51 protein-coding genes (2 of these 51 running past the window's edge) are annotated in these 57,031 nt (G+C 59.7%); 29 read left to right on the plus strand and 22 right to left on the minus strand.

The features are described from left to right. The 3 genes from L8I05_RS01300 to L8I05_RS01310 all read left to right on the plus strand — a co-directional run. On the plus strand, positions 1–497 hold the 3' end of the coding sequence (locus L8I05_RS01300; RefSeq protein WP_159958784.1) for a beta-ketoacyl-ACP synthase III. 625 nt of this gene lie to the left of the window's left edge; only the last 497 of its 1,122 coding nucleotides appear in the window; its start codon lies beyond the left edge, outside the window; the stop codon is at positions 495–497. A 119-nt stretch (positions 498–616) separates the two neighbouring features. Further along, positions 617–1,231, plus strand: coding sequence for a sigma-70 family RNA polymerase sigma factor (locus tag L8I05_RS01305; RefSeq protein WP_242166950.1), 615 nt, complete (start codon positions 617–619; stop codon positions 1,229–1,231). Continuing rightward, positions 1,225–1,458 (plus strand): zf-HC2 domain-containing protein, encoded by a 234-nt coding sequence (locus L8I05_RS01310; protein ID WP_242166951.1) that lies wholly within the window; start codon positions 1,225–1,227, stop codon positions 1,456–1,458. Before L8I05_RS01305 ends, L8I05_RS01310 begins: the two co-directional genes overlap by 7 nt. Before the next feature lie 119 nt (positions 1,459–1,577). Here L8I05_RS01310 and L8I05_RS01315 read toward each other — a convergent pair whose 3' ends face one another. Continuing rightward, positions 1,578–2,900 (minus strand): putative porin, encoded by a 1,323-nt coding sequence (locus L8I05_RS01315; protein ID WP_242166952.1) that lies wholly within the window; start codon positions 2,898–2,900, stop codon positions 1,578–1,580. Positions 2,901–3,182: 282 nt separating this feature from the next. Here L8I05_RS01315 and L8I05_RS01320 point away from each other — a divergent pair, with 282 nt between their 5' ends. From L8I05_RS01320 to L8I05_RS01330, 3 genes are all read left to right on the plus strand, one after another. Beyond that, complete coding sequence (locus L8I05_RS01320; RefSeq protein WP_242166953.1) at positions 3,183–4,307, plus strand: GNAT family N-acetyltransferase; 1,125 nt, start codon at positions 3,183–3,185, stop codon at positions 4,305–4,307. Positions 4,308–4,384: 77 nt separating this feature from the next. Next, a complete protein-coding gene (locus tag L8I05_RS01325; RefSeq protein WP_242166954.1) occupies positions 4,385–4,663 on the plus strand; it encodes a BrnT family toxin in 279 nt (92 codons plus the stop codon). Then, the gene (locus tag L8I05_RS01330; RefSeq protein ID WP_242166955.1) at positions 4,641–4,889 is read left to right on the plus strand and encodes a BrnA antitoxin family protein; all 249 of its coding nucleotides are present in this window, start codon (positions 4,641–4,643) and stop codon (positions 4,887–4,889) included. Before L8I05_RS01325 ends, L8I05_RS01330 begins: the two co-directional genes overlap by 23 nt. A 230-nt stretch (positions 4,890–5,119) precedes the next feature. On the opposite strand, the gene L8I05_RS01335 is transcribed toward L8I05_RS01330, so the two are convergent. The 4 genes from L8I05_RS01335 to L8I05_RS01350 form a co-directional block, all read right to left on the minus strand. Further along, positions 5,120–6,952, minus strand: a complete 1,833-nt coding sequence (locus tag L8I05_RS01335) for an ABC transporter ATP-binding protein (protein WP_242166956.1) — start codon at positions 6,950–6,952, stop codon at positions 5,120–5,122. An 82-nt stretch (positions 6,953–7,034) separates the two neighbouring features. Then, positions 7,035–7,598 carry a peptidylprolyl isomerase gene (locus L8I05_RS01340; protein WP_242166957.1) on the minus strand — a complete coding sequence of 188 codons (564 nt, stop codon included), beginning with the start codon at positions 7,596–7,598 and terminating at the stop codon, positions 7,035–7,037. Positions 7,599–7,601: 3 nt separating this feature from the next. Continuing rightward, on the minus strand, positions 7,602–8,405 hold the full coding sequence (locus L8I05_RS01345; protein ID WP_242166958.1) for an alpha/beta hydrolase: 804 nt from the start codon (positions 8,403–8,405) through the stop codon (positions 7,602–7,604). 14 nt (positions 8,406–8,419) lie between these two features. Further along, the gene (locus L8I05_RS01350) at positions 8,420–9,343 is read right to left on the minus strand and encodes a LysR family transcriptional regulator (RefSeq protein WP_242166959.1); all 924 of its coding nucleotides are present in this window, start codon (positions 9,341–9,343) and stop codon (positions 8,420–8,422) included. Between the two features lie 49 nt (positions 9,344–9,392). Here L8I05_RS01350 and L8I05_RS01355 point away from each other — a divergent pair, with 49 nt between their 5' ends. From L8I05_RS01355 to L8I05_RS01365, 3 genes are all read left to right on the plus strand, one after another. Beyond that, on the plus strand, positions 9,393–9,707 hold the full coding sequence (locus tag L8I05_RS01355; protein ID WP_159958770.1) for a 3-phosphoglycerate kinase: 315 nt from the start codon (positions 9,393–9,395) through the stop codon (positions 9,705–9,707). A 151-nt stretch (positions 9,708–9,858) separates the two neighbouring features. After that, entirely contained in the window at positions 9,859–10,458 is a 600-nt protein-coding gene (locus L8I05_RS01360) for an FMN-dependent NADH-azoreductase (protein ID WP_242166960.1), read from the plus strand. 203 nt (positions 10,459–10,661) lie between these two features. Beyond that, positions 10,662–11,528 (plus strand): carboxylate/amino acid/amine transporter, encoded by an 867-nt coding sequence (locus L8I05_RS01365; protein WP_242166961.1) that lies wholly within the window; start codon positions 10,662–10,664, stop codon positions 11,526–11,528. 110 nt (positions 11,529–11,638) lie between these two features. On the opposite strand, the gene L8I05_RS01370 is transcribed toward L8I05_RS01365, so the two are convergent. Further along, positions 11,639–12,937 (minus strand): mechanosensitive ion channel family protein, encoded by a 1,299-nt coding sequence (locus tag L8I05_RS01370; RefSeq protein WP_242166962.1) that lies wholly within the window; start codon positions 12,935–12,937, stop codon positions 11,639–11,641. Between the two features lie 193 nt (positions 12,938–13,130). Between L8I05_RS01370 and L8I05_RS01375 the strand changes: the two genes are divergently transcribed. Continuing rightward, a complete protein-coding gene (locus L8I05_RS01375) occupies positions 13,131–14,477 on the plus strand; it encodes a DEAD/DEAH box helicase (protein WP_053257387.1) in 1,347 nt (448 codons plus the stop codon). A gap of 48 nt (positions 14,478–14,525) precedes the next feature. Here the strand turns inward: L8I05_RS01375 and L8I05_RS01380 are convergent, their stop codons facing one another. Continuing rightward, the gene (locus L8I05_RS01380) at positions 14,526–14,801 is read right to left on the minus strand and encodes a hypothetical protein (RefSeq protein WP_242166963.1); all 276 of its coding nucleotides are present in this window, start codon (positions 14,799–14,801) and stop codon (positions 14,526–14,528) included. 154 nt (positions 14,802–14,955) lie between these two features. Between L8I05_RS01380 and L8I05_RS01385 the strand changes: the two genes are divergently transcribed. After that, on the plus strand, positions 14,956–15,345 hold the full coding sequence (locus L8I05_RS01385) for a transcriptional regulator (protein ID WP_069551088.1): 390 nt from the start codon (positions 14,956–14,958) through the stop codon (positions 15,343–15,345). Between the two features lie 112 nt (positions 15,346–15,457). On the opposite strand, the gene L8I05_RS01390 is transcribed toward L8I05_RS01385, so the two are convergent. The 3 genes from L8I05_RS01390 to L8I05_RS01400 form a co-directional block, all read right to left on the minus strand. Then, positions 15,458–16,324, minus strand: a complete 867-nt coding sequence (locus L8I05_RS01390) for a DUF6279 family lipoprotein (protein WP_242166964.1) — start codon at positions 16,322–16,324, stop codon at positions 15,458–15,460. 66 nt (positions 16,325–16,390) lie between these two features. Further along, positions 16,391–17,113, minus strand: coding sequence for a TorF family putative porin (locus tag L8I05_RS01395; protein ID WP_242166965.1), 723 nt, complete (start codon positions 17,111–17,113; stop codon positions 16,391–16,393). A 207-nt stretch (positions 17,114–17,320) separates the two neighbouring features. Continuing rightward, the gene (locus L8I05_RS01400) at positions 17,321–17,500 is read right to left on the minus strand and encodes a hypothetical protein (RefSeq protein WP_003193095.1); all 180 of its coding nucleotides are present in this window, start codon (positions 17,498–17,500) and stop codon (positions 17,321–17,323) included. Between the two features lie 323 nt (positions 17,501–17,823). Between L8I05_RS01400 and L8I05_RS01405 the strand changes: the two genes are divergently transcribed. The 3 genes from L8I05_RS01405 to L8I05_RS01415 all read left to right on the plus strand — a co-directional run bounded on the left by L8I05_RS01405 (position 17,824) and on the right by L8I05_RS01415 (position 20,752). Next, positions 17,824–18,660, plus strand: coding sequence for a S1-like domain-containing RNA-binding protein (locus L8I05_RS01405; RefSeq protein ID WP_028617391.1), 837 nt, complete (start codon positions 17,824–17,826; stop codon positions 18,658–18,660). A gap of 52 nt (positions 18,661–18,712) precedes the next feature. Beyond that, on the plus strand, positions 18,713–19,111 hold the full coding sequence (locus tag L8I05_RS01410; RefSeq protein ID WP_242166966.1) for a DUF2177 family protein: 399 nt from the start codon (positions 18,713–18,715) through the stop codon (positions 19,109–19,111). A gap of 198 nt (positions 19,112–19,309) precedes the next feature. After that, positions 19,310–20,752: an NCS1 family nucleobase:cation symporter-1 gene (locus L8I05_RS01415; protein ID WP_159958752.1), complete on the plus strand. Its 1,443-nt coding sequence runs from the start codon at positions 19,310–19,312 to the stop codon at positions 20,750–20,752. On the opposite strand, the gene L8I05_RS01420 is transcribed toward L8I05_RS01415, so the two are convergent. Further along, on the minus strand, positions 20,664–21,863 hold the full coding sequence (locus L8I05_RS01420; protein WP_242166967.1) for an MFS transporter: 1,200 nt from the start codon (positions 21,861–21,863) through the stop codon (positions 20,664–20,666). The genes L8I05_RS01415 and L8I05_RS01420 overlap by 89 nt on opposite strands. A gap of 103 nt (positions 21,864–21,966) precedes the next feature. Here L8I05_RS01420 and L8I05_RS01425 point away from each other — a divergent pair, with 103 nt between their 5' ends. The 3 genes from L8I05_RS01425 to L8I05_RS01430 all read left to right on the plus strand — a co-directional run bounded on the left by L8I05_RS01425 (position 21,967) and on the right by L8I05_RS01430 (position 25,614). Then, positions 21,967–22,860 carry a LysR family transcriptional regulator gene (locus tag L8I05_RS01425; protein WP_242166968.1) on the plus strand — a complete coding sequence of 298 codons (894 nt, stop codon included), beginning with the start codon at positions 21,967–21,969 and terminating at the stop codon, positions 22,858–22,860. Positions 22,861–23,001: 141 nt separating this feature from the next. Next, positions 23,002–23,124, plus strand: coding sequence for a PA1414 family protein (locus L8I05_RS29495; RefSeq protein WP_256347311.1), 123 nt, complete (start codon positions 23,002–23,004; stop codon positions 23,122–23,124). A gap of 387 nt (positions 23,125–23,511) precedes the next feature. Continuing rightward, entirely contained in the window at positions 23,512–25,614 is a 2,103-nt protein-coding gene (locus L8I05_RS01430) for an FAD-dependent oxidoreductase (RefSeq protein WP_242166969.1), read from the plus strand. 75 nt (positions 25,615–25,689) lie between these two features. Here the strand turns inward: L8I05_RS01430 and L8I05_RS01435 are convergent, their stop codons facing one another. Genes L8I05_RS01435 through speB form a run of 4 tightly spaced genes read right to left on the minus strand, consistent with a single transcriptional unit; the run spans position 25,690 to position 30,005 of the window. Continuing rightward, positions 25,690–27,072, minus strand: a complete 1,383-nt coding sequence (locus L8I05_RS01435) for a sodium:solute symporter (RefSeq protein WP_242166970.1) — start codon at positions 27,070–27,072, stop codon at positions 25,690–25,692. A gap of 24 nt (positions 27,073–27,096) precedes the next feature. Beyond that, positions 27,097–28,611 carry a cytosine permease gene (locus L8I05_RS01440; RefSeq protein ID WP_242166971.1) on the minus strand — a complete coding sequence of 505 codons (1,515 nt, stop codon included), beginning with the start codon at positions 28,609–28,611 and terminating at the stop codon, positions 27,097–27,099. Positions 28,612–28,632: 21 nt separating this feature from the next. Continuing rightward, complete coding sequence (locus L8I05_RS01445) at positions 28,633–29,055, minus strand: nuclear transport factor 2 family protein (RefSeq protein WP_242166972.1); 423 nt, start codon at positions 29,053–29,055, stop codon at positions 28,633–28,635. Beyond that, positions 29,055–30,005 (minus strand): agmatinase, encoded by a 951-nt coding sequence (gene speB, locus L8I05_RS01450; protein ID WP_003210733.1) that lies wholly within the window; start codon positions 30,003–30,005, stop codon positions 29,055–29,057. The genes L8I05_RS01445 and speB overlap by 1 nt, the downstream gene beginning before the upstream one ends. 297 nt (positions 30,006–30,302) lie before the next feature. Between speB and L8I05_RS01455 the strand changes: the two genes are divergently transcribed. The 8 genes from L8I05_RS01455 (at position 30,303) to L8I05_RS01490 (ending at position 44,086) form a co-directional block, all read left to right on the plus strand. Further along, on the plus strand, positions 30,303–31,196 hold the full coding sequence (locus tag L8I05_RS01455; protein ID WP_027603788.1) for a LysR family transcriptional regulator: 894 nt from the start codon (positions 30,303–30,305) through the stop codon (positions 31,194–31,196). Between the two features lie 5 nt (positions 31,197–31,201). After that, positions 31,202–31,792 carry a DTW domain-containing protein gene (locus L8I05_RS01460; RefSeq protein WP_242166973.1) on the plus strand — a complete coding sequence of 197 codons (591 nt, stop codon included), beginning with the start codon at positions 31,202–31,204 and terminating at the stop codon, positions 31,790–31,792. A 71-nt stretch (positions 31,793–31,863) separates the two neighbouring features. Beyond that, complete coding sequence (locus L8I05_RS01465) at positions 31,864–37,782, plus strand: NEL-type E3 ubiquitin ligase domain-containing protein (RefSeq protein WP_242166974.1); 5,919 nt, start codon at positions 31,864–31,866, stop codon at positions 37,780–37,782. 107 nt (positions 37,783–37,889) lie between these two features. Then, the gene (gene cysM / locus L8I05_RS01470; protein ID WP_242166975.1) at positions 37,890–38,792 is read left to right on the plus strand and encodes a cysteine synthase CysM; all 903 of its coding nucleotides are present in this window, start codon (positions 37,890–37,892) and stop codon (positions 38,790–38,792) included. Then, the gene (gene rlmD / locus L8I05_RS01475) at positions 38,792–40,144 is read left to right on the plus strand and encodes a 23S rRNA (uracil(1939)-C(5))-methyltransferase RlmD (protein WP_242166976.1); all 1,353 of its coding nucleotides are present in this window, start codon (positions 38,792–38,794) and stop codon (positions 40,142–40,144) included. The genes cysM and rlmD overlap by 1 nt, the downstream gene beginning before the upstream one ends. Positions 40,145–40,281: 137 nt before the next feature. Further along, positions 40,282–42,525 carry a GTP diphosphokinase gene (relA, locus tag L8I05_RS01480; RefSeq protein WP_242166977.1) on the plus strand — a complete coding sequence of 748 codons (2,244 nt, stop codon included), beginning with the start codon at positions 40,282–40,284 and terminating at the stop codon, positions 42,523–42,525. Between the two features lie 156 nt (positions 42,526–42,681). Then, a complete protein-coding gene (gene mazG, locus L8I05_RS01485) occupies positions 42,682–43,515 on the plus strand; it encodes a nucleoside triphosphate pyrophosphohydrolase (protein WP_197627218.1) in 834 nt (277 codons plus the stop codon). Positions 43,516–43,540: 25 nt separating this feature from the next. Next, the gene (locus L8I05_RS01490) at positions 43,541–44,086 is read left to right on the plus strand and encodes a DUF2058 domain-containing protein (protein WP_003230516.1); all 546 of its coding nucleotides are present in this window, start codon (positions 43,541–43,543) and stop codon (positions 44,084–44,086) included. 101 nt (positions 44,087–44,187) lie between these two features. Here L8I05_RS01490 and L8I05_RS01495 read toward each other — a convergent pair whose 3' ends face one another. The 7 genes from L8I05_RS01495 to purM all read right to left on the minus strand — a co-directional run bounded on the left by L8I05_RS01495 (position 44,188) and on the right by purM (position 52,897). After that, a complete protein-coding gene (locus tag L8I05_RS01495) occupies positions 44,188–46,308 on the minus strand; it encodes a TonB-dependent receptor (RefSeq protein WP_242166978.1) in 2,121 nt (706 codons plus the stop codon). A gap of 11 nt (positions 46,309–46,319) precedes the next feature. Further along, positions 46,320–47,531, minus strand: a complete 1,212-nt coding sequence (locus L8I05_RS01500) for an MFS transporter (protein ID WP_242166979.1) — start codon at positions 47,529–47,531, stop codon at positions 46,320–46,322. Further along, entirely contained in the window at positions 47,521–49,446 is a 1,926-nt protein-coding gene (locus L8I05_RS01505; protein ID WP_242166980.1) for an IucA/IucC family protein, read from the minus strand. The genes L8I05_RS01500 and L8I05_RS01505 overlap by 11 nt, the downstream gene beginning before the upstream one ends. Before the next feature lie 382 nt (positions 49,447–49,828). Beyond that, on the minus strand, positions 49,829–50,017 hold the full coding sequence (locus L8I05_RS01510) for a hypothetical protein (protein ID WP_159958720.1): 189 nt from the start codon (positions 50,015–50,017) through the stop codon (positions 49,829–49,831). A 449-nt stretch (positions 50,018–50,466) separates the two neighbouring features. Continuing rightward, positions 50,467–51,180 carry a DUF3108 domain-containing protein gene (locus tag L8I05_RS01515; RefSeq protein ID WP_159958718.1) on the minus strand — a complete coding sequence of 238 codons (714 nt, stop codon included), beginning with the start codon at positions 51,178–51,180 and terminating at the stop codon, positions 50,467–50,469. Positions 51,181–51,188: 8 nt separating this feature from the next. After that, the gene (gene purN / locus L8I05_RS01520; protein WP_197627223.1) at positions 51,189–51,839 is read right to left on the minus strand and encodes a phosphoribosylglycinamide formyltransferase; all 651 of its coding nucleotides are present in this window, start codon (positions 51,837–51,839) and stop codon (positions 51,189–51,191) included. Further along, complete coding sequence (gene purM, locus L8I05_RS01525; RefSeq protein ID WP_159958714.1) at positions 51,839–52,897, minus strand: phosphoribosylformylglycinamidine cyclo-ligase; 1,059 nt, start codon at positions 52,895–52,897, stop codon at positions 51,839–51,841. Before purM ends, purN begins: the two co-directional genes overlap by 1 nt. A 354-nt stretch (positions 52,898–53,251) precedes the next feature. Here purM and L8I05_RS01530 point away from each other — a divergent pair, with 354 nt between their 5' ends. The 4 genes from L8I05_RS01530 to L8I05_RS01545 all read left to right on the plus strand — a co-directional run. After that, positions 53,252–54,292 carry a DUF2066 domain-containing protein gene (locus L8I05_RS01530; RefSeq protein ID WP_242166981.1) on the plus strand — a complete coding sequence of 347 codons (1,041 nt, stop codon included), beginning with the start codon at positions 53,252–53,254 and terminating at the stop codon, positions 54,290–54,292. Positions 54,293–54,334: 42 nt separating this feature from the next. Further along, positions 54,335–55,408, plus strand: a complete 1,074-nt coding sequence (locus L8I05_RS01535; protein WP_159958710.1) for an AI-2E family transporter — start codon at positions 54,335–54,337, stop codon at positions 55,406–55,408. 204 nt (positions 55,409–55,612) lie between these two features. Further along, positions 55,613–56,317 carry a DnaA regulatory inactivator Hda gene (gene hda, locus L8I05_RS01540; protein ID WP_017134884.1) on the plus strand — a complete coding sequence of 235 codons (705 nt, stop codon included), beginning with the start codon at positions 55,613–55,615 and terminating at the stop codon, positions 56,315–56,317. Positions 56,318–56,530: 213 nt separating this feature from the next. Then, positions 56,531–57,031: the 5' portion of an NlpC/P60 family protein gene (locus L8I05_RS01545; RefSeq protein ID WP_242166982.1), read on the plus strand. It continues 129 nt past the right edge of the window; 501 of the gene's 630 nt are visible here — the first part of the coding sequence; it begins with the start codon at positions 56,531–56,533; its stop codon lies off the right edge, out of view.

Raw genomic sequence — 57,031 nt, forward strand, 5'->3', positions numbered from 1 at the left:
TTCTGGAACGCGCCGACCTGGCGACCTCCGAGCACCAGTTCGACGTGGTGAGCACCAAACTGCTGACCAAGTTCTCCAACAACATCCGCAACAACTTCGGCTTCCTCAACCGCACCGCGGAAGAGGGCATCGGCGCGCCCGACAAGCTGTTCGTGCAGGAAGGCCGCAAGGTATTCCGGGACGTCTGCCCGATGGTTGCCGAACTGATCGGCGTGCACCTGGAAGAAAACCAGCTGAACGTCGCTGACGTGAAGCGCTTCTGGCTGCACCAGGCCAACCTGAGCATGAACCACCTGATCGTGAAAAAGCTGCTGGGCCGCGAAGCCTCGGTGGAAGAAGCACCGGTGATTCTCGACACCTACGCCAACACCAGCTCGGCGGGCTCGGTGATTGCATTCCACACCTATCAGGATGATTTGCCAAAAGGTTCTGTGGCAGTGCTCAGCTCGTTCGGCGCGGGTTATTCGATCGGCAGCGTGATCCTGCGCAAACGCTAATATTGCGGTCAATGTGGGAGCTGGCTTGCCTGCGATGACGATAGTGCAGCCACCGCCGCTATCGCCGGCAAGCCAGCTCCCACAGGTAGCGGATTTCCACAGCAGGATTGAGGTAAACGATGGCAGCAGCGGACGACACGCACCTGCTTGAACGGTTGCTCAAGGGCGAGCAGCGGGCCTACAAGGAATTGGTCACCACCTACCAGAGCGCCATGCGCGCAGTGGCTTATGCCATCGTCGGCCAGCGTCACGCCGATGAAGTGGTGCAGGACGCCTGGCTGTCGGTGGTGCGCAACCTCGCCAAGTTCGAAGGGCGCTCCAGCCTAAAAACCTGGCTGCTGACCATCACTGCCAACTCCGCCAAAGGCCGCTACAAACAGAATCGCCGGGAAGTGTTGCTCGACGATTTGCCTTCGCCCCACGGCACCATTGGTGATGACCGCTTCGTCCCCGACGATGGCCACTGGGCCGTTGCACCTTACGCCTGGCACCAGGACACCCCGGAAGCGCTGCTGACCGAGGATGAATTGCGCCAATGCCTGGAACATACGTTGCTGAGTTTGTCAGAGCTGCAAAGCAGCGTGCTGGTGCTGCGCGAACGCCAGGGATTGGAGTTGGAAGAAATCTGTAATCTTCTGACGTTGTCGCTCTCCAATGTCCGTGTGCTGTTGCATCGAGCACGGCTTAAAGTCTTCGCCACGGTGGAGCATTTTGAGGAAACGGGCGAATGTTGACCTGTAAAGAACAAGTGGCACGTTCCAGTGACTATCTCGATGGGCAATTGACCTTTCGCGAGCGTCTGCTGGTGCGTCATCACTTGATGTTTTGCCCTAACTGCCGGCGATTTATCCGGCAGATGCGCCTGATGCAGGCGACGTTGAAGATCATGCCGGAAGAACCGGTAAAGGATGCTGAGGCGTTGGCTGATCGGCTGGTGGCCGAGCGGCTCAAAGATCAGTAAAAGCGGGAATATTGCAGGCTCGTGTGGGTGAGTCGAACGGATGATGGGGGGCGACCCACCCACGCAAGGCTGTTGAAACCACCTCGGGCCGTCCTGGCCCAAGGTTTATTGCACACACATTAGAACTTGGCTTCAGCATCCAATTGCAGGGTGTTGGTGTTGGCGTCACGCTGCGTGCGGCTGGCGTAGTCTGCCTTGGTCAGGAAGTACGTGGCACCGAGGGCGAAGTTCTTGTCGATGTCGTAGCTGACCTTCATCTTGTGACCGCGCGAACCGGTGGTGCCGTTGGCGAAGTCCGAATCGGTGAAAGCGCCGACCACGGCGTTACGCTGGATGTCGCGGTAGTTGTAGTCCAGGTTGAAGCCGAACACTTTGGACTTGGCGCCGATCAGCCAGGCGGTGTCCTGGTCGGTCACGGCATCGTTGTTTTTCACGTATTGGCCGTAGAACGCCAGCGGCACTGCCAAGCCACCGATGTCAGCCTGGGCGAACCCTTCATACAGGCGGAATTGGTTGTCGGCCGAGTTGCCATTGACCGCCAGTGCGCAAGGCGTGGTGGTCGTTGTGCAACGGCTGTCCTTGTCGTTCTGGTAGGCGTAGACGCTGCCGCCCAAGGTCATTTTCAGGTTGTCGGTGACCGAGAAACGCGTGCCCAGCTGGCCGGACGTCAGGCGCAGGTCGTGGCGAAATTGCACGCCGTCGCCGTCGACGTTGTCCTTGAGGTTGTAGTTACCCAGGCTGCCGAACAGCTCGGCGCTGCTGCCCAATGGGTATTTGTAGGTCAGGGCCAGGCCTTCCGGGTTGATGTCGCTATCCCAGATCACGTCGCCCATGTTCACCCACGGCTGCAGCATCTTGCCGCCGATCACGTGCAGGTTCTTGATCTGGTCCGGGTGGTAGTCGATGTAGCCGAGGTCCAGCCAGATCGACTTCTTGTCGAAATAGTTGTCCTGGTCCTGATTGGTGGAGCGCGCGTCGTCGCTGCTGCCGGTGGCGATACGAATGCCGGTGTCGACCTGCGAGTTGATCTCGGTGTAGGCGCCCAGGCGGGCACGGATGCGCTGACGGTCCTTGTCGCGGCCACCGTTGTTGGATTCGCCCTGGATCTTCACGGTTTCCTGACGGAAGCGCACGTCACCCTTGAACTGGGTCTTGGCGGCCCAGGCCAGCTTCTGGTCGAAGCTGCTCAACTCGTTGGTTTTTTTCGCGGTGGCCGCGATCTGCTCGTTGGTCTCTTGTTGAGCTTGCTGTGCGATCTGCTTTTCTTTCTGGTCCTTGGCCAATTCCGCTTGCAGTTCGGTGTACTGCGCAGCGGTGATTTGGCCGTTGGCCTTGAGCATGTCGAGCAATTTAGCGTCGACTGCAGCGCTGGCCGGACCGCTCAGGGCCAGTAACAGGCCGCCGCACAGGACCGCCGCAGTTTTAGTGGAAGCAAGACGCATATCAATCTCCGAAAGTGAGGAGGGATGGCAAACCATCCAGGACACAACCGACCGATGACGGACGGAAAATAGCCGCCTGCTAGAACCAGGCGCTCTAAAAACAGGCGTCAGTATCACGATCACTTATGACGGTGAAGTGGCTAAGTGATGTCATGTAGATGACAAAATATTTAGAAATGGAACTATTGGTTTTGGGGCTTGTCCCGCGATTTGAAGATGTGCATTGCCTGCCGATAAGCGATACTCGCGAGGCTTTCACGCCCCGATGTAGTGAGGATGCCGATGCCGTTGCAACGCCTGGACAGCCTGTCCGAAATCGCCCCAGAGGCTTGGGATGCCCTTGTGCCGCAGGCCCAGCCGTTTGTGCGGCATGCGTTCCTGAGTGCGCTGGAAGACAGCGCCAGCCTGGGCCCGCATTCGGGCTGGCAGCCTGAACATTTGCTGCATTGGGAGGGCGATCGCCTGGTGGCGGCATTGCCCGGTTATCGCAAATGGCATTCATACGGCGAGTACGTGTTTGATCACGGGTGGGCGGACGCCTGCGAGCGCGCCGGTATCGACTACTACCCCAAGTTGCTCACGGCGGTGCCGTTCAGCCCGGTCAGTGGGCCGCGCTTATTGGCGAGGAACGCCGAGGACGGTTTTGAGCTGCTGAACAGCCTGCCCGGCTACCTGGAAATCGAAGGGCTTTCCAGTGCCCATATCAACTTCACCGACCCGTTGGCCGACACAGCACTGGCGGCGCAGCCGGGCTGGCTGCAGCGGTTGGGCTGCCAGTTCCATTGGCAGAATCGTGGCTATCGCGATTTCCAGGACTTCCTCGACGCCTTGAGTTCGCGCAAGCGCAAACAGATGCGCAAAGAGCGCGAACAAGTCGCCGGGCAGGGCATCGAATTCGAATGGCTGCAAGGCCATGAGCTGAGTGAAGCGCAGTGGGATTTCGTCTACGCCTGCTACGCCAACACCTACGCCGTGCGCCGCCAGTCGCCGTACCTGACCCGCGCGTTTTTCAGCGTGCTGGCCGAGCGCATGCCCGAGGCGATTCGAGTGGTCCTGGCCAAACAAGGCACACGCCCGGTAGCCATGGCCTTCAGCCTGATCGGTGGCGACAGCTTCTATGGGCGCTATTGGGGTTGCCTGGCGGAATTCGACCGCCTGCATTTCGAAACCTGCTTCTACCAGGGCATGGACTACGCCATCGCCCACGGCCTGCAACGCTTCGACGCCGGCGCCCAAGGCGAGCACAAGTTGATTCGCGGGTTTGAGCCGGTGATCACGCGTTCATGGCACTACCTGCGCCATCCGGGCTTGAAACATGCCGTCGAGGATTTCCTCGAGCGCGAGCGCGTGGGGATTCTGGCGTATGCCGAAGAGGCGAGGGCAGCCCTGCCTTATCGACAGGGCTGAACCATCGGTCCGGTGAGCACGCCGAGAAGTGATTAAATCTCTATTCTGTATGTACAAAAGTACATACAGGATGTGCCATGCTTTTTGAGTGGGATGAGTCCAAAAATAGAGCCAATATTGCCAAGCACGGCATCGATTTCAATGACGTTCCAGATATCTTTCGGCATCCAATGCTGGCCTTACGCGATGATCGGGCAGATTATGACGAAGAGCGTTGGATCAGTATTGGCTGGATAAAATTGTTAATGGGTGTGGTCGTATACACCGAACGGTGTGGTGATGTGATCCGTATCATCTCCGCCCGCAAAGCTACCAAGAAGGAGGCCAAATACTATGACGCAAACATCGAAAACTGATTGGGAGCGCCTGGCCAAGATGAGTGATGAAAAAATCGATACCAGTGATATTCCTGAGCTGGACGCCGACTTTTTTCGGCGTGCCGAGTTGCGTGTGCCGGTGAAGCAGGCGGTAACTATCAGGCTGGATGCAGATGTTCTGGAGTGGTTCAAAGGCCAGGGGACTGGCTACCAGACGCGCATTAATCAGCTGTTGCGCCAGTACATGCAGGCCCATCAAGGCTGATTAACCGCAGATTTACTTCAGCGCCCGTCTGGGCACTGCTTTTATTGAAGCAGGTTTGTGGGCAAGTCCAGGCCATAAAAAAGCGCCAGGGCCTAATGAATAAGCTGCCTGACGCTGTTAAGTGTGGGAGCTGGCTTGCCTGCGATTGCAGTGTGCCAGGCAGCCAATTGGGTACTGACACTGCGCTATCGCAGGCAAGCCAGCTCCCACAGGGTCCAGCGGTTTCAGCCTCAGTCGATGCCGACAAACCCGCCGGTCTGGTGCTGCCACAACCGCGCATACAACCCGCCATGGGCGAGCAGCTCGGCATGGCTGCCGGTCTCGGCAATCTGGCCTTTTTCCAGCACCACCAGCCTGTCCATCCGCGCGATGGTCGACAATCGGTGCGCAATCGCAATCACGGTCTTGCCTTGCATCAGGGTTTCCAGGCTTTCCTGGATCGCCGCTTCGACTTCCGAGTCCAGCGCCGAGGTGGCCTCGTCCATGATCAGGATCGGCGCGTCCTTGAGCAGTACCCGAGCGATGGCGATGCGCTGGCGTTGCCCGCCGGAGAGTTTCACCCCGCGCTCACCCACATGGGCATCCAGCCCGGTGCGGCCTTCGGCGTCCGACAGCAGCGGGATGAACTCGTCGGCGCGGGCCTTGTGGATGGCGGCGTTGAGTTCCTCATCGGTGGCGTCCGGCTTGCCGTACAGCAGGTTGTCGCGGATCGAACGGTGCAGCAGCGAAGTGTCCTGGGTGATCATGCCGATCTGTGCGCGCAGGCTTTCCTGGGCGACCTCGGCGATGTTCTGGCCGTCGATCAGGATGCGTCCGCCTTGCAGGTCGTACAGGCGCAGCAGCAGGTTGACCAGAGTCGACTTGCCTGCGCCGGACGGGCCGATCAGGCCGATCTTTTCCCCGGCTTTGATGTTCAGGTTCAAGCCACCAATGATTCCGCTTTTCTTGCCATAGTGAAAATCCACCTGCTCGAAACGCACGTCGCCATGGGGCACGTTCAGGCGCGGCGCGTTCTCACGGTCGGTCACCGCCAGCGGCGCAGCGATGGTTTTCAGGCCGTCCTGCACCATGCCGATATTTTCGAAGATGCCGTTGACCACCCACATGATCCAGCCGGACATGTTGACGATACGGATTACGAGGCCGGTGGCCAGGGCAATCGCACCGACCGAGATCAACGATTGCGTCCATAGCCACAACGCCAGGCCGGTGGTGGTAACGATCAGCAGGCCGTTGAGGATGGCAATGGTCACGTCCATGCTGGTCAGCACGCGGGCGGCCAACTGGGTTTTTTCGGTCTGCTCGATGATCGCTTCCTTGGCGTATTCCTGCTCATTCTGCGTATGAGCAAACAGCTTCAAGGTGGTGATGTTGGTGTAGCCGTCAACGATACGCCCCATCAACTTGGAGCGCGCCTCGGAGGAAATCACCGAGCGCTCTTTCACGCGCGGCACAAAGTAACGCAAGGCCAGGCTGTAGCAGATGATCCAGGTGATCAGCGGAATCATCAGCCGCCAGTCGGCCTCGGCAAACAGCACCAGGGCACTGATCGCGTAGATCGACACATGCCAGATGGCTTCCGCCGTCGCCACCGCCGAGTCACGCAGTGAGTTGCCGGTTTGCATGATGCGCTGGGCGATGCGCCCGGCGAAATCGTTCTGGAAGAAATTCAGGCTCTGCTTGAGCACGTAGCTGTGGTTCTGCCAGCGGATCAGGCTGGTCATGCCGGGGTTGATGGTCTGGTGCACCAGCAAGTCATGCAGGCCGTTGAAGATCGGGCGCAGCAGCAGGGCGACCACGGCCATCCAGATCAGCTCGGCGCTGTGAATCTGGAAGAAGTCGGCGGGCGGCGTGCCTTGGGCCAGGTCGATGATGCGGCTCAGGTAGCTGAACAACGCCACTTCGATCAGCGCGCCGATCAGGCCGACCACCAGCAAGGCGGCAAAGCTCGGCCACACTTGGCGCAGGTAGTAGAGGTAGAAGGGCAGGACTTTGTCGGGCGGGGCGTCGCTGGGCGCGGCGCGGAAGATGTCGATCAGTTGTTCAAAACGACGATAGAGCATTAGGTTGACGCCCGCCTGGCGGGCTCTCCTGTTCAAATGCGCGCGTGGCCTTGTGGGCCACGCGCGGAGCTACCTGCAGACCTCAGTCGATGCGCTTGGCCGACTTGATCACAACAGGATCGATAGGCACGTTCTGCATGCCCTGCTTGGTGGTGGTTTGCGAGTTGACGATCACGTCGACCACATCCATGCCTTTGACCACTTTGGCGAACACGGCATAACCGGCGTCGCGGCCTGGGTCGAGGAACGCATTGTCGGCCACGTTGATGAAGAATTGGCTGGTGGCCGAGTTCGGGTCATTGGTGCGCGCCATCGACAGGGTGCCGCGCACGTTATGCAGGCCGTTGCTGGCTTCGTTCTTGATCGGCGCTTCGGTTGGCTTTTGCGACATTTGCGCGGTGAACCCGCCGCCCTGGACCATGAAGCCCGGGATCACACGGTGGAAAATGGTGTTGGTGTAGAAGCCCTTGTCGACGTAGGCGAGGAAGTTTTTGGTGCTGATCGGCGCCTTGATCGGGTCCAGTTCGATTTCGATGTCGCCGTTGGTGGTGGTGATCAGAACGTGGGGTGCCTTGGCGGGCTCGGCAGCCATCAGGTTGGCAGCGAACAGTACGGAACCGGCAAAGAAGGCGATTTTTTTCAGCATGGGTCAGTGATCCTGGGTAGTGGTTTCGACTGTCTTTAGAAAATCGAGCAAGGTAGCGTTAAAGACTTCGGGTTGGTCCAAGGGCGTGGCGTGGCGGGAATCTTCGATCACCACCAGCCGCGCATCGGGCAGCAGTTTTACATAGATTTCTTTCTGCGCCACGGGCGTGTAGTCATGGTCGGCGCTAATGACCAGGGTTGGACAGGAAATCTTCGAAAGTTGTTCCTGTACGCCCCAGCCCACAATCGCGTCGAAGCTGGCGAGATAAGCACGTTTGTCGTTTTTTGCCCAGCGTTCGGCCATTTTGCGGCGCAGGTCGCCCTGGTGCGGTTTGGGGAACAGTCGGTCGCCGAGCGCCTTGCCGATGGTGGCCAGGCTGAGTACGCGCGCCAGGCTCCAGCGCTTGGCCCACTGCCAATAGTCATCGGCGCTGCGCACCTTGACCTCGGGCGCGCTGTTGACGATGCACAGGCTCTTGAGCAGCTGAGGTTCGTCCACCGCCAATTGGAAGGCGATCATGCCGCCCATGGACAAGCCCACCACATGGGCGGGCGGCAGGTTCAGGTGTTCGATCAAAGCCAGCAGGTCAAAGGTGAAACCCTTGATGCTGTAGCGTTCTCGCGGTTTGTCGGAGCGACCATGACCGCGCACATCCACCACAATCAGGCGGTAGTGGCGGGCCAGCACGGGAATCTGCAACTCCCAATCCTGGCAGCTGGAGCCCAGGCCGTGGATCAGGATCAGCGGGCTGCCGTGGCCGTATTCCTCGTAATGCAGATTGCAGCCTTCATGGTCGAACCAGGCCATGGGTGAACTCCGTTTCAGGCTTGCTCAGGCGCGGCGAAAGGCGCGTCCAGGGGAGCGGTGTCGAAGGTGCGCAGCAATTCCACGAGAATCTGCGTGGCTGGGCCCAGGGGTTTGTCCTTGTTCGCGTACAGGTAAAACGTCGGGTTGCGGCTGCCGCCCTTTTCCAAGGGTAGCTGCTTGAGCAGGCCTTCGTTGAGCTCACGCTCGATCATGTGCCGAGGCAACCAGGCAAAGCCCAGGCCGCTGCTGACAAAGGCGGCGGCGGTGGCCAGGCTGCCGACGGTCCAGCGCTGTTCGGCACCGAGCCAGCCCACGTCCCGTGGCTGCTGGCGGCCGGAGTCGCGAATCACCACCTGCATCTGGCTCTCCAGGTCCTGGAAACTCAACTCGCGGCTCAGGCGATGCAACGAGTGATCGGGGTGGGCCACGGCGATAAATTCCACATCGCTCAATTCCGTCCCCAGGTAGCCAGGGATGATGAACCCGCTGATCGCGAGGTCAGCCATGCCGTCCATCAACAACTCTTCCACGCCCGACAATACTTCTTCGCGCAGGCGCACGCGGCAGCCTCGGCTTTGCGGCATAAAGGCGGTGAGGGCACGCACCAGGCGTGCATTCGGATACGCGGCATCCACCACCAGGCGTACTTCGGCCTCCCAGCCCTGTTCCATGTGGTGGGCAAGGTCTTCCAGTTGGCTGGCGTTTTTCACCAGTTGGCGCGAGCGGCGCAGCAGCACTTCACCGGCTTCGGTGAGTACCGCTTTGCGCCCGTCGATGCGCAGCAGCGGCACGCCCAACTGGTCTTGCATGCGCGCCACGGTGTAACTCACTGAGGATTGCGAGCGGTGCAGCGCTTCAGCCGCCTGGGCGAAGCCGCCATGGTCGACCACGGCTTGCAACGTGCGCCATTGATCGAGGGTAACGCGGGGCGCTTTCAAGATGAGCTCCTCTTGTCCTAAGCTGGCGGTCCTTATTGGAGACTGCCGAATGAGAAAATTCTGTTGTGTATTGCTGGCGCTGCTGCCGATGAGCGCGTTTGCATTCAGCACCGATGTGACGAAAGACATTCAGGGCGTGAAGATCGATTACAGTGCGTCGGACGTCGACAGCAATATCAGTTCGATCCAACTGACCAACTACGGCTCCAATGATGCGGAGTGCAAGGTGCGCTTTACCAACGGCCCGGAAGCGCCGCGCACTCGCAAAGTCACGGTTGCGGCGGGGAAAACCACCAACACCACGGTCAATTTCAGCCGCGCCATTATCAAAATGCGTATCGCACTGACCTGCACCCCTAAATAAACCGGCAGCGGAGCATGCCCACAGCAATACTCCGCTTATAAACAAATTTCTAGATGGGTTGTAGCAGTTTTTTGCGCTTTTTTATCGAATTGGCTCTGTTTAATCTTCACTCCATCGCCTTACAGCATTTACAGATGGAGCCTACCTAGCCATGTCCAATGTTCTGATCATCGAAAGCAGCGCCCGCCAGCAGGATTCAATTTCCCGCCAGCTTACCCAACAGTTCATCGGCCAATGGCAGGTCGCTCATCCGGCGGATCAGATCACCGTGCGCGACGTGGCCCTTGACCCGGTCCCGCACTTGGACGCCAACCTGCTCGGCGGCTGGATGAAGCCCGCCGACCAGCGCAGCGACATCGAACAGGCGTCCCTGGACCGCTCCAACGAATTGACTGACGAATTACTCGCTGCCGACGTGCTGGTGATGGCCGCACCGATGTACAACTTCGCCATCCCCAGCACCCTCAAAGCCTGGCTGGATCACGTGTTGCGTGCTGGTGTGACCTTCAAGTACACCGCCACCGGCCCTCAGGGTTTGTTGACCGGCAAGCGCGCCATTGTGTTGACCGCTCGCGGCGGTATTCACACCGGCGCCAGCTCCGATCACCAGGAACCGTACCTGCGTCAGGTCATGGCGTTTATCGGCATTCACGACGTCACCTTCATTCACGCCGAAGGCGTGAACCTGAGCGGCGACTTCCAGGAGAAGGGCATCAACCACGCCAAAGCACTGCTGGCACAGGTCGCGTGATCGTTTAATCGTCACATAATCGCGTGGTGTTTATATCGCCCCACGCAAACCCTTCAAGTACGCGTATCGAACCTCCCTTTGCACTTGTTGCTCCTGAGTGCTCCTACCCGACTGCCGCTATAGCGAGGTCGGGTTTTTTTTGCCCCGAGTTTCAGTAAACGCCGAAAACCCTTAAAGTCGCGCCCATTCGAAACGAGGCGCGCATGGGCTATTTACTGGTTGTCACCCTGATTCAGGCATTTTCCTTCAGCTTGATCGGCGAATACCTCGCCGGCCACGTCGACAGCTACTTCGCCGTACTGGTGCGCGTGGTGTTGGCTGGCCTGGTATTTATCCCGCTGACCCGCTGGCGTTCGGTAGAACCAAGGTTTATGCGCGGCATGCTGGCGATCGGCGCGCTGCAGTTTGGTGTGACCTACGTGTGCCTGTACTTGAGCTTTCGTGTGCTCACCGTGCCGGAAGTGCTGCTGTTCACCATCCTTACACCGCTACATGTGACCCTGATCGAAGACGCCCTCAACCGGCGCTTCAACCCTTGGGCGCTGATTGCTGCGCTGGTGGCGGTGTCCGGCGCGGCAGTGATCCGCTTCGACCAGATCACCCCGCACTTCCTCGGCGGCTTTTTGCTGCTGCAACTGGCCAACTTCACCTACGCCGCCGGGCAGGTGATGTACAAGCATCTGGTGGCGCGCTATCCGAGTGATTTGCCGCACTACCGGCGCTTCGGCTACTTCTACGTGGGCGCCTTGATCGTGGTGTTGCCGGCATTCCTGCTGTTCGGCAAGGCCAATTACCTGCCCGACGCACCGTTGCAATGGGGCGTGCTGGTGTTCCTCGGGTTGGTCAGCACCGCGCTCGGCATGTATTGGTGGAACAAGGGCGCGTGCCTGGTCAATGGCGGCACCCTTGCGGTGATGAACAACCTGCATGTGCCGGTGGGGCTGTTGCTGAACTTGCTGATCTGGAATCAGCATGAGCCGCTGGGGAGGCTGGCGTTGGGTGGGTTGGTGATTCTGGGGGCGGTGTGGATCAGCCGGTTGGGTGTGCGCAAGGAGGCGATCCACCGCTGAACCTATGTGGGAGCGGGCTTGCCCGCGATGGCGTAGTGTCAGTTTGCACATTTATGGACTGATACACCGCTATCGCGGGCAAGCCCGCTTCCACAAGGGGAATGGCGGTATTATGCAGAGGTGTGTTCCAACGTCGGCAGGTGACTGGCACCCAACACCGCCGGCACCATCCCCGCGCGCAAGTCATTGCCACTCGGCTGCTGATACAGGCTCAAGCCGAACTCCGGCAACACCGCCAGCAAATAATCAAAGATATCGCCCTGAATGCGCTCGTAATCCGCCCACGCTGTGGTGCGGGTGAAGCAGTAGATTTCCAGCGGCACGCCTTGGGCGGTGGTTTGCATCTGGCGCACCATGCAGGTCATGTTCGGCTGGATGTCCGGGTGGCTTTTCAGGTAGGCCAGGGCGTAGGCGCGGAAGGTGCCGAGGTTGGTCATGCGGCGGCGGTTGGCGGACAGCTGCGCGCTGTGGCCCTGGGCTTCGTTCCAGGCTTTGAGTTCGGCCTGCTTGCGGCTGATGTAATCGGTGAGCAGGTGCACCTGGGTCATGCGCACTTCTTCGTCGTCGCGCAGGAAGCGCACGCCGCTGGCGTCGATATACAGGCTGCGCTTGATGCGACGCCCTCCGGAGGCTTGCATGCCGCGCCAGTTCTTGAACGACTCGGACATCAGGCGCCAGGTCGGAATGGAGACGATGGTCTTGTCGAAGTTCTGCACCTTGACCGTGTGCAAGGTGATGTCGACCACATCGCCGTCGGCGCCGACTTGAGGCATTTCGATCCAGTCACCGACCCGCAGCATGTCGTTGCTGGTCAGCTGTACGCTGGCGACGAACGACAGCAGCGTGTCCTTGTAGACCAACAGGATCACGGCCGACATTGCACCCAAACCGGAGAGCAGCAATAGCGGCGAACGGTCGATCAGGGTGGCGACGATAATGATCGCGGCAAACACGAACAGCACCATCTTGGCCAGTTGCACGTAGCCCTTGATCGAGCGGGTGCGCGCATGTTCAGTGCGCGCGTAGATATCCAGCAGGGCGTTGAGCAGGGCGCTCACAGCCAGCGTCATGAACAGGATGGTGAACGCCAGGGCCACATTGCCGATAAACAAGGTGGCGGTCTTGCTCAGGTCCGGCACCAGGTACAGGCCGAACTGGATCACCAATGACGGCGTCATCTGCGCCAGGCGGTGGAAGACTTTGTTGTGCCGCAGGTCATTGAGCCAGTGCAGCGCCGGTTGCCGGCCGAGCAATTTGACGGCGTGAAGGATGAGGTAGCGCGCGACCCGCCCAACGAGCAGGGCCACCACCAGCAACACCAGCAAACCCAAGCTCGCATGCAGCATCGGGTGTTGATCGAGGGCGCCCCAAAGGTCTTGGACGTTGAGCCAGAACTGTTTGATATCCATGGGTGAAACCGATTCTTCTGTAAGACAACACGGGGCGATTAGAGCATTTAAGTGCTTCAAAGTTGACGTTGTAGACAAATATCCTGACAAAAAAGCAGCTGATTCGCCCTGTTCGCGTAAAGAAACTCGGTTTGGACGCCCGAAACCGTTACCCTATGCAGCTGATATTTTGTATTTCTTCGAGGTAGCACCCGTGTTTTCCCAATTCGCCCTGCACGAACGCCTGCTCAAAGCCGTGGCCGAGCTAAAATTTGTCGAGCCTACGCCTGTGCAAGCAGCGGCCATCCCGCTCGCGCTCGAAGGGCGTGACCTGCGGGTGACGGCTCAAACCGGGAGTGGCAAGACCGCCGCTTTCGTCCTGCCGATTTTGCACCGCCTGATCGGCCCGGCCAAAGTCCGCGTCAGCATCAAAACCCTGATCCTGCTGCCGACCCGCGAGCTGGCCCAGCAGACGTTGAAGGAAGTCGAGCGCTTCTCGCAGTTCACCTTCATCAAGTCCGGCCTGATCACCGGCGGTGAAGACTTCAAAGTCCAGGCCGCCATGCTGCGCAAGGTGCCGGATATTCTGATCGGCACGCCAGGGCGCATGATTGAACAACTCAACGCCGGCAACCTCGACCTCAAGGAAGTCGAAGTGCTGGTGCTCGACGAAGCCGACCGCATGCTCGACATGGGCTTTGCCGATGACGTGCAGCGCCTGGTGGCTGAATGCGTGAATCGCCAGCAAACCATGCTGTTCTCCGCCACCACCGGTGGGTCGACGTTGCGCGACATGGTTGCCAAGGTCCTGAACAACCCTGAGCACTTGCAGGTCAACAACGTCAGCGACCTGAACGCGACCACGCGTCAGCAGATCGTCACCGCCGACCACAACGTGCACAAAGAGCAGATCCTCAACTGGCTGTTGGCCAACGAGACCTATCAGAAGGCCATCGTGTTCACCAACACCCGCGCGGCGGCTGACCGTATTTACGGCCGCCTGGTGGCGCAGGACTACAAAGCGTTCGTCCTGCACGGTGAGAAAGACCAGAAGGACCGCAAACTGGCCATCGACCGCCTCAAGGCTGGCGGCGTGAAAATCCTGGTGGCCACCGACGTCGCCGCGCGCGGCCTGGACGTGGATGGCCTGGACATGGTCATCAACTTCGACATGCCACGCAGCGGCGACGAATACGTGCACCGTATCGGCCGTACCGGGCGTGCCGGCAACGATGGCCTGGCGATCTCGCTGATCTGCCACGGCGACTGGAACCTGATGTCGAGCATCGAGCGCTACCTCAAGCAGTCGTTCGAGCGCCGCACCATCAAGGAAGTCAAAGGCACCTACACCGGGCCGAAGAAGGTCAAGGCGTCGGGCAAGGCAGTTGGCGTGAAGAAGAAAAAGGTCGACGCCAAGGGCGACAAGAAAAAGGCCGGTGCCAAGTCGCCGACCAAGCGCAAGATTGCCAACCGGCCGAAGACTGACAACCTGTCGCTCGTCAGCAAGGATGGCATGGCGCCGCTCAAGCGCCGCAAGCCAGAAGCACCGGCTGCCGAGTAAGGCAGGGTGATGTGAAAAAACCGGACAATGTCCGGTTTTTTTATGCCTTCAGTTTTTGCTTTCAGCGGCGGCTTTTTCGAGGTCTTTGAGGCGCTGATCGATCAATTGGCATTTGTCAGGCAAGTCCGCAGCCGTCGTGTCCATGTCCATTTTCTGCAGTTCTGCATTCATTTCTTTGGCCTTGGTCGGGTTCTGCTTAGTAAGCTTGGTCACTTCCTGAGCCAGTTGTTCGCGTTTCGCCGTGGCTTCTTCAGGCGTACACGCCCAGGCTGGCAGGGCAGTCAGCAGCGTGGCGGCGATGGCCAGGTTTATCAGGGTTTTCATGGTCGGACCTCCTTGGCAGTGGTGTTCAGTTGAGGTGGCGAACGTCTGGAAAGTTCAGAGAAATGACGGCTGTCTATTCAGCTGAACGGCCAGTGACGAGACATGTCACACCTTTAGACGGGCTACTTTCCACCGGCCTGCAGGAGGAATCAGGATGACGACTTACAACTGGGATTTGATCGAACGTCTGCTGCATGAAGTGCAGAACGGCGAAGGCAGCTTTGCCCCACGTAAATACGCTGAGCAGGAGGCGGCTGAGAAGGCCACGGCGGGTGAATCCACCGGTAATCTGGATACGCTGAAAAAGACCGCTGCGGATTATGAAGCGCTGCTGTTCAAGCGTGGGTTTATTGAATCGCGCCCGGAAGAAGAGGGCGGTAATGGTGAGAATTTCATCCTGACCGCTCGCGGCGCACAGCTCCTGGCGCTGATTGATAGCTCCATTCCGGGCAATGATCACCCGCGCCAGGTGCTGGATGACCAGGCGGACGCGCTGGAGCCGGCGACGTTTGATGAAGTGGCTTCGAAGGCGCAGATTGCCTGAAAGATAGACCACAGACCTCATGTGGGAGCGGGCTTGCTCGCGAATGCGGAGTTTCAGTCGATACGTCTTGTGACTGATTCACTGCATTCGCGAGCAAGCCCGCTCCCACATTTTAAATGGCGGCGCCTTTAAGGCATTTGAGCGCCTTGAAATCGCTGCGCACGCTGTCGATTTTCTGAGTCAGCTTCAACCGTTGCTGCACGGTACTTTCCGCCATCAAGTCGACAATCAGGCTGCGTGCCGCCGCTTCCGTCTGGGCATAGGCAACCTTGTAATCCGGCGTCCACAGGCTTTCACGGTCCACCAGCAATTGTTGGATTTTCTGCGGGAAGTCGGCGTTTTTGCGCTGCTGCACGGCGGCGATGAACTGCGTCTGCCAGCGGGCGCGGTTGCCGATCCACTGCTCGTTTTGTTCACCCAGGGCAATAGACCAGGCGGTGACGCGGTTTTGCTGGCTGGCACTGAGCGGGCCAATCCAGGCGTCCAGGCGTTTGCTCATGCGCTGGGCACGTTCCTTGATCTGCTGCTCCAGAGGCGGCTTGAGGTATTCGTCCTGACGCTTGCGTAAGTCCTTGGCCAGAGCGTCGCTCATCTCCTTGACCTGCTGATCATCCAAACCTTGCAGCAGTTGAATGGCCGACGGTGTGATCTCGCGGGCCACCTCGGCAATCGCCTGCTTGGCTTCGACGGTACGGGCCTGCAACGCGGCGTCGGTGACCTGATTGTTGTCGACCATCTGTTGCAGGCGATCGAGCCAATCGAGATAGCCTGGCAATTGCGTGGTGCAGTGCCAGGCCAGGTGCTCCTTGAGTTTGTCGTTGAACCAGCTCTTCTGCCCGGCGTTCATGTCCAGGTAGTCGTTGAGTGTCCAGGGGATAATGACATCCAGATTGCGGTAGGCCAGGCCCACGCGATTGCAGCCGGCGAGCACCAGGCTCAGGGTCAGCAATACCACCATTAGTTTGAGCCGACGCAGCATGGGCGATTCCTTGCGCAGAGGGGGTTAATGCATGTGAGCCTGCGCGGGGTGCGACAGTTCAGCCCGTCAATAAAACGACCGAGCGGCCTTCAACGTCAACAGGCCATCGCATTGCGAGTTGTGTCCAGAGTAGGCCGAGCAGTCGCCGCCGCTGAGGCTGGAGTCGCTGTAGATCAGGTCCAGGTCGATGCCCTTCCATGCGCGGGAGAACTGTACCGACCAGTCACTGAACGAACTGATGGCGCCGCCCTCTACGGAGGCCGGGGTGCCCAGTTGGTGGGTGGTGTACTTCATGCTGACGCCGATGCCGAAGGGCTGCGTACCCCCCAGGTCGGCGAACAGGGTGCTGTCGTGGCGGTCGGGGTCGTTGCTGAAAGAGACGCCGAAGCGATTGCCCAGCAGATTCAGACCGCCGTAGAACTCCTGGCTGTCCAGCGGGCTGAGCTTGGGATAGCTGTAGTGGATCAATCCGACTTCATAGCCCAAGGTCTGGTCGAAAGGGCGCTTGAAGCCCATATAGGAGTCGACTTCGAGGTTATTGGCAGAGGATAGCCCTATGTTCGGTGAGAACTGGCCAAAATACAGGCCGCTGTCATGGCTCAGGTCCAGGCCACCGTGGAACGAGTCGCTGCCGGGGGACGTGGGCTTTACCAGGCCCTGGGCCATGCTGCGGCTTGGCGTAGTGCCCAACTTCAGGTCGAAATCGCCCAGCTCACGCTGAAAAATCTGCGCTTCGGCAACGGGGCTTGCCGCAAGGGCAGCTATGAGAAAAAAGCAGGGCTTGAGCATGCTTCACTCCATGAAAAGCGAGGAGCAGTAACAGGAAGAATCGGGCAGATGCCCGTGCTAGACGTGTGCAAGCATACCGGCGTAAGCCTGGAGGTGAGGCCCGTTCGTCGATTAGCACACTACTGGATGATGCAGAGAGGGGTTTTGGTCTCTAGTCCTAGCGCCTTGAGGACAAGACGCTTAGGGACCAGAAGTACTGCGCGAGTTTTACTTTTTGCCCAGGCTGATCTGCTTGGACGGGCCGAAAGTCTGGCCGCTCACGCCCTTGGCAATTTGCTGGATTTCGCCGCCGGACTTGAGGAAAGCAGCAATCTGGCTGTTGATCGATTCGCTGGTTTCAACGGCTGGAGCTGGCTTTGCTTTGCTGTTGGATGCTTTTACGCGCATGGCGGCCACTAACCTGTAGAAAATTAACTTGGCCAGGCATCGTACAGGAAATACTTGACAATTGCTTGGCAAATATCCCTCAGGAATAATTGAGCGCGCTCAAATCAGCCAAAGTTTGTCAGTGAAATAACGCCCTAACTTACTGTTTTAACTCGAAAGCGTTTGAGTAAACGGCCAGCCTCCTCAGGAAAAATTCAGTGCTCTGATCAGACGAGCGGGGCGGTGCCATTGGATCGCCACGCCACGCCACGATTTTTCAGGCGCGCGCGCGTGCGCGGCGCAACTCGGGTAGAATGCGCCCCACGTAACGAGGGTATTTGGAAATGGCTTTAGTCGGGCGCTACAACAGCTTGCAAGTGGTTAAACACACTAACTTTGGTTTGTACCTGGACGGTGCGCAAGATGGCGAAATCCTCTTGCCGAATCGGTATATCCCCAAAGATATTCCCAGTGAAGATGAAGACTGGCTGAACGTGTTCATTTACTTGGACAGCGATGACAAACTTATCGCAACGACTGAAAAGCCGAAAGTTCAAGTCGGCGAATTCGCCAGTTTGAAAGTCGTCGAGGTTAACAGCATTGGCGTATTCCTCGACTGGGGTTTGCCAAAGGATTTATTGCTGCCGTATTCGGAAGAAAAACGTCAGCTGACCGCCGGTGAGTACTGCGTGGTGCACGTCTATCTCGACAAGCACACCAAGCGCATCACCGCCACCGCGCGGCTGGACCGCTACCTGGACAAGACGCCTGCCAACTACCAGGTGGGCCAGGAAGTTGACCTGCTGGTGGCCGAAGCTACGGACATGGGCTTCAAGGCGATCATCAACAACAAGCATTGGGGCCTGATCCACAAGAACGAAGTGTTCAAGTTCCTGCGCCCGGGCAAGGAAGAGAAAGGCTTCATCAAAGAGATCCGCGCCGATGGCAACATCAGCCTGAGCCTGCAGCCGGTCGGCCAGGAAGCGGCCTCCAGCCTGAACTCGAAGATCCTCGCCAAGTTGCGCGAAAACAACGGCAGCCTGCCCGTCAGCGATAAGAGCGACCCGGCGGTGATCAGCAACTTGTTCGGCGTCAGCAAAGGCAACTTCAAAAAGGCCATTGGTGCGCTCTACAAGCAAGGTCAGATTGTGATTCACGCGGATCGCATTGAACTAAGCTGAGTGCGATTTGCTCTTCTGTAGGAGCAATTGGGCTCCTGCAGAGGCTGCGTGAATGACCAAAAAAACACTGTTCGCTTACCTCGGCACCTTGCTCGCCTTTTTGGTGCTCGACGGCCTCTGGCTCGGCGTCCTCATGGGGCCGACCTACAAATCCCTGCTCGGCTCGCTGATGCTTGATCAGACTCGGCTGCTGCCTGCCGTACTGTTCTACCTCCTGTATGTCATCGGTTGTGTGGTGTTCGTGGTCCTGCCAAGCGGCAGTTGGCAACGGGCCGCGCGCCTGGGTGCGCTGCTTGGCTTGGTGGCCTATGGCACCTATGACTTGAGCAACTGGGCCACGCTGCAAGGCTGGTCTGCTGGCTTGGCGGTCATGGACATGGCCTGGGGCACGTTCCTGACGGCCGCGTGTTGTACCGTCGGTTATCTGTGTGCACATCGGGTGCAACGCTGATTGTGTACAGGATTAATGTGCACCGTTGCTGAGCGTAGCGCCCGGCTATAAGCCCTTATCAATCCCTTTGGAGCGCCGTTCCAGAGGGATTGTGTGCCATTGGCACGTATTCTGCTGAACGCCTCGTATACAAACCATGCCGCCTCCCGTATGCATTCTGTTACGGCAGCGCAGGCCGGTATTTCGAGGAGCCAAGCGATGACCGAACAATTGCCCAAAGGCTACAGCCCGCGCCTGTACAACCAGGACCTGGGCCCACTGCCGCAAAAGTGGACCTGGTACAACATCTTCGCCTTCTGGATGAGCGACGTGCACAGCGTCGGCGGTTACGTCTTCGCCGCCAGCCTGTTTGCGCTCGGGCTGGCCAGCTGGCAGGTGCTGATTGCGTTGCTCGCGGGCATTTGCATCGTGCAATTGATCGCCAATCTGGTGGCCAAACCGAGTCAGCAAGCGGCGGTGCCATATCCGGTTATCTGCCGGCTGGCCTTTGGCGTATTCGGGGCGAATATTCCGGCAGTGATACGCGGCTTGATCGCGGTGGCCTGGTATGGGATTCAGACGTACCTGGCCTCGAGTGCCTTGATCATCGTGGTGCTGCGCTTTTTCCCACAAATGGCGGTATATGCAGAACCGCATTTTGCCGGTCTGTCTTACTTGGGCTGGTTTGGTTTCCTTAGCTTGTGGGTGTTGCAGGCTGCGGTGTTCTGGGCGGGTATGGAATCCATCCGACGCTTTATCGACTGGGCGGGTCCGGTGGTCTACGCGGTGATGTTCGCCCTGGCAGGCTGGATTGTGTGGAAGGCCGGCTGGGCCAATATCAGCTTTACCCTGGCGGAAAAATCCCTGTCGGGCTGGCAGGCTGTTGGTCAGGTGATTGTGGCAACGGCGCTGGTGGTCTCGTATTTCTCCGGGCCGACGCTGAATTTCGGCGATTTCAGCCGCTACTGCCGCAGCATGCGCGACGTGCGTCGCGGCAATTTCTGGGGCCTTCCGGTAAATTTCCTGGCGTTCTCGCTGGTGACCGTCGTCATCGTGTCGGGCACCTTGCCGGTGTTTGGCGAAATGCTGCACGACCCGATTGCCACCGTTTCGCGTATCGACAACAGCATGGCCGTATTGCTTGGCGCCTTTGCCTTCGTGACGGCTACCATCGGCATCAACATTGTCGCCAACTTCGTGTCCCCTGCGTTTGACTTCGCCAACGTCGCGCCGAGCAAAATCAGTTGGCGTGCCGGTGGGATGATCGCGGCAGTCGCGTCGATCTTTATTACCCCATGGAACCTGTTCAACAATCCGCTGATGATTCACTACACCCTGGATATTCTCGCCGCCTTTATCGGGCCGCTGTTCGGGATCCTGTTGGTGGACTTCTACCTGATCAAAAAACAGAAAATCGACGTGGATGCCCTGTTCGATGACAGCCCGAGCGGGCGCTATTACTTCGACGGCGGCGTGAACTGGACGGCCGTCAAAGCCTTGGTGCCGGCAACGCTGGTGGGCGTTGCGATCACCTTCACGCCGGCATTGCAGGGCATGGCCAACTTTGCCTGGTTTACCGGCTGCTTCCTGGGTGGGCTGTTTTTCCTGGTCCTGGCGCGGCGAGAGCAGGTTCGCATCCCAACGCCGATGGTTGCCGGTTGAACAACACTGCACTTGCGAGTAACAAGCCGGCACCTGCGATGATCAGTGCCGGTTGCAGGCCATCGCTGAGATGGCTGCTCACCGACGCCAGCAGCGGGCCGCTCAATTGGCCGATGGCAAAGCTGGCGGTCAGCAAGCCGGTACTGCGCTGGTAGCCGTGGGGCGCCACCTCACGCAAGCGCGCCATCACCAGTTGCATGCAGGCCAGGAATGGCGCGCCGCACAGCAACACGCCCAGCGCCAGGCCCCAGCCATTGCCCAGCAAGCAGGCAAATACTCCGCCCGCTTGCAGCCACAAGGTTGTCATCAGCCAGCGGCGGGTGGTGTTCGGGTCTTTGCGGCGCAGGCTCGCCACCACCACACCCAGTGCTGCGGCGAGCCCGAAGCAGGGCCAGAACAGGTCGGCCTGCCAGGCACCCTTGAATTGCGCACTGGCCATCTGCGACAAAAAGGTCGCCGGGATGATGTAGCCCAGGCCATACAGGAAGTAAATCCAGCACAGGTGCGCAATGCTGCCGTTGCTGCCCGCACTGGTGGTGTGGGTGACGGTGGAGGTCGGTTTCGGTAAAAACGGCAGGATCGCCAGCAGCATCACCAGCGCCACCACGCCATACACCAGCCACAAGGTGGCAGAGTCCTGGCCCAGCAAGTTGGAGCCCAGCGCCAGCAAGCCAGTCAACAGAATCCCCAGCCCCGGGCCGGCAAACACCAACGCGCCCAAGCGTGGGCGCCCGGCAGCGATTGCCAGCGGCTGGCTCAAGCTGGTGATCATCACCAGTGCCCAGGCACTCGCGACGCCGGTTCCAAAGCGCAACAGCAAATGCGCCCAGAACCCATGCGCCCAATACGACGCCAGAGTCAGCAGTACGCACAGCCATAGCCCGCCATACAGGCGCCCCCGCACGTGATGGTGGCTGCGCGCAAAAATCGAATCCACTGCACCGACGAAGTAACCGAGGTAGTTGGCGGCGGCGATGATCCCGGCACCGGTCAGGTCGATCTGCCCCTCGCTGAGCAAATGCGGCATTTGCGGGGTGAGGGCGAAGCGGCCTATGCCCATGGCCATCATTAGCGCGATAAAGCTAGCGAGTAAGCGAATCAGCGGTGACATGTTCAGGTTTCCTGCAAGCAAGCGAAGACCTTCAGGCTAAAGTGAATTGACTTTCTGTAAAAATGAATAATAGTGAGTAACTTGTTCAGTTTTGGAGAAAGGTATGGAGTTCAGTCAATTGCGGATCTTCCAGGCTGTGGCGGAAGAGGGCTCCATCACCCGTGCTGCCGAGCGCCTGCACCGCGTGCCGTCCAACCTGTCGACCCGGCTCAAGCAAATGGAAGAGCAGCTCGGGGTCGAGCTGTTCGTTCGCGAGCGCCAGCGTTTGCAGCTTTCTCCTGCGGGCAAAGTGTTGCTGGACTACAGCACGCGTCTGATCGCACTGCACGACGAAGCCCACGGCGCCGTGCAGGGTGGGCAGCCAGCCGGTGACTTCGTGCTTGGCAGCATGTACAGCACCGCCGCGATTCATTTGCCCCAACTTCTGGCGCGTTATCACAAGGCCTATCCGATGGTGAACCTGCAAGTGCAGTCGGCGCCCAGCGGTGAACTGCTGGAAGGGTTGATCACCGGCCGTTTGGACGCGGCGCTGGTGGACGGCCCGCTGACCATCGCCACGTTGGACGGCGTGCCGCTGTGCGAAGAACGCCTGGTGCTGATTTGCGAGGCTGATCACCCGCCTGTGCGTGGGCCGCAGGATGTTGCCGGTCGCGCGGTCTTCACTTTTCGCCGCAGTTGCGCCTACCGCACACGGTTGGAGACCTGGTTTTCTCACGAGCGGGTGGCGATGGGCCGAGCGATTGAGATTGAGTCCTATCAGGGCATGCTTGCCTGCGTCATTGCCGGATCCGGCGTGGCATTGATGTCCGAATCGATGCTCGACAGCTTGCCAGGCAAGGGCAGTGTGTCCGTTCATCCGCTGACAGGGCCTTTTGCTACTGCAACGACCTGGCTGATGTGGCGAAAGGGTATGCTCGGCGCTAACCTCAACGCATGGATCGACCTGCAGCAGGAAGGTAAAGCCAAGTTCTTGCAGGACGCCCGCGCGATTGCTTGAACGATCTGTCTGGATTTGGATCAATTCAGTAATAGTTCGTTGTGTTTTCGTTCAAGCATTACGTAGGGCTTAGGGCTACTATCACTGTAGGAAAAGGCGAAAAACTCTCGCCGACTCGCATTACCCGCAAAGGGGACAACCATGAAAGAGAAAATTCAAAACTGGCTCCACGACGTTGGCGTCGCGCTCGGTTTGATCGAGCCACCGCTGCAACCTGTGCCGATTCGCACAGATGATGAGCAGCGTCGTCCACGTCGGCGCTAATCGTTCGGCCGACCACAGTTTAAATGTGGGAGCGGGCTTGCTCGCGAAGGCGATGTATCAGTCAATAAAAAGTTGACTGGCACATCGCCTTCGCGAGCAAGCCCGCTCCCACTTTTTTTGCGCAAGGTGAAAAAGCGCCCACGACATTTAGCGCTGCATCTGCCGAAGCAAAACCGCTGTAAATCCTGACCTCTTTCAAATCACACGAGCTTCCGCGCGTCACTAAGATTTCGCAAGTGTCGGAATTGGACTACCAGTTTGTCGGAACTGACTGGCTTATAAAATTAAAAATATGAGCGTAGGTTTAGCGCCATTAAGGTTTGTAACATTTTTAATGTGAAGAACCAGATGTCCGAGCAACTAAGTCAGCTGTGCTGGAGATAAGCCATGATGCTCTCTTCCATTCCGCCAGTCGTCGCGTCACTCATTGCTACAACAGGACATATTTTACATATTGCACCTGTGTCCAGAGGCTGGAAGGCCGATGCACCCAGCAATGTCGTATTTCTTCCCCCAACCCTAACCAAGCACGCTCTGCTCATGCAGATCGCGCTGCTGCGCCCATCAACGATCATTGTCGGCGATCAATCAATTGATGGCGATATCATTGATCAATGGCGTATCTCTCATCCTTTTGGAGAACTCTATTTAATCCGTAGAGGCACAAGTCTGGATAAGGTCCAACGAGACCTGTGTGACAACAACAATATCCGCGTCATCAATACGCCTGGCGTCAATGCACCGCATGTGGCTGACTATATCGCGCACTGGCTGACGCTGGCGGATGGCTCGATCCCCCGGAATGTTTGTGTGCTGGGCTACGGTAATGTTGGAAAAGATTTAGTTAGGATATTGCTTGATCGGGATCCGGATGTCCGGATCAACGTGTTAGTTCGAAAAGGCCGAGGACCAGACACCACCGGGAATGCACTTCACAACGCTAGAGTGTCATTTTTCGAAAACTGGCTTGAAGCGCTGGAAGGCACTTGCGCTCTCGCCCTATGTTTGGCGCTAAATGATGAAACCGCTCATTGTATTGATCAAACCTTCATTCAGTGCCTGCGCAGAAAAGCCCGCCTGGTTTGTGTCGCCAAACCGGATGTCTTTAGCGATGATGCTTTGCAGGCGCTGGCAACGGCTGAAAACATACAGCTTATTCTGGATTACGGGCCTGCAACACTTAATGCGTTTCGGGCTCGCACTCAAGCGCTCGGGTGTAGTGTCTCAGCGTGGCGAAATCCGGCGACGCTGACTACGCAAGCGGCAACCACCGAAGCCTGCCATTGCGACCTCGACTATGCGGTCTCGGTTCAGCTGAGTTTGATGGCCATGCGCGGCCTTGTCGGCCGCAAAATTGCCCACAGCCTGACGATCCCCTCACATCACGCGGATAGAGTCGCGCCGCGCGTTTCCATCATTGGCAGAGGAATAAACGGCCTGCTTCAAGCCGTGATGTTTCGACTGGCGAATTATCAGGTCACGGTGTACGGAACCAATCAGCAAAGCGATGGCGCCAGCCATAAGCCTGTGAACATGCGCCATCTGTCGGCAACGGAGACGACCGCAAAGCCGCTGCATAACGATTACCTGACGCCCGGAAATCAGTTTCTGGCCGTTGAGTGCAATCGTGCGGGCATTGAGTTATTTGAAAAGCTCCTGGCGGATAACCCATCGCTGAAACAATTCGCGCGCTCTAGGATCGTACGAGCCTATTTGGGCGACAGCGGTGGCGTAGATGCCGCGATCCGCGATCAACGCGATATTGAAAACAGGCCTTGGCCAAGTGGTAAACCGGGATGTGAATGTGCAGAGATGAGTCAACTGCAACTCCAGGCAAATTATGCAATCCCCGGGATCAGTCGGGCGATTGAAGTATCGGGCTACGACCTGGAATTTACCTATCTAATGGAAGAGATAGTGAGGCTTTTGCAACGCTCTGGGGTTAACTTCCTGGCCCAGCAACTGAGTCCGGTTCAAATTTCTGATCTGAGCAGAGAGCACTTCGTCGTCACTGCAATGGGGGTAGAGGAACCGGAAGCGGTTGCGATCATTGGTTGGTTTTTCAAATTACGCGCTATGGGTAGTGAAGGAAGGGAAATGCGCGGGCTCAAGCTGCAGTACGATCTGCCAATCGGTGTGATGAATTGTCGCTTGGACGGCGACCACATTCTCGTTTCGGGTGGACAGGTTCCACCCGGTTCGGCATCGGAACACAAGGAACAAATATTGGCGGATTGTCTGGCTGCTGTTTGTCGGCACTTTCCAACGTCTTACCGTACTGCACTCGAACGTGGTGACTTGCAGGTAATCGAATGTGCCAGACCCGGTACTTCAGATGGACTCTCAATCGTTTACTGGTCCGCGTACAACCGAATTGTCGCTGGGGCAACTTATGCTGCAGGCACAACCCAGGGATTGTTGTGGGCTTCTTTAGTCCAGGAGATTATCCAGGCAAGAGCGCCTGCGACTTCGACGCTGTGGGATGATTGAAAGTGAAGCAAAAAAAACGGGCGCGACATCCGACGTCGCACCCGCTGAAGAAACCGCTTTAACTTCTTTTATAGCTCAAATCGCCCGCGCCACCACCGCCTCCGGCCGGCGCGACAACAGACTCACCACTACAAAACTCACCAGCCCGACCGCCAGGCTGTAGTAGATCGGCGTGTTGGCGTCCAAACCATCCTTGAACATAAACACCAGCGCGGTTACGAAGCCCAAGGTCATGGACGCAATCGCCCCCGATGTGGTCGCGCGCTTCCAGAAAATCGCGCCCATCAGTGGGATCAGCATGCCGCCCACCAACAGGTTGTAGGCCAGGGTCAGGGCGCTGATCACATCATTCACCACCAGCGCGATACCCAGTACGGCAATGCCGGTCAGCAGGGTAAACAGGCGGTTGATGTTCAGGCTCGATTGTTTGCCGCCACGCAGACGCGGCAGCAGGTCTTCGGTCAATACGGTGGAGGCGGCGAGCAAACCGGCGCTGGCGGTGGACATCATCGCTGCCAGGGCAGCGGCAATCACCAGGCCGCGAATGCCGTCCGGCAGCGAGGCTTTGACGATGGCGGCGAAGGCGTTGTTGACGTTGTCCAGGTTCGGCAGCAGTACGTGCGCCGCCATGCCGATCAACGCGCAGGCCAGGCCGTAGAGGATGCAGTAGAAACCGGCGAATGTGCCTGCGTACTGGGCGACCTTTTCGTCACGGGCGGTGAACACCCGTTGCCAGATGTCCTGGCCGATCAGGATGCCGAAAAAGTAAATCATGAAGTAGGTGATGATCGTGTCCCAGCCGATTTCGGTGAAGCTGAAATTCGACGCCGGCAGCTTGGCCACCAGTTGATCCCAGCCGCCGACGCGGTACAGGCAGATCGGCAGCAGGATAAACATCAGGCCGACGGTCTTGATCACGAACTGCACGATGTCGGTCAGCGTCAGCGACCACATGCCGCCGATGGTTGAATACACCACCACCACGCCACCGCCCAGCAACACCGAGACCCAGAACGGCAGGCCGAACAGCACTTGCAGCACGGTGCCGATGGCCAGGATCGAGGTCACGCCGATCATCAGCGCGTAGGCCAGCATGATCACCGCGCTCGCTTGACGGGCCATGGGGTTGTAGCGTTTTTCCAGGACCTGGGTGACGGTGAAGATCTTCAGCTTCAGCAGCGGCTTGGCCAGGAACAGGTTCAGCGCGATGATCCCGGCACCCAGTGCGGCGCACAGCCAGAAGCCGGAAATGCCGTGGACATAACCCAGGCGCACGGTGCCGACGGTGGACGCACCGCCCAGCACGGTGGCAGCCATGGTGCCCATGTACAGCGACGGGCCCAGGTTACGACCGGCGACGAGGTAGTCTTCGTGGGTCTTGGCGCGGCGCATGCCGTAATAGCCGAGCACGAGCATGCCGGCGGCGTAGATGAGTACGACGAATAAATCCAAAGCCATGACGGCGGGTCTCCGATTATTTTTTTAGGCTATTGAGGCGCTTTTTGTGGCGAGGGAACTTGCTCCCGCTGGGCTGCGAAGCGGCCCCTGGGGGCCATAAACAGACGGCGGTTCCGGGAACAGGCGAAGCAAACTCAGGTACACCACCGACGCCAGTCCCAGCGTCACCGGCAAGCTGATATCGATGCCATCGGCCAGGTTGCCCAGCGGCCCGACAAACTGCCCCGGCAGGTTGACGAAGCACAGGCCCACCAACGCACTCGGGATCCAGGCCCCCAGCCCGCGCCAGTTCCAGCCATGGCTGAACCAGTAGCGCCCACCGGTCTCACCGCGGGTGAACACCTGCAAGTCATCCGGGCAATAGAAGCCGCGGCGCACGATCAGGCCGATGATCATCATCACCATCCACGGCGTGGTGCAGGTGATGATCAGCACGGCGAAGGTCGACACGCTCTGCACCAGGTTGGCGGCGAAACGTCCGATAAAGATGAAGGCAATCGACATCACCCCGATCAGCAGCGTGGCCTTGACCCGCGACAGCAGGCGCGGAAACACGCTGGACATGTCCAGCCCCGTGCCATACAGCGAGGTGGTGCCTGTGGACATGCCGCCGATCACCGCAATCAGGCACACCGGCAGGAAGAACCAGCTCGGTGCCACGGCCAGCAAGCCGCCGACGTAGTTGTTCGCGGCGATGTAGTCCGGTGCCTTGATCGCCACGATGGTCGCGGTGGCCAGGCCGAACAGGAACGGAATCAAGGTGGCGATCTGGGCCAGGACTACCGCCAGCATGATGCGCATTTTCGGCGTCTCACGCGGGATATAGCGCGACCAGTCACCGAGAAATGCCCCGAAGGAAATCGGGTTGCTCATGGCCACCAGCGCAGCGCCGATGAAGGCAGCCCAGAAGCCGGTCTGGCCAAGCGCGACAGTGCCGGCGAAGTGGCTGTCAAAGGCCGGTGCAAAGGCGAAGATACCCAGCAGGAACAGCAGGCTCGCTGCCCACACCGCGATGCGGTTGACCCACAGCATGAAGCGAAAACCATAGATGCACACGGTCAGCACCAGCAGGGCGAACAGACCGTAGGCCAGGCCCAGGGTCAGGTCGGTTTCCGGCAGGCCGATCAGCCGTTTCGCACCGCCGACCAGTGCATCACCTGAACTCCACACCGACAGTGAGAAGAAGGCAATCGCCGTCAGCAGCGACAGAAACGAGCCGACAATCCGCCCGTGGACACCAAAGTGCGCACCGGAAGATACGGCGTTGTTGGTGCCATTGATCGGCCCGAACAGGCCCATCGGCGCCAGGATCACCGCGCCCACCAGCACGCCCAGCACAATCGCCCAGACACCGGCCTGAAACGACAAGCCGAACAGCACGGGGAATGAGCCCAGCACGGCGGTGGCAAAGGTATTGGCACCGCCGAAGATCAGACGAAACAGATCCTTGGGCCCGGCGGTGCGTTCGTGGTCCGGGATCTGTTCGACCCCGTTGGTTTCTATCTTTCGAATACTTTTATCGTTGTTTTTATTATTCATGATCAGCTCCGATCACATTGGCTAATGGGGCGGCAGCCCTTCCGGCATAGCGGACAAATGTTCGTGACAGGCCAGCCACAGGCCTTGTTCTTGTTGTGCGTCTGCCCCTTGCCGTTTAAAGACAATGGTCTCGCGCTCCTGGCTAAAAGATTGCTCCCCGTTCATGCGCAGCTCGGTGGCCACGTCATGAATAAAAATCGCCACGTCACCTTGCAGGCTGACAACGGCGTTGCTTGAGGTGCACGACAGCACCTCAAACCCCTCGTCCCGGCGCCAGCCGTCCCACACTGCCTGGTAGGCATCGCGGCTGAGCAACGGCTGGGGGAGGGTGTAGAACACGAAGCTGGCATCCGCCGTGAACGCGCCGAAGTAGGCGGCGCGGTCATTGCGGGCGAAGGCCGAGACCAGGTCGGCCGCGGCTTGCAGCACCTCGTGCGCGCTCATCAGCGGTGCGCCACGCCGGGCAGTACGCAGAGCATCTCGTACAGCAGGTTGGCGCCGAGCAGCGAGGTGTTGCCGGTGGTGTCGTACGGCGGCGAAACTTCTACCAGATCGCAACCAATCAGGTCGAGACCCTGGCAACCACGGATGATTTCGATGGCCTGGATGGTGGTCAGCCCGCCGATTTCCGGCGTGCCGGTGCCGGGTGCCCAGGCCGGGTCGATGCCGTCGATATCAAAGCTCAGGTACACCGGGCCGCCGCCGACTTTCTCCCGCACTTCGGCCATCAGTGGCGCGAGGGAGTGGTGCCAGCATTCTTCGGCCTGGACCACACGGAACCCCTGTTTGCGGCTCCAGTTGAAGTCTTCGGCGGTATAGCCCTGGGCGCGCAGGCCGATTTGCACCACGCGGTCGCAATCGAGCAAGCCTTCTTCCACCGCGCGGCGGAAGGTGGTGCCGTGGGCGATTTTCTCGCCGAACATATGGTCGTTGACGTCGGCGTGGGCATCGATGTGCACCAGCCCGACCTTGCCGTGTTTCTTGTGGATCGCCCGCAGGATCGGCAGAGTGATGGTGTGGTCGCCGCCCAGCGTCATCGGGATCACGTTGTGCTCGAGGATCTCATCGTAGGCTTCTTCGATGATGCGCACGGCGTCGAGCAGGTTGAAGGTGTTGATCGCCACATCGCCGATGTCGGCAACCGACAACGAGTCGAACGGCGCGGCGCCGGTGGCCATGTTGTAAGGGCGGATCATCACCGATTCGGCGCGGATTTCACGCGGCCCGAAGCGGGTGCCGGCGCGCAGCGAGGTGCCGATGTCCAGGGGCACGCCGACAAAGGCGGCATCCAGGCCTTTGGCTGACTGCAAGTGGGGGAGTCGCATCATGGTGGCGATGCCGGCGAAGCGCGGCATTTCGTTGCCGCCCAGTGGTTGGTGAAAAATCTTGTCCACGGGATTGCCTCATCGTTGTTTTGTTTATTAGGGGCCGATTCTGCGAAAAGCCCCGGGTGGGAAGAATCGGCAGAGGCAAATACTTAGTTCAGATTTTTCTAAACTAATGGCTGAGGTAAACTCGCTCGTCTGTGTTGGGGTTGACCGATCCTTCTGTCGAGTGCCGTCCAACGGTGGGAGCTGGCTTGCCTGCGATTGCGGTGGGTCAGCCACATAGCTTTGTTTGACACACCGCCATCGCAGTCAAGCCAGCTCCCACCATGGGATCGCGGCGCATTAGCTGAATCTGGAGACCCCATGGCCAACGCCTTGCCCGACCTGAAACTCTTGCGCATCTTCGTCAGCGTCGTGCGGCACCAGGGGTTCGCCAACGCCCAGCATGAACTCAACCTGTCGACCTCGGCGATCAGCACCTACATGAGCCAGCTCGAATCGGCCTTGGGCCTGGTGTTGTGCCATCGCGGGCGTGGCGGGTTCAGCCTGACCAGCAAAGGCGAGCTGTTCCATCAGGAAACTTTGCGCCTGCTGGGCGAGCTGGAAGGTTTCGAGCAATACGCCGCCGCGCTGAAAGGCGAGTTACGCGGCACGCTGAAGCTCGGCGTGCTCGACTCCACCGTCAGCGACAAGGCGCTGCCCTTTGCCGAGGTGATCGGCGCGTACAGCCTGGAACACCCGGCGGTGCACTTGAATTTGTCGGTGATGAGCCCTTATGAGCTGCAACTGGGCGTGCAGGACAACCGCCTGGATTTGGCCATCGGCGCTTTTTCCAACCGCATGAGCGGGCTGATCTACATGCCGCTGTACCGTGAGCAGCACTGGCTGTATTGCAGCACCCGGCACCCGTTGTTCAGCGAGCGGCGCATTCCCGAACAAGTGATCACCCAGCAACGCATGGTCGGGCGCGGCTACTGGAGCCAGGCCGAGCTGGCGCGCCACGGCTTCAAACACAGCGCGGCAACCGTGGAAAGTATGGAGGCGCAGCTGATTCTGGTGCTGTCCGGCGCCTATATTGGCTACCTGCCCGAGCATTACGCCCAGGCGTGGGCCGACAAGGGCGACCTGCGCGTGCTGCTGCCGGCAACCTTCGGCTATCAGGCGCCGTTCTCGATGATCATGCGCCGTGGCCGTAGCCGTGAACCGCTGATCCAAACCTTTCGCGACTTACTCAAAGCCCAGCTCAATCAGGCCTGAAAACCATGCCCAGACCCCAGTGTTCCCGTTGCCTCAGGCCTGCCACTCACTGCCTGTGCGCGCTGATTCCCAGCCTCGACAGCCGCACTCGCGTGTTGCTGTTGCAGCACCCGAGTGAAGTCAACCACGCACTCAACACCGCGCGATTGGCGGCGTTGGGGTTGAACAATGCGCAGTTGGTGGTGGGCGAGGTGTTCGACGACCTGGAGACGTTATTGAACCCGCCCGGTTATCAGGCGCGCCTGCTGTTTCCTGCTGACGACGCCCAGCCTCTGCAAGCCTATGCGCCTGACGACGCACCGCTGTTGTTGGTCGTGCCTGATGGCACCTGGCGCAAGGCGCGCAAATTGCTGCACCTCAATCCTTTGCTGGCCGCATTGCCACGGGTGACGCTGGCGGGCGACAGCGTGTCGCGCTATCGACTGCGCAAGGCGCCAGGGCCGGGCGCCTTGTCCACCGTGGAGGCTATCGCGCAAGCATTGCAGGTGCTGGAAGCACCGGCTTCATTCGAGCCGTTGCTCAAGCCTTTCGACGCGTTGATCGAAGGCCAGATAGCGGCAATGGGGCCTGCGGTTTTCGAAAAAAACCACGGCTGATGCCGAGTGCTACATAACTACCCGAATAGACGCAGGGCGCGCGATAGGCTGACCTTTTCAGGAACAGAGAAATGGTCGAGCCGATTACCAGCAGTACGCCGCAGGACCCGCTGCACGAATACATAGCGGCGCAACAAACCGTGTTGATGGCTGCCCCCGAGTGGTCGGCTTTGCAAGGCCTGAACGCCATGCGGGAAAAGTTCGGCAGTTTTTTTGCCATGCTCAATGAACAGGAAACATTCGAGTACGTGCGCCTGCAGAAGGCTTGGGTCGATGCCCAGCACACCCTGGAGCAGGCCGTCCAGCAACTGACCGAGGCATTCGAGCAACACGCAGGGAGCGAACTGCGCGCTGAGTTGAAGAAGCTGACCGGTCAGGATATCGACCCCACCGTCACGCGCATTTACACCCGTTATAAAGCATCGGGCGGCGACCAGCACGGCGCTGCTGAGGGGGCGATAAAGGTCGCCAGCCTGACCTTGTGGGATGCGGCCTGCTTGAACTACGACGGCCTGACCGGTTGGACCTTTCCTGGCCGTACGGGCCTTGCCGGTGCCAGTTACCTGGACGACGGCGTCAGCGCCACTGCCGGCCAGTTCATCGCACTGGTGCGCAAGCTCGATATTGGCGCGCAGCTCAACACGCAACTGCAACGAGCACTGCAGGCCAACGGTTCGTTGGGGCGGGGCATCATGGCGTTGGCGACGGCCGAACTCGAATTTGCCTTGATCGAAGCGCTTAGAGACACGGCGGCCAGTCGGGTCGACCGGCACCAGTATCAGCAAGTGAAGCGCGCGTTAGCGGGGGAGGTGCGCTGGGGGAGAGTGGAGGAAATGCGGCTGTTCATCCCCCACGGGGTGGATAACACCAGTTGGATACCTCAACACATCGGCCTGACCGGTCAATACGTGAGTGAGCCTGCGGGTGATTGCCTGAGCATCCCGCATCTGGTTTTTGCCGTCAGTGATTGCCCGGGGGCTTTCAGTTTTTTCCCTAACCGCCCCGGCGGCTCTCTGCGCCACCATGACAGTCACCGCGAGGCGTGCGAAGAGTTTTACGTTGCGTTCCACGGCTTTTACCGCAAGGGCAAGGTCGACTGGCTTTATCAAGCCATGTCGCTGCGTGACAGCGCGCGGCTGATCAATATCGTCAAGGTCGGGCCGCTGCCTGACTTCACGGGCGCTACGGAGGCATTCGCCAAACTGCTCTATCGGTTGGCGCAAGCCATTCCCACGCTCGGCACGGTCCAGAAAATCGGCTATGTGCGTGTAACGGTACAACAGGTGCCCCTGGTCAGCTTGAGCAACTTCTACGTCCAGCGCTGTGCAGACAACCTCAAAGAGCTGGCCAACGAAACACCCGGTTTTATGCCGACCATGATCGAGCTTGCCCAGACGCTGATCAGTGAAATTATCACGCTGCTCTTGACCCCGGTGCCAGGGGCGTTGAAAGGCTTGGGGCGGGTACGAGCGTTTGCGCTGTTTGTGGCGATGGAGCGCGCCTTGATCGACGGTGGGCACCAGGCGCTGCAAGGTCAGCCAGATGAGTTGCTCCAGGGGTTTGTCGACCTGGCCGATTTACTCATCAGTGCGCGCCTGCATACCCGCCTGGCCCTGAGCGTGCAGCGTCGCCATCAACGGTTGTACCGCCAGCTGTCCCAGCGGCGTCATGCCGCCCCGGATGCTCAGCAACTGACGAGCCCTCAACTGCTCGAAAGAATGCTTGGCAGCCAGCACGCGGCGGCGCGGGATATTCAGGCTGTGCTTGACGCGAGTGGCACGTCGCGGGACGCCTTGCAGCGGGTCTGGGAAGGCGCGCCGCCGTCAGCGTCGCTGGTCGAGGCCGTGCACCGCTTCAACGCCGACAGGCTGATCGACTGGGTGATTGACGGGGAGGATGCCCGTGGTCCCGGCCCCGTCGGTGCCGTTCAGGTTCTGGCACCTTTGCTGACCCAGTTGGACGCCTGGCCCGTTGGCACCGCCTTGAGCATTGAAAACCACCAAGGCCAGGAAGTTCGACGTTATAGCAAAGACGCCACCCGCCCAACGACGCAGGTGGTGACCGTGACACAGTTGGAAAACTATCAATTTGCCTACGCCACGCCGCGCCGCATTGCGCTGCAGTTACCCCAGGCGATAGTGGACATGTTGCCGACTATTTTTTCCGCAGGCGAACAACCGATTCGCCAGCAGCTCGCGGCATTGGCCAACACCTTGAAATTCGATTTGTTCGACGCACTCACTCGCTTCGCCGATGCCAGCCGGACAATGCCGAGTGGCGCCGGCGCGTCGGTGCACAACCTGTTGCCTGACCGTATCGGCCAAGCGCATCCCGCCCCCGCCGGGATTACACAGCTACAGGCTTTGCACCCGCAATTGAGCCTGGCGCGGTTACTGGAAGTGTTGCGTGAACACCCGCTGTCGGCGCACCAGCAGACGCAACTGTTGCATTCGCAACTGCAACCCGAAGCACTTTACAGCGCGTTGCGTGCCGCCCATCAAGTGGGGCGCCGCGAGGCCATCGTCGATGGGCTCCTCCATCCGCGGCGGTTCGACCGACAGACGCAGCACTGGGCCGCAGAGTTCGCCGCTGGCGTATTGCGCGGCTTTACCGGCCAGGCTTTGGTTGTCAGCCCCAAGGGACAAGCCGTGCCTTATAGTTTGCGGGGGCCAAAGGACCGGACGCTGGTGGTCATCGATCAGGATCAAGGTCAATTTGCACCTTACGACCCCACAGAGCGCCGGGTGGGTGCCACAGTGACCGGCGCCGACAGTTTTTACGCGGCGATCGTCAGCCAGATATCCGAGCTGGATCTGTCTGTACTGCGATGGAATCAGCAACAGGCAATCACTGAGTTCCGCTACCAGGTGGCCCAGGCCCTGTTGCGTAATCGTGCAGCCGATGGCTCGTTTTATCCTCGCCAGCGCGAGATTGCGCAATACGCCAGCACCGCCGTTATGCCGATTAGGCTGCCCGAGCCAGACGCTCTGGGCCTCTACAGCCTGGGGCCGGATCGCTACCTGTTCCTGGATAGCCAGTATTTCAAAGTCGACCGGGCGAGCACACTTGAGCCGTGGCGAACTCTTCATCCCTCTTTGGAAGATGCTTACGCACCGGTATTGGTCAGCAACGGCGCCGGCGCCTGGCGCCACGAGTGGGAAAACCCGCTGACGTGGGATGGGCAGAAACCGTTTTGGCGCCTAGGGCCGGTGACGCGCTCGTTGTCGCCGGATGCCATTGAGCAGATCCAAACCATCAGCGCGGTGACGCCGGGCATTTTGCGGCGGGTGCATGTGCGTAATGAGCGCCCCCCGGTGCTGCTGTTAGAGACGATTGAGCGGTTCACGATTCAGCAGCGGGTCGAGGCGGGCGTGGCGCAAGGGCAGGGTTTTTACGCTGAGCTGCTGGGTGAGCTTGGGCCTGAGGCCGCCGACGCGCTGGTCGGGGTGGCGGGAGCGTCGCGCGTCGATCAAGTCACGGTGCTGGAGGCCAAGGTAGAAATAGACCCGTCGCAGATGGAACGGAATTTTTTCGACGCGCTGTGTCATAAACCTTCTTCAGACCCACTGGCGCAGGTGTTGCAGCATAACTTTATCGGTTTGACGGCGACGGTCGCCGAGAGCCTGGTACGTCAGGCCTCGGCGGATGAGGTGCAGAGCCTGGAGGCTGGCCGCGTGCCCTTGACCCTCACCCCTTATATCCGTTGGTGGCTCAAGCAGTTGCGCAAGGCCCGGGCTTTAGAGGGGCTGTTCCTTCCCGCAGCAGCAAGCCACGACAGTGCGAAGTTGATCCTGCACACCTTGCCGGATATCGACGGCTGGCCACGGCACTTGCGGGTTGAAGTACGGGCGCAGGCGCGACTGCTCGACAGCATCGGCCCCGTCGATGCAGCGCTCAAACGCGTGCTGGAGCCGGTGGCCGGTCATTATCAGGCGTACATCCCTCAAACGGACGGCACTCGGCAATCGGTGGGAAACCCTGGGGCTTTCCTGCCTGTTTTGTTAGCCGCGCTGCCGCCTCGGGAACGCCAGGCGTTGGGCTACACCCACGCGGGCGGAGTCGAAGAGTTGTTGCAGGAGATCGGTCATCGTCAGGAACCCAAAGGGGCGTCGGTCGACGCGCTGCTGGGGATAGGCTGGCCCGCCTGGTACAACCCGCCGCGCCGTATGGCTGACGGGCGGATGGGTTACCCGTTGAGCGGTGGTGATGGATGGGGCCCGGTGGATCGCCAGCAAGTGGCGCGTATGCGTGAGTTGTTTCCGTCTAAAACCGATAAGGAGGTGTTTGAAATACTGGAAAACCTGAGTGATTCCGTACGGGAGCGAGACGAGGCGATTGATGCCTTGTTCAAGGAACGTGAGGCCTTGGAGGGTGTGCTTGAACGCTGGTCTGCCGCAGAAAAAGGCGAGACGAGCCAGGCCGCCGCGCGCCGTGAAGCCGCCGAGCGAATTCGGCGTTGCTGGCGCAAAGAGGATTCCACGCGAGGCGTGATGTTCGAGCTGTCTCTGGATGACCTGAACCTGAATGAGCTGCCTGAGATAAATGCCCACTTTGGTCATGTGATGCAATTGAGCCTCAGCAATAACCAACTACAAGCATTGCCGAGGCATTTTCTCCGACGCTTTCCCGCGCTGCGCGCGCTTTATCTCGACGGTAATCGTCTGGTCCAAATCCCTCACGAGGTGTCGCAGCTTTGGTACTTGAAGCGGCTGTATCTATCGAACAACCTGATTCGGCCAAATCTTTGGGATGTCAGTAACCTGCAGAGCATGACGCGCCTGATCAAGCTGGACCTGTCCCATAACCCTTTGGGGCGGGGGCAACGATTGAACCTGTATGGCCTGGAGCAATTGCGGGTCCTCAAACTGCGGAATACACAAATCAATGTTTTGCCGCTGGGCGCGGTGACACTGGAAAATCTGCGCACCTTCGATTTGCGCGACAACGCTATCAGCGTGCTTACGCAGACCGATCTCTTCTTGCATGAAACAGTGCACCGCGCCATGAATCTTCGTGGCAACGATCTTTCCCCGGAAACGGTGCAACGGCTGAGCAATTACCGTAGACGACCGGGTTATCAAGACATCTATTTTGGCTTGTGGGGCAATGGCGCATTCCCGCTTCCTTCGGTTGAGCGTTGGCTGGTGGCGGTCCCGCTCAATGAAATGGCGCAATGGCGCGGTGAATGGGAGCTGTTGGCGGGCGAGAGAATGGCCGATCGGTTTTTTAACCTGTTGTGGCACCTGTCGTCTTATCCCCCGTTGATTGCCCCGCAGCATCAAGCCTTGCGCCAGAACCTTACACAGCGCGTCTGGAATCTGATTGAAGGAGCCAATCATAATGGTCGGCTGCGCCGAATCCTTTTTGAGGAGCCCCTGGTTGATATGAGCGGAGGGATCGATGGGTGGCTGTTGAGCCTCAATGACCTCGAACTGGCGATGTGGCCGGTGCAGATGCTCTCGGGAAACGTAGCCAATGCGGGCCCTGACTTCATTAATTATTACCGGGCGCTGCGGCGCTTGGCTGCCATCCGCTATTACGTGCAGAGTACGTTGAAGCTGCCGACCGATCGCGAAGTCTGTGTGCACATTCTGGTCTATCGACTTGCCCTGGCAGTCAGCCTCGACTTGCCCCTTGCGCTGCCCGGGCGATTTGACGCAGCGACTGCCGTGCCAGACGCCGATTCCGTGAATGAATTACGTCGACGTATTCTGCGTGATGAATCGCAGTTCAACTGGCCGGCAAAACTTGAGGGTAAGGAATATTGGGTGGCGTTCCTGGAGCGCAAGTATTCGCAGCGCTTTGAGGCAGCGCTCAAGCAATTCCATCGCGCGCTGGAACTGGCCACGGACAAAGTGGGGAAGGGCGAAATGAATGAAGCCGAATACAAAAACTATATCGAGACCCTGGCTGTGCCTATGAACCACGCCAAGACCGGCCTGGTGCGTGAGTTGACCCGCAACGAATGGATGGCTTTCGTGAACAGCTGACTGTCTGCTTATGCCTTTAAGCCATAAGCACCACACTTTGCGTGATATGGCCCGCCAGCCTTTCCCGGTATGATGTTCGCCCCCGCAGTCTGGATTGCGAATACGCCATGACCTTGCAGTACCCTACAATCGCCGATTGCGTCGGCAACACGCCCCTGGTCCGCTTGCAACGCATGGCGGGTGACACCAGCAATACCCTGTTGCTCAAGCTCGAAGGCAACAACCCGGCCGGCTCCGTCAAGGATCGCCCGGCGCTGTCGATGATCACCCGCGCCGAACTGCGCGGGCAGATCAAGCCCGGCGACACCCTGATCGAAGCCACCTCGGGTAACACCGGCATCGCCCTGGCCATGGCCGCGGCGATCAAGGGTTACAAGATGGTGTTGATCATGCCCGACAACGGCAGCGCCGAGCGCAAGGCGGCAATGACCGCCTATGGCGCCCAACTGATCCTGGTCACCCAGGAAGAAGGCATGGAAGGCGCCCGCGACCTCGCCGAGCGTATGGCGGCCGAAGGCCGTGGCGTGGTGCTGGACCAGTTCGCCAACGGTGACAACCCCGAAGCGCACTACACCAGCACCGGCCCGGAGATCTGGCGCCAGACCCATGGCACCATCACCCATTTCGTCAGCTCGATGGGCACCACCGGCACCATCATGGGCAACTCGCGCTACCTCAAGGAGCAGAACCCGGCGATCCAGATCGTCGGCCTGCAACCGATGGAAGGCGCGGCCATCCCCGGCATTCGCCGCTGGCCCGAAGAGTATTTGCCGAAGATCTACAACGCGACGCGCGTGGACCGCATCATCGACATGGCCCAACGTGAAGCCGAAGACACCACCCGCCGTCTGGCGCGCGAAGAAGGCATCTTCTGTGGCGTGTCCTCCGGTGGCGCCGTGGCCGGTATGTTGCGTTTGTCCAAAGAAGTTGAAAACGCGGTGATCGTCGCGATCATCTGTGACCGAGGCGACCGTTACCTGTCGACCGGCATCTTCGACGAACCCAACTGATGGCCAAGCACGAGAGAGGCCTGCGCTTCCAACCGACGGGCGGCAGCCGGGCCCCGCAGATTCCGGTAGGCAAGAAACAACGCCTGACCATTGAGCGCCTGGCCAACGACGGCCGTGGCATTGTGTTTTTCGAAGGCCGCACCTGGTTTGTGAGTGGCGCGCTGGCCGGCGAAGAGGTCGAAGCGCGGGTATTGGGCGCCCACGGCAAAGTGGTCGAGGCGCGCACCGAGCGTGTGTTCAAGGCCAGCGAATTGCGCCGCCCGGCACCCTGTGCCCACTTTGGCCGCTGCGGCGGTTGCAGCGTGCAGCATTTGCCCCATGACGAACAACTTGCCCTGAAACAGCGCATGCTCGCCGAGCAACTGTCGCGTGTGGCCGGTGTCGAACCGCAAGAGTGGGCTGCACCTTTGAGTGGTCCGCAGTTCGCTTACCGACGCCGCGCCCGCGTGGCCGTGCGCTGGGATGCCAAAGCGAAAAAACTGGAGGTCGGTTTTCGCGCCGTGGCCAGCCAGGACATCGTCGCCATCGATGATTGCCCGGTGCTGGTACAGGCCTTGCAACCGATCATGCAGCGTTTGCCGAACATGTTGCGCCGCCTGAGCAAACCTCAGGCGCTGGGGCACGTGGAGCTGTTCAGCGGCTCGTCGATTGCGGTGTTGCTGCGGCATATGGCGCCGCTGTCCGAGGCGGACCTGCAGGTATTGAAAGAATTTTGCACCTTCCATGAAGCCCAGTTGTGGCTGCATGGCGAGGGCCAGCCGGAGCCGGTCGACGCGGATTTGACCTTGGGTTATCGGTTGGCGCAGTGGGATTTGGAATTGGCTTATCGGCCGGGCGATTTTGTGCAGGTCAACGCCGGAGTCAACGCGGCGATGGTTGACCAGGCCCTGGAATGGCTGGCGCCACAGCCCGAGGAGCGGGTGCTGGACCTGTTTTGCGGGCTGGGCAACTTTGCCCTGCCGCTGGCGCGCCGGGTGCGCGAAGTGGTCGCGGTAGAAGGCGTGCAGACCATGGTGGACCGGGCGGCGCAGAACGCCGTCAGCAACAATTTGCATAATGTGCAGTTTTTTCAGGCCGATTTGTCCCAGCCTTTGACCGACGCGGAATGGGCCAAACAGGGCTTTTCTGCGGTACTCTTGGACCCACCCCGTGACGGTGCCCTGGAGGTTGTGCGCAAGCTCGCCACCCTGGGCGCGAAGCGCTTGGTGTATGTGTCCTGCAACCCGGCCACGCTGGCGCGGGACACGGTTGAGTTGGTCAAGCAAGGCTACCGGCTAAAACGTGCCGGCATCCTCGACATGTTTCCACAGACAGCTCATGTCGAGGCCATGGCGTTATTTGAAGCGGGCTAGGATGCCCGTTTAATCCGACTGGCCTGTAGTCTCCTGGGCCGTGACCTGTCAGGGAGTTGTACGTAGCCTAAGGTTATGAAGCAGGTCAGCGATGATTTTTGGCGCATCAAAGGTGCGTCGTAGGGAAGGTAAGCAAGATGGTACAGGTGAGAGCACACCAGCCGATCAACACCGACGGCAGTATCAATCTCGAGGCATGGCTGGATCATGCCGTCAGTGTCGACCCGGCACTGGACCGTGAAGCCTTGAAGGCCGCTTGCGAGTTCGCTCGTGAGTCCGAGCAACAGAACAATGCGGCCAAGAACCTGTGGGCGGAAGGCACTTCAAGCTTTCGCACCGGGTTGGAAATCGCCGAGATCCTCGCCGATCTCAAGCTGGACCAGGATTCGCTGATCGCCGCCGTGCTCTATCGCGGCGTACGCGAAGGGCATATCCCGTTGCCGCTGGTCAGCCAGCGTTTCGGCGCAGTGGTCGCCAAGCTGATCGACGGCGTGCTGCGCATGGCCGCCATCAGCGCCAGCCTCAGCCCGCGCCAATCCATGGTGCTGGGCACCCAGGGCCAGGTCGAGAACCTGCGCAAAATGCTCGTGGCCATGGTCGACGACGTGCGCGTCGCGCTGATCAAGCTGGCCGAGCGCACCTGTGCGATCCGTGCGGTCAAGACCGCCGACGACGAAAAGCGCAACCGTGTCGCCCGCGAAGTCTTCGATATCTACGCGCCGCTGGCGCACCGCCTGGGCATCGGCCATATCAAGTGGGAGCTGGAGGACTTGTCCTTCCGTTACCTCGAACCCGATCAATACAAACAGATTGCCACGCTGCTGCACGAGCGGCGGCTCGACCGTGAGCGCTTTATCACCGACGTGATGGGCCAGCTGCGTTCCGAGTTGCAGGCCACCGGCGTCGACGCCGACATCAGCGGCCGGGCCAAACACATCTATTCGATCTGGCGCAAAATGCAGCGCAAGGGCCTGGCGTTCAGCCAGATCTACGACGTGCGCGCCGTGCGCGTGCTGGTGCCGGAAATGCGCGACTGCTACACCGCGCTGGGTATCGTGCACACCTTGTGGCGGCACATTCCCAAGGAGTTCGACGACTACATTGCCAACCCCAAGGAAAATGGCTATCGCTCGCTGCACACCGCGGTGATCGGCCCTGAGGGCAAGGTGCTGGAAGTGCAGATTCGCACCCACGCCATGCACGAAGAGGCTGAGCTTGGGGTGTGCGCGCACTGGCGCTACAAGGGCACCGACGTCAAGGCCGGGTCCAACCAGTACGAAGAGAAAATCTCCTGGCTGCGCCAAGTGCTGGAATGGCACGAAGAACTCGGCGACATCGGCGGCCTGGCCGAACAGCTGCGCGTGGATATCGAGCCGGATCGCGTCTATATCTTCACCCCCGACGGGCACGCCATCGACTTGCCCAAGGGCGCTACGCCGCTGGATTTTGCTTACCGCGTGCACACCGAAATCGGCCACAACTGCCGGGGCGCCAAGATCAACGGGCGCATCGTGCCGCTCAACTACAGCCTGCAGACCGGTGAACAGGTCGAGATCATCACCAGTAAACACGGCACGCCGAGCCGCGACTGGCTGAACCCGAACCTGGGCTACATCACCACGTCGCGGGCACGGGCGAAGATCGTCCACTGGTTCAAATTGCAGGCGCGCGACCAGAACGTCGCCGCCGGTAAAACCCTGCTCGAACGTGAATTGGCACGCCTGGGCTTGCCACAGGTGGACTTCGACAAGCTGGCCGAAAAGGCCAATATGAAGATCGCCGAAGACATGTTCGCCGCCCTCGGCGCCGGCGATTTGCGCCTGGCGCAGCTGGTCAACCTGGCGCAACAGCTGGTCGAGCCGGAGCGCGGCAGCGAGCAACTGGAGCTGATCCCACGCAAAGCCACCGGCTACAAACCGGGCAAGCGTGGCGATATCCAGATCCAGGGCGTGGGCAACCTGATGACGCAAATGGCCGGTTGCTGCCAGCCGTTGCCGGGGGATGCCATCGTCGGTTACATCACTCAAGGCCGTGGCGTGAGCATTCACCGCCAGGATTGCGCCTCGGTGCTGCAACTGGGCGGGCGCGAGCCGGAGCGCATCATCCAGGTCAGCTGGGGCCCGGTGCCGGTGCTCACCTACCCGGTGGACATCATCATTCGCGCCTACGACCGTTCCGGTTTGCTGCGTGACGTGTCGCAAGTGCTGCTCAATGAGCGGATCAACGTGCTGACGGTCAACACCCGTTCGAACAAAGAGGACAACACCGCGTTGATGTCCCTGACCATCGAGATTCCGGGGCTGGACGCACTGGGGCGGTTGCTGGGGCGGATTTCCCAGTTGCCGAACATCATTGAGACGCGGCGTAATCGCACACCTTGATGCGCTCTGAAAATGTGTGTTGGCTGCTTTATGTGAGAGCTGGCTTGCCTGCGATGGGATCGCCTCGGTCTGCCCGCTAGACCGAGTCGTTTGCATCGCAGGCAAGCCAGCTCCCACACAAGCCAGCTTCCACAGGAAGCGGACAGAGATTGACTGATGTATTCACTTGAAGACCTGCTGCACCTGATGAACCGCCTGCGCGACCCCCAATACGGGTGCCCGTGGGACATCAAGCAAACCTACGCGACCATCGTCCCGCACACCCTGGAAGAAGCCTACGAAGTCGCCGACGCCATCGAGCGCGGTGACTTCGATCACCTGCAAGGTGAGCTCGGCGACCTGCTGTTTCAGGTGGTGTATTACAGCCAGCTGGCGCGGGAAGAAGGGCGCTTCGAATTTGCCGGGGTGGTCGACAGCATCACCCGCAAGCTGATCCGTCGCCATCCCCACGTGTTCCCTACCGGCGATCTTTACGCGCCATTGGATATTCCGCAGTTGAGCGAAGAGCAGGTCAAGGCGCGCTGGGAGCAGATCAAGGCTGAAGAGCGCGCGGAAAAGTCCGACGCGCCGCAGCAATTATCCCTGCTGGATGATGTGCCCATGGCCTTGCCATCGCTGTCTCGCGCCGCCAAATTGCAAAAGCGCGCCAGCCAGGTCGGCTTCGACTGGCCGGCCGCCTTGCCGGTCGTGGATAACGTGCGCGAAGAGTTGGATGAAGTGCTCGAAGCCATGGCCGATAACGACTCGGTGGCCATCGCCGATGAAGTCGGTGACCTGCTGTTTGCGGCGGTCAACCTGGCCCGTCATCTCAAGGTTGACCCGGAAGCCGCGCTGCGTGGCGCCAATGCCAAGTTCGAACGACGTTTCCGATTTATCGAACAGGCATTGCGCGACACGCACCAATCCATAGAAGATTGCACCCTCGAAACGTTGGACGCCCTGTGGGGCGAAGCCAAACGTCAGGAAAAGAATGTGTCCAGCTGCGGTTGAGCAGTTGCCTAAGTGAGTAAGCACCATGAGCCTTTCCCTTCGCGACCAGTTGCTCAAAGCAGGTCTGGTTAACCAAAAGCAGGCCAAGCAGGTCGGCAAAGAGAAGCAGAAGCAGCAGCGCCTGGTCCATAAAGGCCAGGCCGAAGTTGATGACACCCAGGCGCGTTTGGCTGCCGAGGCACACGCCGAGAAGGTCAAGCGCGATCAGGAGCTGAACCGCCAGCAGCAGGAAAAAGCCGAGGCCAAGGCCCGTACGGCCCAGGTCAAACAATTGATCGAGACCTCGCGCCTGCCCAAGCTGACGACCGAGGACTACTACAACTTTGTCGACGACAAGAAGGTCAAGCGCCTGTCGGTCAACACCTTGATGCGCAACAAACTGAGCAACGGCTCCCTGGCGATCGTGCATCACGGTGGCAGCTACGAGGTGATCCCGCGTGAAGCGGCGCTGAAGATCCAGGAACGTGCGCCGGAGCGTATCGTGCAGCTCAACATCCTCACCGAAAGCCAAGTGCCGGATGAGGATGATCCGTACGCCGCCTACCAGATCCCGGATGATCTGATGTGGTAAGGCTGTAGAAACAACCTGTGGTGAAGGGCTTGCCCTGTGCCAATAAACACAAACCCCGCTCAAAAGGCGGGGTTTGTGTTTTAACCAGTAGCGTCAGCCGATCACCAATCCACTGCGTAACTCAGGCTGAAGGTACGACCTTCGGCATTCGGGTACGGCGCACGCGCGTTGGCCTGGGCGAACATGTTCTGGTAGTTGCGGTTGGTGAGGTTGTACACCGCACCTTCGAGGCGACCTACCGGCAACCTTACCGAACCCAACAGGTCGGCCAGCGTGTAGCCTTTGATGTCGCGGCCGTTGTTGTCTTTGAACGCGGCGTCATAGTCAGCCAGGCGCATGCCTTGCAGGCGCAGGCTGTAGTCGCCACGGTCGTAGCCGATAAAGGCGGTGGTCTTGGCAGGTGAGATACGTGTGGCCGGCAGGTCGATCCATTTGCCGTTCTGCTGGGTCTCGCCTTTGGCGTACGCGTAAGTACCGCCGACCGACCATTGATCGGTGAAGTTGTACGTCAGGCTGGTTTCAATGCCGCGCACACGCTCTTTCTGATTGATCAGGCGCAGTACCCGGTCATTGGCGTCATAGAACTGGGTGACGTCCGAAGTGTTTTCATACGCCGTGACGTTGGCCAGCCACTTGTCCCAATTGCCACGCCAGCCCAGCTCGTAGCTGTCGACCTTCAGCGCCTGGGCATTCAGGTTTTGAATGTCGTACTTGCTGTTCACGTCACGCAGGAAGCGCTGGATATCCGGCAGGGAAAAGCCCTGGCTGAAATTGACGAACACATCCTGGTTTTCGCTCAGGTGATACACAGCACCGAGGTTATAGAGGGTGTCATCGTACTTGAGCGTGCCGCCCGGCAGTGTCGCGCGATTGCCGGTCTGGACGATCTCGCCATACGCGATGCTGTCGGAAACCTCGCTCTCGATCCACTCGCGGCGTACGCCGCCACGCAGGGTCCAGTCACCGATGTCGTAGGACAGTTGACCAAAGATGGCCTTGGTGGCGGTGGCGATGTCCGGGCCCATTTCGAACGTGGTGCCGGTCTTGGTGTAGGTCAGGCCGTTGACGCGGTATTGGTCGCCGCGCTGGCGTGAGGTTTCATGGTCATAGTCGGCACCCCAGACCAGGTTGCCGGTGGCCGGGCCGATATCCGGCATTTGCGTATCGATCGCCGCGCGCAGGCCGTAGACATCCTGCACGCTGTTGTTGTCGGATATCCCGGCGCGGCCACGCGACAGGTCCGGGAAGAACAACGCGTCGGCACGCCGCCAGTAACTTTCCACCTGCAGGCCCTGACCGTAGAAATCCTTGTCGGTGTAGTTAAGGTTGACCGCCTGGTTGTGGGTGAAGGGTTGGTCGTCCAGGTCCAGGCCTTTGACTGCGACGGCGGTACCGGCGTTACGTGGGTTCTTGGTGTAGCGCGTGTCTTGTTCGTCTTTGTAGTCTTGCAGCGACAGGCTGATCTTCTTGTCGTCATCCAGCTCGTAGCCGAAGCGACCTTGCAGGTCATAGGTGTCGGTGTCCATGTTGCTGCCCTGGGACGTGTCCTGGGGAATGCGTTTTCCGTTGCCGTCGAACTGATCGTTGCGTTGCACGTAGTTGCCCGAAAGGTACCAGTCCACAGGGCCTTGACGGCCCGTTGCGCTCTGGAAGCCCTCGTAGGAGAACCCTTTGTGGCTGAAGTTGTTGCCGGCGGTCATGCCGATTTTGCTGCTGAAGGCCAGGTCTTCACCTTTGTTGCGCTTGGTGATGATGTTGATGATGCCGCCTGACGCACCTGCACCGTAGACACTGCTCGCGCCGGAGATAACCTCGATACGCTCGATGCTTTCCGGTGCCACGCTGTTGAGCTGGCGGAAGTTATCGCGCGTGGCGTTCTGGGACACGCCATCGATCAGGATCAACGTGTTGCGCCCGCGAAGCGTCTGGCCGAAGTTGCTCATGCCACCACTGGACGGCGCAATACCCGGCACCAATTGCCCGAGGATATCCGCAACCCGGCGTCCCGCGCCTGCCTGCTGGCGGATCTGGTCTTCGCTGATGACCTGCACAGAGCCTGGAATCCCCGCAATGCTGGTTTCATTGCGCGTGGCCGAGACCACGGTCGCCTGCAGTTGCAGGTTGGTCGGCGCTGCCTGGGTTTCTTCAACCTGATCGGCCCAGGCTGGGCCGCTCATGGATCCGAGCAGGGGCAGCAGGACTGCCAGTTGCGATTTGTTCATGACCTTGCCTTTCAGTTATTAGAAGTATTGACAGAAAAACCGGATGTCTCGGGTGTTCGGGTGAACGAACGGATGGCACGGATACCCACGGCGGCCAAGGCATACGTGAGTGCCACCAGCCAGAAGCTGTGCGCCAGGCCCACCATTGCCATGCCGATACCGCCCATCAAGGCGCCGCACAGCGCGCCGGCCTTGGCGGCGCTGTTGCCCATGCCCAGGGCAAAACCTTGCTGGCTGGGCGCAACGGTATTGGCGATCAACGTGTAGGCGACGGGCAGCAAGGCGCCTTGCCACACGCCCCACAGCAACCGGCTGGCAAGGAAACCCAGCCATTCGTTGGCCATCGCCGTGAACGCAAGCGTCAAGGCGCAGGCCCACGTGACCCATTCGATGATGCGCAGCGTGTGTGCCGGTTGATGTCGGTCAAACAGCCGGCCCCAAAGCGGCGCGGACAGTGCCAGCGTGAGTGCGCTGGCGGCATAGCTGGCGCCGATCAACCAGGCGGGTGCCTTTAGCACATCGGCGACGTACAAGGCGTAAAACGGCTGGGGCATCATCTTGGCGGCCTGAATCAATACGATGATCCCCAGCATTGCGCCCAGCCAGCCTTTGGGCAGCGCGGCAGGCGCGGATGTGCGGGTTGGCCGCGAGCGCGGTGCATCGCTGGGCAGGAACACGCTGAGCACTGCGCAGCCCAGGCACACGGCGGTGGCGCTGTAGCACAGCAGGGCGAAGCCCGAGACATCCATCAGCCAGCCGCCCAACACCGGCCCCGCCAGTGACCCCACGGCGGTTGCCGATTGCAGCCGAGCCAGAATATGCCCGCGCCCGTCATCACCACAGCAGGCGAGCGCATAGGCTTGGGCCGCCGCGATGAAGCCGGCCAGCGCACCTTGCGCCACTCGGATCACCACCAGCAGCCACGGATCGAAGGTGACAGCGGCCAGCGCCTGGCATACCGCCAACGCCAGCAGCGCGCGAATGATCATCGGCTTGTGACCGGTACGGTCGCCCAGGCGCCCCCACATTGGCGTCAGGATCATCGCTGCCATCATCGGCCCGGCGTACACCAGCGAAGACAGCAGGCCGGTGTACTGGGCGTTGGCCGCGCCCAGCAACTTCTGGATCTGCAACGGCCAGAAGGGGCCGCTCATTTCCATGGCTCCCATCGACACCAGTTGAATCACCACCAGCAGCCGCAGCGCGGTGGGGTTAGCTGCCATCGGCGGCGGCACTCAGCGGGTTGGGCAGGCGCCCGACGATATCGGCATGGCTTTCCAGCAGGCGCATGCGCATGAACGACTTGGCGGGCCAGTCCTGCTCCAGCAGCGCTTCGCGCTCGGTTGCCCAACGCTGGGGTTCGACCTGGGTGCGCAAGTCGTCGAAACACTGGCTGACCTGGGCCGACAGTTCATCCCAAAGCAACGCCTGGGGGATGTCGAAGTGGCGGGCACTGAGCAATACCAGTTCGCCCAGGTGGCACATGAATACCGTGTGCAGCAACTTGTCACGTACAAAACCCGCGTCGTCGTACAGGGTCATCCTGGGGTCGTGCAGTTCGATGTCCAGGCCATGGGCGTGCAAGGTTTTGCGGTCGATGCGGATATCACCGAAGTCACGCAACAGCAGGCGGCTCAGGTGCCCGTCTGCGGCCATGACCATGAAGGAGTTCTGCTGGTGGGCCTCGAAGGCAACGCCATAGCGCAGGTACATGCCCAGCAGTGCCGGAACGGCGATCGCGGCATAGTCGCGAAAGAACGCCAGCATGGCATCGGCGTCGTCCTGGCCTTTGCTCAGGCGCACCCATTGCCTCAGCAGCGGCTGGCCGTGCTGGTCGATGGCAAACAGACTGCCGACGGGCACCGCCATTTCGCCCGGTTGGAGCAGGCTCTGGGGATTGTCGCGGTAGAGAACCGCCAAGTGGCGGGCGTGTTCATCGTTGGCCGGTTGAGGCTTGAAGTGCACGCCGATCCGCTCGGGGACGATGCTGAGGATTTGCGCAATGGCAGGCTCGCGCTCAAGGATCGTCAGCAGCAAGTGGCTGATCCGCGGGCCCATGCGCGCCGAGCGCGGCGAAACCGTGCGCTGCACACTGGTCAGGCGCAGTGAGACCGGGAGTTTGACCATCGGCGCGTCGCAGCTGCCTTCAGGCAGGACAGTCCTGAATGACATGGTCGGGTGGGCGGTAAATGCGACGATATCGGTCAGCACCAGCAGCTTGTCACCGATTTCGTTGGCGAACAGTTGGGGTAATTCCTGACGGGCCTGCCAAGGGTGCGTTGGCAGCGGCAGGTAGTCATCCGCTTCAAGACCCTGTGCTGCAAGCGTTGCAGTCAATTGCCGGGCAGCCTGTGGAAAGTGCTGTTGCCACCACTGCCAGTAATCCGCGGTATCGGCCAATACTTCCACATGCGCGTATTGGCGATGCAGCGCGCAAAGCAATACCGGGAAGCGTGCTTCGAACTCCGGTGAAAAGTCGATCACCTGGTCGGTGGCCAAGCCCAGCTTGGTTTTGTAGTTGGGGTGCCATGGGTGGCCCAGCGTGCCCCATTGTTCAAGCACGGACGTGGCGTTGGTCACGCTTGCATCGTGCTTGAGATGGCTCAGCAGATTGTGTTGGTGGGCCGGGTCCATGGCCGCGTGCAGCTTGAGCGTCCACTGCTCGTGAAAGGCCAGGCACAGCGTGTCGTTGACAAAGCTGTCATCGATTTCGGTGTTGAGGCGGCTCAGCACCTCAATATCGGCTGATGATTCGAGGCTGCTGTTAAGCAGGGTCAGCAGTTGCGATGGGAATTGAATCTTCTGCTCGGGCTGGCCATCACGCACCAGCATGACCTGGCCACGCAGGTCCCAACTGGCCATACGGCCGGGGCGCAAGTGATCGAAGCGCAGGCGGGTGTGGTCAGGCAGCGCCAGCCAGCAGTGGCCGCGTTCGTCATAGGTGCGCGTGTTGGGGTTCAGCAGGCCTTCACGAAACAGTGCCTGGATCAGGCGCTGGAAACTGCGCTCGGCGGCGGGCGCCAGGGTGTTGATCAGTGAATCAAGGGTGATGTGATTGGCCACGAATTGCGGCGTGGCAAGTGCTTCACCCCAGCGCTCAAGCAGTGATTTTTCCGGCGTGCTGTTGTGTCCATGCATCAAGTCGAATTCCTTATCCGTGGTCCTGGGTGAAGGGCGCGCGAATGGTATCGAGAACTATTACCAAATGTCTATTTTTTGTTACGCTTTTTGCACAAGGATTCTTCGGACGGGGTGGGAGGCGTGACTTACGTACGAGTATTGTGATCAATCAGGCGCGCAGACACCGCCTGGAAGCGTCTGGAACAGGCTAGTTCAGGGGGCTGGGAATGGCTTGTAGTACGCGGACGGGTGCTTTGTAAGATGTGTCTTCTTTGGTACGAGGGCGCAAATGCAAAGGACAATCGCTGCTGATGAAACGCAAAGAACCCGCTCAATGGGCGGGTTCTTTGTGTAGGCGGCCCGGCTGCGTGGGGCCGGGCGTCTAGGCGATATCAGAGTTTCAGGAGCTTTGTGCCTGGCGTTTCATCTCTAGAGATTCGAGCTCGTTTTTATAATTGTGGGCTTCGCTCTCGTCGTGAAACATGCCGACCAGTTGGTCTTGTTGATGGACATCCCAGATGTGAATCCCATGGCCCAGTGCTTCGTGAGACATGTGTGCATCGTCGCGTTCAGTTACTTTTACAGTCATCTGCTTGCTCCAATCTCTGGTTGATCTGCGGCAAGTCGTCGCAGGCCTCTTTTATATGTTTTGTTAGCTTGCTAAGTAAACTGGTTTTGCACGCAACAATTCATTGCGCAAAACGCAACATTGCTGCAGGCCACGTAAACCGAGACATTGCGTCGCAGGGTGCTGAGTTTTATGACAAAAGTTTCATGTTCGGATGGGGTTTAAAGCCATGAGTTGTCTGGGCTGACGTCATCGCAGGCAAGCCAGCTCCCACAATTGAAATGCATGCCAGGGTGGGAGCTGGTTTTGTCTGGGCTGACGTCATTGCAGGCAAGCCGCTCCCACAGTTGAAATGCATGCCAAGGTGGGAGCTGGCTTGCCTGCGATAGCAGTCGAACGTTCAACGCAAAAACAGCAGGCGAAAAAAAGCCCCGCATTCAGCGAGGCTCATTTTTCAGCTCATCAGCCTATCAGCTACCTTTGACAGCCTTGCCGTCAACGGTGCCGTCCAGCAGCATGATGTTGTATTCCTTGCCGTCGGTTTCTACCTGGCGCAGGGCAACCAGGATGCCGCCCCAGTCCTTGGCGAACCACATTTGGGTGATGCGCTTGCTCTGCGACGGGTCGCGCACGCGCTCAACCTTGATCGCGTCAATGGTGCCGGCTTTGGTCTGGACCTTTTCCGGGCCGATCACGCGAAAATCGTAGGTGTCGACGTCGGTGCCTTCGACTACGCGGTAGCTCATGCTTTTCTTGCCGGCGGCAACGTCGCGCTGCAGGGCAAGCTGGTAAGTCGACTTGTCGAGCATGCCGCTTTCAAGGGTGACGTTGACCGGGTCCTTGTTTTCGAAGCCGGTGACCTTGTTGGTCGCGTGGTCGAAATCGAGGTTGATCTTCTTAGCCTTGCCCAGGCCACCGCGCTCGAAGGTGTAGCTTTTCGGTTGCAGGGCGTCCTTGTCGAAACTGATCACGCTGGTTTCGGTGAGGCTGGCGATCATCATGGACGCCTTGAAATTCAGGGTCCAGGAGCCATTGTCATTCTTGGTCAGGCTGCGTTCGGCCGAACCACTCATGGGCAACTGTTTCCAGTCGGCGGTGTAGCTGGCGGAGAAAGGGTGAAGGTCTGCTGCTTGCACGGCTGGCAAGGCGAACAGCGCAAAAGCGAAGAGCAAGGCGCGACGCATAAAATCTCCTAGGTTCGAATCAAGTGGCCGCTGGCCGCGAGTAACTGACCGTCCAATAATGCACCCTGTTCACCAAGAATCAATCGCCCCTCGGCAAACCAGCGAACAGCCAGCGGGTAAATCCTGTGTTCCTGGGTATGAACCCGTTGCGCAAGCGTCTGCGCTGAGTCCGCAGACTCTACCGGAACTACTGCCTGTACGACCAGAGGCCCGCCATCGAGTTCCTCGGTGACGAAGTGCACGCTGCAGCCGTGCTCTGTGTCGCCGGCCTCGAGGGCGCGTTGGTGCGTATGTAACCCTTTGTATTTTGGCAGCAGGGAAGGGTGGATATTGAGCAGGCGCCCCTGGTAATGCCGAACGAAATCAGCGCTGAGAATGCGCATGAAACCGGCGAGGACCACGAGTTTGGGGTTGAAGGCGTCGATCAGTTCGATCAAGGCGCTATCGAAGGCCTCTCGGCCCTCGAAAGCCTTGTGATCCAGGGAGCGGGTATCGATACCTGCGTCCCTGGCGCGTTGCAGGCCGTAGGCGTCGCTGCGGTTGGAGATCACCGCAGCGATGCGCACCGGGCTGTCGCCGGTACGCGTGCTGTCGATCAGGGCCTGCAAGTTACTGCCGGTGCCGGAGAGCAGCACCACGACATCACAGGTCTGAGGCATCAGTGAGCCTTGAGGTTCTTCAGTTCAACCTGAGCCGCGCCTTCTGGAGCGGTGGCGATCTGGCCGATGACCCAAGGCTGCTCGCCGGCTTCACGCAGTACGTTCAGCGCAGTTTCAACGTGCTCTTGCGCCACGCAGATGACCATGCCCACGCCGCAGTTCAGCACGCGGTGCATTTCGGTCTCGTTGACGTTGCCTTTCTCTTGCAGCCAATCGAACACGGCAGGGCGAGTCCAGCTGGCCACGTCGACAATCGCCTGGGCGCCTTTAGGCAGCACGCGCGGGATGTTGTCCAGCAGGCCGCCGCCAGTGATGTGGGCCATGGCTTTGACGGCGCCGGTGTCCTTGATCAGCTTGAGCAGTGGCTTGACGTAGATGCGCGTCGGGGCCATCAGCAGGTCGGTCAGCGGCTTGCCGTCGAGTTGGGTGTTCTCGATGTCGGCGCCGGACACTTCGATGATCTTGCGGATCAGCGAGTAACCGTTGGAGTGCGGGCCGGACGATGGCAGGGCGAGCAGGGCGTCACCGGCAGCGACTTTGGAGCCGTCGATGATTTCGGATTTTTCGACAACACCGACGCAGAAACCGGCCAGGTCGTAGTCTTCGCCTTCGTACATGCCTGGCATTTCAGCGGTTTCGCCGCCGACCAGGGAGCAACCCGACAGTTCGCAGCCGGCGCCAATGCCGGTCACGACTTGGGTCGCGGTCTCGACGTTGAGCTTGCCGGTGGCGTAGTAGTCGAGGAAGAACAGCGGCTCGGCACCGCAGACCACCAGGTCGTTGACGCACATGGCGACCAGGTCGATGCCGATGCTGTCGTGCTTGTTCAGGTTCAAGGCCAGGCGCAGCTTGGTGCCCACGCCATCGGTGCCGGAAACCAGCACAGGCTGTTTGTAGCCGGCCGGGATTTCGCAGAGGGCGCCAAAACCGCCCAGGCCGCCCATGACTTCGGGGCGCGCAGTGCGCTTGGCGACGCTCTTGATGCGTTCGACCAATGCTTCACCGGCGTCGATGTCTACACCGGCGTCCTTGTAGCTCAGGGAGGGTTGCTTGCTCATGATCCAGGCCTTTAGGGGGGATTTCTGGGTAACGACCGAGCGGCAGGCGCTTTGGATAAAAGGCCCAGCCGTTGACGGTCTGCGAAGGCGCGCGATTTTATCAGGCTTGAGAGGCAGCGGCCATCCTCGGGCCGACGGGCAGGGCTATATAGGTTAAAAAAGCCGGTTAAAAAAATGCTAATCGGCTCTGCCTTGGTGCGTATTAAGGTATAGCCTTTAACCCGCTATCGTTATGACAGTACAAAAACTTGCCGAGACCCGTGAATGTTTTACCGGCCGCTGTGGTCACAGCCATGCCAAGCCGAGTTCGCGCGGTCTGTTCCAGCCGCTAAATTTGTCGTTCGGGAATCTTTCATGCGTCTGTGTAAATTCTTCTTTGTAGGCTGCTTGTCGTTGGTCAGCCTGGCGAGTCATGCCGAAACCCTCAATGGCCTCTATCAAGTGCTTGAGCCGGTCAGCAGCCAGTCGCCCCAGGAGCGCGACCAGGCCACCCAGCGCGCGGTGCAAACCCTGGTGATTCGCCTGACCGGTGACGCCAAGGCCGCCGACGGCCCGGGCCTGGCGGCGATTCGCAAAGACCCGCAGCAAATCATCAGCCAGTACGGCTACGACGCCGGCCCGCCGGAAAGCCTGCAAGTGGACTTCGACCCGGTCAGCACCGATCGCGCCCTGCGTGAAGCGGGCCTGTCGATCTGGGGCAGCAATCGGCCGTCGATTCTCGGCTGGTGGCTGAATGACTCAACCGAAGGCAGCAGCCTGGTCGGTGATGGTCAGGCAATTGCCGGTGCCCTGCGTCGCGCGGCGCAACACCGTGGCTTGCCATTGCGCTTGCCGCTGGGCGACCTGGATGAACAAGTCGTCGCCACTGCACCGAATCTCGAAAGCGCCGACGCCACGCCGTTGCGCGCAGCCTCCGAGCGCTACGGCGCCGACGCGTTGCTCGCCGTACACGCGCGTCAGGAAGGGAATCAATGGCAGGCCAAATGGCGCCTCTGGCTGGGCGACAAAAGTGAGCAGGGCACTGCCCAAGGTGCCGACACCGCCGCCGTGGCCGATGCCGTGTTGCTGGCCGTCAGCCAAAAGCTGGCGCCACGCTTCGCCGTCAAGCCGGGCGTGAGCAGCGAGCAATTGCTTGAAGTGCAGGGCATGACCCTGGAGCGCTATGCCGCGCTGGGTCATTTGCTCGAACCGTTTGGTGGCCAGCCGCAGCTTGTGGATGGCAACCGCATTGTGTATCGCGTCAACGGCAGTGCCGATCAGTTGCGTACCCAGTTGAGCCTGGCCAAGTTGCAGGAAGTGCCGGCAGGTGAAGCACCTGTCCAGCAGCCAGTGGTGGACGGTACGCAGCCGGCCGCCGCACCTGAGCCGCAGGCGCAACTGCGTTTTCGTTGGTAAAAGTTCTTCCTATATAGATAGAAGCAAATAATGGAGTGGTTTATGGCGGATACGCGTCGTTGGGTGTGGCTTGGCGGGATTGTCCTGCTGTGCGTTTTTGTGTTCTTGCTGCATTCGATCCTCACGCCGTTCCTGGTTGCGTTACTGCTGGCCTATCTGTTTGATCCCGTGGTGGATCGCCTGGAGAAAGCCGGCCTGTCGCGCACCCTGGGCGTGGTGGCGGTGTTTGCGCTGTTCACGTTGATCATCACCGCGCTGGTGCTGGTGTTGGTGCCGATGCTCGCCAAGCAGTTGGTTCGCTTGTATGAGCTGGCGCCGCAGATGCTTGACTGGTTGCAGCACACGGCAATGCCGTGGGCCCAGGCCAAGTTGGGGCTGGCGGACGGTTTCTGGAAGTTCGACAAGGTCAAGGCGGCCATCAGTGAACATATGGGGCAGACCACCGATATCGTCGGTGTTGTGCTCAGCCAGGCCACGGCCTCCAGCCTGGCGCTGATCGGCTGGTTGACCAATCTGGTGCTGATCCCGGTAGTGGCGTTCTACCTGCTGCGTGACTGGGACATCATGATGGCCAAAATCCGTAGCCTGCTGCCGCGCAACAGTGAAGAGCGCATCGTTTCCCTGGCGGAAGAGTGCCACGAGGTGCTCGGCGCGTTTGTTCGCGGTCAGCTGCTGGTGATGTTGGCGCTGGGTATCATCTACGCGGCCGGCCTGATGGCGATCGGCCTGGAACTGGGCCTGTTGATCGGTTTGATCGCAGGTCTGGCCGCAATCGTGCCGTACATGGGCTTCGTGATCGGGATTGGTGCCGCACTGGTCGCCGGGCTGTTTCAGTTCGGTGGCGACCTGTACCCGATGCTGGGGATTGTTGCGGTGTTTATGGTCGGCCAGGCCCTGGAAGGCATGGTGCTGACGCCGTTGCTGGTGGGGGACCGGATTGGTCTGCACCCGGTCGCGGTAATCTTCGCGATCCTGGCAGGCGGCGAGCTGTTTGGTTTTACGGGCATCCTGCTGGCCCTGCCGGTCGCGGCGGTGATCATGGTGCTGGTGCGCCATGTGCACGATCTGTACAAGGATTCCGATGTGTATACCGGGGTTGAAGACCCCGACCTGTAACCGCTTCGTCACAAACCCGGCCCTGGCCGGGTTTGTTGTTTCTGGGGGAGTGGTGTCAAACAATTTGCGCAAATCGACCCGAGTTAACGCAAACCTTTGATTTTGCTTGTGGTCTGCTGCATTGTGCGCCCGGCGTCACGGGTATAAACTTTGCAAACTTTACACAGAGGCCACTAACGGTTCGTTTGGAGCCGTTCAGTCAGCATGAAACCGATTCAGCTGCCCTTGGGTGTGCGTCTGCGTGACGACGCCACCTTTATCAATTACTACCCAGGCGCCAATGCCGCTGCACTCGGCTATGTCGAGCGGCTCTGCGAAGCCGACGCCGGGTGGACTGAAAGCCTGATCTATCTGTGGGGCAAGCACGGCGTGGGGCGCACCCACCTGTTACAGGCCGCGTGCCTGCGCTTCGAACAGATGGGTGAACCGGCGGTTTACCTGCCGCTGGCTGAATTGATGGACCGTGGCATCGGCATCTTCGACCACCTTGAGCAATACGAGCTGGTCTGCCTGGACGATCTGCAGGCAATTGCCGGCAAGGCTGATTGGGAAGAAGCGCTGTTTCACCTGTTCAACCGTCTGCGCGACAGCGGCCGACGCTTGCTGATAGCCGCGTCTACCTCGCCGCGTGAGTTGCCGGTGAAGCTGGCCGACCTCAAGTCGCGCCTGACCCTGGCGCTGATCTTCCAGATGCGCCCATTGTCCGATGAAGACAAACTGCGCGCCCTGCAACTGCGTGCATCCCGTCGCGGCCTGCACCTCACCGATGAAGTCGGGCACTTTATTCTCACCCGTGGCACCCGCAGCATGAGCGCGTTGTTCGACTTGCTCGAACAGCTCGATCAGGCCTCGTTGCAGGCTCAGCGCAAGCTGACCATCCCGTTTCTCAAGGAAACCCTCGGCTGGTAGCCAGGCCTTGTATTGCGTGGCTTTCGGCAAATTTCAGGCGCCAGAAAACCTGCGTTTGGGCCGGTTTGGCCACGCAAAAGACAGGTATTGGGTGTTAAGGGCTTAGATGTCATCGTTCAAACAAGAAGTCACATAGATCACGATTGAATTTGCAAATCGATGTGATAGTGGGCATAGTCTCGACTTCTTTACATATCAGCCACGGTCGTGCCCATGCTAAATCGCTTCGCACCCCTCGTGCCTCTCGCACTCGTTACCCTGTTGTTTGGTTGCGCCACCCACACTCAAAACGTGGCTGAGCAGCAAAAACCGGCACAACAGTCCCAGGCAAAATTCGTTGCATCACAGTCTTCCACTGTTTATGAGGAAGAGGTGGCAACCGAGAAGGAACTGGCCGCCTTCGCCGGCAGCAAGCCTTACCAGCTTCCAGTTCTGGCCGACAGCATCCTTGAACGCGGCATGTCCCTGATCGGTACGCGTTACCGTTTCGGCGGCACTTCTGAGGCCGGTTTCGACTGCAGCGGCTTCATCGGCTACCTGTTTCGCGAAGAAGCCGGCATGAATTTGCCTCGCTCGACCCGCGAAATGATCAACGTGGATGCACCGTTGGTCGCACGCAACAACCTCAAGCCCGGTGATCTGCTTTTCTTTAGTACGGCTGGCCGTGGTCGCGTAAGCCACGCAGGTATCTACTTGGGCGATAACCAGTTTATC

It is taken from the genome of Pseudomonas sp. MONT-RG-20F-20-E-7-02 (assembly GCF_022662395.1).
In the GTDB taxonomy this organism is placed as follows: Bacteria; Pseudomonadota; Gammaproteobacteria; order Pseudomonadales; family Pseudomonadaceae; genus Aquipseudomonas.

Bases quoted from the DNA above. Each gene is read 5' to 3' on its own strand.
- L8I05_RS01305 (WP_242166950.1), top strand. From the start codon at position 617: ATGGCAGCAGCGGACGACACGCACCTGCTTGAACGGTTGCTCAAGGGC.
- L8I05_RS01310 (WP_242166951.1), top strand. From the start codon at position 1,225: ATGTTGACCTGTAAAGAACAAGTGGCACGTTCCAGTGACTATCTCGAT.
- L8I05_RS01315 (WP_242166952.1), bottom strand. From the start codon at position 2,900: ATGCGTCTTGCTTCCACTAAAACTGCGGCGGTCCTGTGCGGCGGCCTG.
- L8I05_RS01320 (WP_242166953.1), top strand. From the start codon at position 3,183: ATGCCGTTGCAACGCCTGGACAGCCTGTCCGAAATCGCCCCAGAGGCT.
- L8I05_RS01325 (WP_242166954.1), top strand. From the start codon at position 4,385: ATGCTTTTTGAGTGGGATGAGTCCAAAAATAGAGCCAATATTGCCAAG.
- L8I05_RS01330 (WP_242166955.1), top strand. From the start codon at position 4,641: ATGACGCAAACATCGAAAACTGATTGGGAGCGCCTGGCCAAGATGAGT.
- L8I05_RS01335 (WP_242166956.1), bottom strand. From the start codon at position 6,952: ATGCTCTATCGTCGTTTTGAACAACTGATCGACATCTTCCGCGCCGCG.
- L8I05_RS01340 (WP_242166957.1), bottom strand. From the start codon at position 7,598: ATGCTGAAAAAAATCGCCTTCTTTGCCGGTTCCGTACTGTTCGCTGCC.
- L8I05_RS01345 (WP_242166958.1), bottom strand. From the start codon at position 8,405: ATGGCCTGGTTCGACCATGAAGGCTGCAATCTGCATTACGAGGAATAC.
- L8I05_RS01355 (WP_159958770.1), top strand. From the start codon at position 9,393: ATGAGAAAATTCTGTTGTGTATTGCTGGCGCTGCTGCCGATGAGCGCG.
- L8I05_RS01360 (WP_242166960.1), top strand. From the start codon at position 9,859: ATGTCCAATGTTCTGATCATCGAAAGCAGCGCCCGCCAGCAGGATTCA.
- L8I05_RS01365 (WP_242166961.1), top strand. From the start codon at position 10,662: ATGGGCTATTTACTGGTTGTCACCCTGATTCAGGCATTTTCCTTCAGC.
- L8I05_RS01370 (WP_242166962.1), bottom strand. From the start codon at position 12,937: ATGGATATCAAACAGTTCTGGCTCAACGTCCAAGACCTTTGGGGCGCC.
- L8I05_RS01380 (WP_242166963.1), bottom strand. From the start codon at position 14,801: ATGAAAACCCTGATAAACCTGGCCATCGCCGCCACGCTGCTGACTGCC.
- L8I05_RS01385 (WP_069551088.1), top strand. From the start codon at position 14,956: ATGACGACTTACAACTGGGATTTGATCGAACGTCTGCTGCATGAAGTG.
- L8I05_RS01390 (WP_242166964.1), bottom strand. From the start codon at position 16,324: ATGCTGCGTCGGCTCAAACTAATGGTGGTATTGCTGACCCTGAGCCTG.
- L8I05_RS01395 (WP_242166965.1), bottom strand. From the start codon at position 17,113: ATGCTCAAGCCCTGCTTTTTTCTCATAGCTGCCCTTGCGGCAAGCCCC.
- L8I05_RS01400 (WP_003193095.1), bottom strand. From the start codon at position 17,500: ATGCGCGTAAAAGCATCCAACAGCAAAGCAAAGCCAGCTCCAGCCGTT.
- L8I05_RS01405 (WP_028617391.1), top strand. From the start codon at position 17,824: ATGGCTTTAGTCGGGCGCTACAACAGCTTGCAAGTGGTTAAACACACT.
- L8I05_RS01410 (WP_242166966.1), top strand. From the start codon at position 18,713: ATGACCAAAAAAACACTGTTCGCTTACCTCGGCACCTTGCTCGCCTTT.
- L8I05_RS01415 (WP_159958752.1), top strand. From the start codon at position 19,310: ATGACCGAACAATTGCCCAAAGGCTACAGCCCGCGCCTGTACAACCAG.
- L8I05_RS01420 (WP_242166967.1), bottom strand. From the start codon at position 21,863: ATGTCACCGCTGATTCGCTTACTCGCTAGCTTTATCGCGCTAATGATG.
- L8I05_RS01425 (WP_242166968.1), top strand. From the start codon at position 21,967: ATGGAGTTCAGTCAATTGCGGATCTTCCAGGCTGTGGCGGAAGAGGGC.
- L8I05_RS29495 (WP_256347311.1), top strand. From the start codon at position 23,002: ATGAAAGAGAAAATTCAAAACTGGCTCCACGACGTTGGCGTCGCGCTC.
- L8I05_RS01430 (WP_242166969.1), top strand. From the start codon at position 23,512: ATGATGCTCTCTTCCATTCCGCCAGTCGTCGCGTCACTCATTGCTACA.
- L8I05_RS01435 (WP_242166970.1), bottom strand. From the start codon at position 27,072: ATGGCTTTGGATTTATTCGTCGTACTCATCTACGCCGCCGGCATGCTC.
- L8I05_RS01440 (WP_242166971.1), bottom strand. From the start codon at position 28,611: ATGAATAATAAAAACAACGATAAAAGTATTCGAAAGATAGAAACCAAC.
- L8I05_RS01445 (WP_242166972.1), bottom strand. From the start codon at position 29,055: ATGAGCGCGCACGAGGTGCTGCAAGCCGCGGCCGACCTGGTCTCGGCC.
- L8I05_RS01455 (WP_027603788.1), top strand. From the start codon at position 30,303: ATGGCCAACGCCTTGCCCGACCTGAAACTCTTGCGCATCTTCGTCAGC.
- L8I05_RS01460 (WP_242166973.1), top strand. From the start codon at position 31,202: ATGCCCAGACCCCAGTGTTCCCGTTGCCTCAGGCCTGCCACTCACTGC.
- L8I05_RS01465 (WP_242166974.1), top strand. From the start codon at position 31,864: ATGGTCGAGCCGATTACCAGCAGTACGCCGCAGGACCCGCTGCACGAA.
- cysM (WP_242166975.1), top strand. From the start codon at position 37,890: ATGACCTTGCAGTACCCTACAATCGCCGATTGCGTCGGCAACACGCCC.
- rlmD (WP_242166976.1), top strand. From the start codon at position 38,792: ATGGCCAAGCACGAGAGAGGCCTGCGCTTCCAACCGACGGGCGGCAGC.
- relA (WP_242166977.1), top strand. From the start codon at position 40,282: ATGGTACAGGTGAGAGCACACCAGCCGATCAACACCGACGGCAGTATC.
- mazG (WP_197627218.1), top strand. From the start codon at position 42,682: ATGTATTCACTTGAAGACCTGCTGCACCTGATGAACCGCCTGCGCGAC.
- L8I05_RS01490 (WP_003230516.1), top strand. From the start codon at position 43,541: ATGAGCCTTTCCCTTCGCGACCAGTTGCTCAAAGCAGGTCTGGTTAAC.
- L8I05_RS01495 (WP_242166978.1), bottom strand. From the start codon at position 46,308: ATGAACAAATCGCAACTGGCAGTCCTGCTGCCCCTGCTCGGATCCATG.
- L8I05_RS01500 (WP_242166979.1), bottom strand. From the start codon at position 47,531: ATGGCAGCTAACCCCACCGCGCTGCGGCTGCTGGTGGTGATTCAACTG.
- L8I05_RS01505 (WP_242166980.1), bottom strand. From the start codon at position 49,446: ATGCATGGACACAACAGCACGCCGGAAAAATCACTGCTTGAGCGCTGG.
- L8I05_RS01510 (WP_159958720.1), bottom strand. From the start codon at position 50,017: ATGACTGTAAAAGTAACTGAACGCGACGATGCACACATGTCTCACGAA.
- L8I05_RS01515 (WP_159958718.1), bottom strand. From the start codon at position 51,180: ATGCGTCGCGCCTTGCTCTTCGCTTTTGCGCTGTTCGCCTTGCCAGCC.
- purN (WP_197627223.1), bottom strand. From the start codon at position 51,839: ATGCCTCAGACCTGTGATGTCGTGGTGCTGCTCTCCGGCACCGGCAGT.
- purM (WP_159958714.1), bottom strand. From the start codon at position 52,897: ATGAGCAAGCAACCCTCCCTGAGCTACAAGGACGCCGGTGTAGACATC.
- L8I05_RS01530 (WP_242166981.1), top strand. From the start codon at position 53,252: ATGCGTCTGTGTAAATTCTTCTTTGTAGGCTGCTTGTCGTTGGTCAGC.
- L8I05_RS01535 (WP_159958710.1), top strand. From the start codon at position 54,335: ATGGCGGATACGCGTCGTTGGGTGTGGCTTGGCGGGATTGTCCTGCTG.
- hda (WP_017134884.1), top strand. From the start codon at position 55,613: ATGAAACCGATTCAGCTGCCCTTGGGTGTGCGTCTGCGTGACGACGCC.